The sequence below is a fragment of the Vibrio sp. 10N.239.311.G01 genome (genome assembly GCF_041465805.1).
Classification (GTDB): Bacteria; Pseudomonadota; Gammaproteobacteria; order Enterobacterales; family Vibrionaceae; genus Vibrio; species Vibrio crassostreae_C.
Window position 1 is genome coordinate 1 of record NZ_JBFSRM010000003.1, and the last position, 57671, is coordinate 57671.

General features: G+C 44.3%; 53 protein-coding genes (1 of these 53 running past the window's edge). 23 read left to right on the top strand and 30 right to left on the bottom strand.

Annotated features, from left to right (window positions below; translation table 11 throughout):
- Positions 1–133 precede the first annotated feature (133 nt).
- Both AB6D06_RS02795 and znuA read right to left on the bottom strand, forming a co-directional pair.
- Positions 134–3496 carry a helix-turn-helix domain-containing protein gene (locus AB6D06_RS02795; protein WP_372109948.1) on the bottom strand — a complete coding sequence of 1121 codons (3363 nt, stop codon included), beginning with the start codon at positions 3494–3496 and terminating at the stop codon, positions 134–136.
- Between the two features lie 269 nt (positions 3497–3765).
- The gene (gene znuA, locus AB6D06_RS02800) at positions 3766–4656 is read right to left on the bottom strand and encodes a zinc ABC transporter substrate-binding protein ZnuA (protein WP_017067380.1); all 891 of its coding nucleotides are present in this window, start codon (positions 4654–4656) and stop codon (positions 3766–3768) included.
- 83 nt (positions 4657–4739) lie between these two features.
- Between znuA and znuC the strand changes: the two genes are divergently transcribed.
- Positions 4740–5519: a zinc ABC transporter ATP-binding protein ZnuC gene (gene znuC / locus AB6D06_RS02805; protein WP_017061943.1), complete on the top strand. Its 780-nt coding sequence runs from the start codon at positions 4740–4742 to the stop codon at positions 5517–5519.
- Positions 5519–6304: a zinc ABC transporter permease subunit ZnuB gene (gene znuB / locus AB6D06_RS02810; protein WP_017061944.1), complete on the top strand. Its 786-nt coding sequence runs from the start codon at positions 5519–5521 to the stop codon at positions 6302–6304. Before znuC ends, znuB begins: the two co-directional genes overlap by 1 nt.
- A 113-nt stretch (positions 6305–6417) precedes the next feature.
- Here the strand turns inward: znuB and sucD are convergent, their stop codons facing one another.
- The 8 genes from sucD to sdhC all read right to left on the bottom strand — a co-directional run bounded on the left by sucD (position 6418) and on the right by sdhC (position 16033).
- Positions 6418–7290, bottom strand: a complete 873-nt coding sequence (sucD, locus tag AB6D06_RS02815) for a succinate--CoA ligase subunit alpha (RefSeq protein WP_004734209.1) — start codon at positions 7288–7290, stop codon at positions 6418–6420.
- On the bottom strand, positions 7290–8456 hold the full coding sequence (gene sucC / locus AB6D06_RS02820; protein ID WP_019820479.1) for an ADP-forming succinate--CoA ligase subunit beta: 1167 nt from the start codon (positions 8454–8456) through the stop codon (positions 7290–7292). The genes sucD and sucC overlap by 1 nt, the downstream gene beginning before the upstream one ends.
- 206 nt (positions 8457–8662) lie before the next feature.
- Positions 8663–9871, bottom strand: coding sequence for a 2-oxoglutarate dehydrogenase complex dihydrolipoyllysine-residue succinyltransferase (odhB, locus tag AB6D06_RS02825; protein WP_017056410.1), 1209 nt, complete (start codon positions 9869–9871; stop codon positions 8663–8665).
- A 21-nt stretch (positions 9872–9892) separates the two neighbouring features.
- Positions 9893–12709, bottom strand: a complete 2817-nt coding sequence (gene sucA / locus AB6D06_RS02830) for a 2-oxoglutarate dehydrogenase E1 component (RefSeq protein ID WP_017061946.1) — start codon at positions 12707–12709, stop codon at positions 9893–9895.
- Between the two features lie 97 nt (positions 12710–12806).
- Complete coding sequence (locus AB6D06_RS02835; protein WP_010436773.1) at positions 12807–13520, bottom strand: succinate dehydrogenase iron-sulfur subunit; 714 nt, start codon at positions 13518–13520, stop codon at positions 12807–12809.
- 12 nt (positions 13521–13532) lie between these two features.
- A complete protein-coding gene (sdhA, locus tag AB6D06_RS02840) occupies positions 13533–15299 on the bottom strand; it encodes a succinate dehydrogenase flavoprotein subunit (RefSeq protein WP_048606450.1) in 1767 nt (588 codons plus the stop codon).
- Positions 15300–15647: a succinate dehydrogenase, hydrophobic membrane anchor protein gene (gene sdhD / locus AB6D06_RS02845; RefSeq protein ID WP_010436768.1), complete on the bottom strand. Its 348-nt coding sequence runs from the start codon at positions 15645–15647 to the stop codon at positions 15300–15302.
- Positions 15641–16033 (bottom strand): succinate dehydrogenase cytochrome b556 subunit, encoded by a 393-nt coding sequence (gene sdhC, locus AB6D06_RS02850; protein ID WP_017061948.1) that lies wholly within the window; start codon positions 16031–16033, stop codon positions 15641–15643. The genes sdhD and sdhC overlap by 7 nt, the downstream gene beginning before the upstream one ends.
- A gap of 417 nt (positions 16034–16450) precedes the next feature.
- Between sdhC and AB6D06_RS02855 the strand changes: the two genes are divergently transcribed.
- A complete protein-coding gene (locus AB6D06_RS02855) occupies positions 16451–17740 on the top strand; it encodes a citrate synthase (protein ID WP_017061949.1) in 1290 nt (429 codons plus the stop codon).
- Positions 17741–17988: 248 nt separating this feature from the next.
- Here the strand turns inward: AB6D06_RS02855 and AB6D06_RS02860 are convergent, their stop codons facing one another.
- The gene (locus AB6D06_RS02860; RefSeq protein ID WP_102428736.1) at positions 17989–18747 is read right to left on the bottom strand and encodes a Nif3-like dinuclear metal center hexameric protein; all 759 of its coding nucleotides are present in this window, start codon (positions 18745–18747) and stop codon (positions 17989–17991) included.
- A 90-nt stretch (positions 18748–18837) separates the two neighbouring features.
- Between AB6D06_RS02860 and AB6D06_RS02865 the strand changes: the two genes are divergently transcribed.
- Positions 18838–19596 (top strand): DUF1853 family protein, encoded by a 759-nt coding sequence (locus tag AB6D06_RS02865; RefSeq protein WP_017061951.1) that lies wholly within the window; start codon positions 18838–18840, stop codon positions 19594–19596.
- Positions 19597–19718: 122 nt separating this feature from the next.
- Here AB6D06_RS02865 and pgm read toward each other — a convergent pair whose 3' ends face one another.
- Both pgm and seqA read right to left on the bottom strand, forming a co-directional pair.
- On the bottom strand, positions 19719–21365 hold the full coding sequence (gene pgm / locus AB6D06_RS02870) for a phosphoglucomutase (alpha-D-glucose-1,6-bisphosphate-dependent) (RefSeq protein WP_017061952.1): 1647 nt from the start codon (positions 21363–21365) through the stop codon (positions 19719–19721).
- Between the two features lie 92 nt (positions 21366–21457).
- Positions 21458–21997, bottom strand: a complete 540-nt coding sequence (seqA, locus tag AB6D06_RS02875; protein WP_017061953.1) for a replication initiation negative regulator SeqA — start codon at positions 21995–21997, stop codon at positions 21458–21460.
- A 93-nt stretch (positions 21998–22090) separates the two neighbouring features.
- Between seqA and AB6D06_RS02880 the strand changes: the two genes are divergently transcribed.
- From AB6D06_RS02880 to fldA, 3 genes are all read left to right on the top strand, one after another.
- Positions 22091–22852, top strand: a complete 762-nt coding sequence (locus AB6D06_RS02880) for an alpha/beta fold hydrolase (RefSeq protein ID WP_017061954.1) — start codon at positions 22091–22093, stop codon at positions 22850–22852.
- Between the two features lie 108 nt (positions 22853–22960).
- Entirely contained in the window at positions 22961–23179 is a 219-nt protein-coding gene (locus tag AB6D06_RS02885) for a DUF2788 domain-containing protein (RefSeq protein ID WP_004737900.1), read from the top strand.
- 58 nt (positions 23180–23237) lie between these two features.
- Positions 23238–23771, top strand: coding sequence for a flavodoxin FldA (gene fldA / locus AB6D06_RS02890; RefSeq protein ID WP_010436745.1), 534 nt, complete (start codon positions 23238–23240; stop codon positions 23769–23771).
- A gap of 96 nt (positions 23772–23867) precedes the next feature.
- Here the strand turns inward: fldA and AB6D06_RS02895 are convergent, their stop codons facing one another.
- The gene (locus AB6D06_RS02895; protein WP_017061955.1) at positions 23868–24374 is read right to left on the bottom strand and encodes a DUF4442 domain-containing protein; all 507 of its coding nucleotides are present in this window, start codon (positions 24372–24374) and stop codon (positions 23868–23870) included.
- A gap of 207 nt (positions 24375–24581) precedes the next feature.
- On the opposite strand from AB6D06_RS02895, the gene fcrX reads away from it, so the two are divergent.
- Positions 24582–25028, top strand: a complete 447-nt coding sequence (gene fcrX, locus AB6D06_RS02900) for a ferric iron uptake transcriptional regulator FcrX (RefSeq protein ID WP_017061956.1) — start codon at positions 24582–24584, stop codon at positions 25026–25028.
- A 57-nt stretch (positions 25029–25085) separates the two neighbouring features.
- Positions 25086–25703 carry a prepilin-type N-terminal cleavage/methylation domain-containing protein gene (locus AB6D06_RS02905; RefSeq protein ID WP_371724299.1) on the top strand — a complete coding sequence of 206 codons (618 nt, stop codon included), beginning with the start codon at positions 25086–25088 and terminating at the stop codon, positions 25701–25703.
- Between the two features lie 132 nt (positions 25704–25835).
- On the opposite strand, the gene glnS is transcribed toward AB6D06_RS02905, so the two are convergent.
- A complete protein-coding gene (gene glnS / locus AB6D06_RS02910) occupies positions 25836–27503 on the bottom strand; it encodes a glutamine--tRNA ligase (protein WP_017063407.1) in 1668 nt (555 codons plus the stop codon).
- 299 nt (positions 27504–27802) lie between these two features.
- Positions 27803–29353, bottom strand: coding sequence for an N-acetylglucosamine-specific PTS transporter subunit IIBC (nagE, locus tag AB6D06_RS02915; RefSeq protein ID WP_372109922.1), 1551 nt, complete (start codon positions 29351–29353; stop codon positions 27803–27805).
- Positions 29354–29828: 475 nt separating this feature from the next.
- On the opposite strand from nagE, the gene nagA reads away from it, so the two are divergent.
- The 4 genes from nagA to asnB all read left to right on the top strand — a co-directional run bounded on the left by nagA (position 29829) and on the right by asnB (position 35758).
- Positions 29829–30965: an N-acetylglucosamine-6-phosphate deacetylase gene (gene nagA / locus AB6D06_RS02920; RefSeq protein WP_372109923.1), complete on the top strand. Its 1137-nt coding sequence runs from the start codon at positions 29829–29831 to the stop codon at positions 30963–30965.
- A gap of 2 nt (positions 30966–30967) precedes the next feature.
- Positions 30968–32182 (top strand): ROK family protein, encoded by a 1215-nt coding sequence (locus AB6D06_RS02925; protein WP_017062194.1) that lies wholly within the window; start codon positions 30968–30970, stop codon positions 32180–32182.
- An 83-nt stretch (positions 32183–32265) separates the two neighbouring features.
- Positions 32266–33852 (top strand): cation:proton antiporter family protein, encoded by a 1587-nt coding sequence (locus tag AB6D06_RS02930; RefSeq protein WP_102320163.1) that lies wholly within the window; start codon positions 32266–32268, stop codon positions 33850–33852.
- Between the two features lie 235 nt (positions 33853–34087).
- Positions 34088–35758 (top strand): asparagine synthase B, encoded by a 1671-nt coding sequence (asnB, locus tag AB6D06_RS02935; RefSeq protein WP_017062196.1) that lies wholly within the window; start codon positions 34088–34090, stop codon positions 35756–35758.
- Between the two features lie 78 nt (positions 35759–35836).
- Here asnB and rfaH read toward each other — a convergent pair whose 3' ends face one another.
- Positions 35837–36343 (bottom strand): transcription/translation regulatory transformer protein RfaH, encoded by a 507-nt coding sequence (gene rfaH / locus AB6D06_RS02940; protein WP_017068990.1) that lies wholly within the window; start codon positions 36341–36343, stop codon positions 35837–35839.
- Positions 36344–36844: 501 nt separating this feature from the next.
- On the opposite strand from rfaH, the gene AB6D06_RS02945 reads away from it, so the two are divergent.
- Positions 36845–38242: a peptide MFS transporter gene (locus AB6D06_RS02945; protein ID WP_017062198.1), complete on the top strand. Its 1398-nt coding sequence runs from the start codon at positions 36845–36847 to the stop codon at positions 38240–38242.
- Positions 38243–38365: 123 nt separating this feature from the next.
- On the opposite strand, the gene hemH is transcribed toward AB6D06_RS02945, so the two are convergent.
- The 3 genes from hemH to htpG form a co-directional block, all read right to left on the bottom strand.
- Positions 38366–39328 carry a ferrochelatase gene (gene hemH, locus AB6D06_RS02950; protein WP_017063404.1) on the bottom strand — a complete coding sequence of 321 codons (963 nt, stop codon included), beginning with the start codon at positions 39326–39328 and terminating at the stop codon, positions 38366–38368.
- 277 nt (positions 39329–39605) lie between these two features.
- Positions 39606–40250, bottom strand: a complete 645-nt coding sequence (gene adk / locus AB6D06_RS02955) for an adenylate kinase (protein WP_017062200.1) — start codon at positions 40248–40250, stop codon at positions 39606–39608.
- Positions 40251–40638: 388 nt separating this feature from the next.
- The gene (gene htpG, locus AB6D06_RS02960) at positions 40639–42543 is read right to left on the bottom strand and encodes a molecular chaperone HtpG (RefSeq protein ID WP_017062201.1); all 1905 of its coding nucleotides are present in this window, start codon (positions 42541–42543) and stop codon (positions 40639–40641) included.
- Between the two features lie 271 nt (positions 42544–42814).
- Between htpG and AB6D06_RS02965 the strand changes: the two genes are divergently transcribed.
- From AB6D06_RS02965 to AB6D06_RS02975, 3 genes are all read left to right on the top strand, one after another.
- Positions 42815–43726, top strand: a complete 912-nt coding sequence (locus tag AB6D06_RS02965; RefSeq protein WP_017063403.1) for a transcriptional regulator — start codon at positions 42815–42817, stop codon at positions 43724–43726.
- Position 43727: 1 nt separating this feature from the next.
- Positions 43728–44243, top strand: coding sequence for a regulatory protein ToxS (locus AB6D06_RS02970; RefSeq protein WP_017063402.1), 516 nt, complete (start codon positions 43728–43730; stop codon positions 44241–44243).
- A 135-nt stretch (positions 44244–44378) separates the two neighbouring features.
- Complete coding sequence (locus tag AB6D06_RS02975; protein ID WP_017062204.1) at positions 44379–44699, top strand: SelT/SelW/SelH family protein; 321 nt, start codon at positions 44379–44381, stop codon at positions 44697–44699.
- Between the two features lie 24 nt (positions 44700–44723).
- On the opposite strand, the gene yfcE is transcribed toward AB6D06_RS02975, so the two are convergent.
- The 5 genes from yfcE to AB6D06_RS03000 are packed head-to-tail and all read right to left on the bottom strand — an operon-like array spanning position 44724 to position 47586.
- Positions 44724–45269, bottom strand: a complete 546-nt coding sequence (gene yfcE, locus AB6D06_RS02980; protein ID WP_017068995.1) for a phosphodiesterase — start codon at positions 45267–45269, stop codon at positions 44724–44726.
- A 47-nt stretch (positions 45270–45316) separates the two neighbouring features.
- Positions 45317–45724 (bottom strand): CBS domain-containing protein, encoded by a 408-nt coding sequence (locus AB6D06_RS02985; RefSeq protein ID WP_017062206.1) that lies wholly within the window; start codon positions 45722–45724, stop codon positions 45317–45319.
- Positions 45721–46071: a P-II family nitrogen regulator gene (locus AB6D06_RS02990; RefSeq protein WP_017062207.1), complete on the bottom strand. Its 351-nt coding sequence runs from the start codon at positions 46069–46071 to the stop codon at positions 45721–45723. The genes AB6D06_RS02985 and AB6D06_RS02990 overlap by 4 nt, the downstream gene beginning before the upstream one ends.
- Positions 46061–46855 (bottom strand): DUF1538 domain-containing protein, encoded by a 795-nt coding sequence (locus AB6D06_RS02995; protein ID WP_017066002.1) that lies wholly within the window; start codon positions 46853–46855, stop codon positions 46061–46063. Before AB6D06_RS02995 ends, AB6D06_RS02990 begins: the two co-directional genes overlap by 11 nt.
- Positions 46852–47586 carry a DUF1538 family protein gene (locus AB6D06_RS03000; RefSeq protein WP_372109924.1) on the bottom strand — a complete coding sequence of 245 codons (735 nt, stop codon included), beginning with the start codon at positions 47584–47586 and terminating at the stop codon, positions 46852–46854. Before AB6D06_RS03000 ends, AB6D06_RS02995 begins: the two co-directional genes overlap by 4 nt.
- 289 nt (positions 47587–47875) lie before the next feature.
- Between AB6D06_RS03000 and AB6D06_RS03005 the strand changes: the two genes are divergently transcribed.
- The 5 genes from AB6D06_RS03005 to AB6D06_RS03025 all read left to right on the top strand — a co-directional run bounded on the left by AB6D06_RS03005 (position 47876) and on the right by AB6D06_RS03025 (position 52498).
- On the top strand, positions 47876–48790 hold the full coding sequence (locus AB6D06_RS03005) for a TIGR01777 family oxidoreductase (protein WP_372056258.1): 915 nt from the start codon (positions 47876–47878) through the stop codon (positions 48788–48790).
- A gap of 43 nt (positions 48791–48833) precedes the next feature.
- A complete protein-coding gene (locus AB6D06_RS03010; protein WP_017061923.1) occupies positions 48834–49661 on the top strand; it encodes an SDR family oxidoreductase in 828 nt (275 codons plus the stop codon).
- A 396-nt stretch (positions 49662–50057) separates the two neighbouring features.
- On the top strand, positions 50058–50912 hold the full coding sequence (locus tag AB6D06_RS03015) for a co-chaperone YbbN (protein ID WP_017061924.1): 855 nt from the start codon (positions 50058–50060) through the stop codon (positions 50910–50912).
- Positions 50913–51109: 197 nt separating this feature from the next.
- Positions 51110–52039, top strand: a complete 930-nt coding sequence (locus tag AB6D06_RS03020) for an SPFH domain-containing protein (protein WP_017063395.1) — start codon at positions 51110–51112, stop codon at positions 52037–52039.
- A gap of 3 nt (positions 52040–52042) precedes the next feature.
- On the top strand, positions 52043–52498 hold the full coding sequence (locus tag AB6D06_RS03025; RefSeq protein ID WP_372109925.1) for an NfeD family protein: 456 nt from the start codon (positions 52043–52045) through the stop codon (positions 52496–52498).
- 36 nt (positions 52499–52534) lie between these two features.
- On the opposite strand, the gene cueR is transcribed toward AB6D06_RS03025, so the two are convergent.
- Positions 52535–52930 carry a Cu(I)-responsive transcriptional regulator gene (cueR, locus tag AB6D06_RS03030; protein WP_102428747.1) on the bottom strand — a complete coding sequence of 132 codons (396 nt, stop codon included), beginning with the start codon at positions 52928–52930 and terminating at the stop codon, positions 52535–52537.
- Between the two features lie 352 nt (positions 52931–53282).
- Between cueR and AB6D06_RS03035 the strand changes: the two genes are divergently transcribed.
- Positions 53283–53459, top strand: coding sequence for a hypothetical protein (locus AB6D06_RS03035; RefSeq protein WP_019821234.1), 177 nt, complete (start codon positions 53283–53285; stop codon positions 53457–53459).
- A 36-nt stretch (positions 53460–53495) separates the two neighbouring features.
- On the opposite strand, the gene AB6D06_RS03040 is transcribed toward AB6D06_RS03035, so the two are convergent.
- The 4 genes from AB6D06_RS03040 to ligA all read right to left on the bottom strand — a co-directional run.
- The gene (locus AB6D06_RS03040; RefSeq protein WP_372109926.1) at positions 53496–53861 is read right to left on the bottom strand and encodes a DUF2799 domain-containing protein; all 366 of its coding nucleotides are present in this window, start codon (positions 53859–53861) and stop codon (positions 53496–53498) included.
- 61 nt (positions 53862–53922) lie between these two features.
- Positions 53923–55311 carry a hypothetical protein gene (locus tag AB6D06_RS03045; protein ID WP_059019931.1) on the bottom strand — a complete coding sequence of 463 codons (1389 nt, stop codon included), beginning with the start codon at positions 55309–55311 and terminating at the stop codon, positions 53923–53925.
- A complete protein-coding gene (locus tag AB6D06_RS03050; RefSeq protein ID WP_004734257.1) occupies positions 55292–55447 on the bottom strand; it encodes a hypothetical protein in 156 nt (51 codons plus the stop codon). The genes AB6D06_RS03045 and AB6D06_RS03050 overlap by 20 nt, the downstream gene beginning before the upstream one ends.
- Positions 55448–55836: 389 nt before the next feature.
- Positions 55837–57671: the 3' portion of an NAD-dependent DNA ligase LigA gene (ligA, locus tag AB6D06_RS03055; RefSeq protein ID WP_372100960.1), read on the bottom strand. It continues 178 nt past the right edge of the window; only the last 1835 of its 2013 coding nucleotides appear in the window; its start codon lies off the right edge, out of view — the gene reads right to left on this strand; it ends in the stop codon at positions 55837–55839.

Genomic DNA, 57671 nt, shown 5'->3' on the forward strand with positions numbered 1-57671 from the left:
CTCGTATCTCGTATCTCGTATCTCGTATCTCGTATCTCGTATCTCGTATCTCGTAGAAGCATAAGAAAGCCCCAACACGAATGTCGAGGCTAAAGTATCTTTATTTATGTTCTAGCTGAGTATCCGCTGCGTGCTACTCTTCGTTGTTTTCAGCAAACTTAGATGGTGACATGCCAAAGTGGTGCTTAAACCTTTGACTGAAATAGGAAGGGTCATTGAACCCCGAATCAAACGCCACATCAGAGATCTTCTCTCCAGCGAGTAAGCGCTCACACGCATGCTCTAGACGTACTTCATTCAAGTGCTCTTTGAAGGTCTTGTTGTAAGCCGATTTAAAGCGTCTCTGTAAGCTTCTCTCAGACATAAACAAATACTTAGCGGCAGTTGCAGTACTGAACTCGGCATCAGCGTAGTTTTCACTCACAAGCTGCGACACTCTGTTCTTCCACTCTTGTTCCGCTGTCAGTTTTTGTTGCTCTGGTGTTGAGGCGGCAAGCTTAATGGTTTCAATCTGTTCAATTGTGCTGGCTTCAAGATTGTCGAGTACTTGATACTCAATTGGCCACGAAAGCTGAACCTTATTTTGAGACTCCGAAACCAAGGCATTAAGCTCACCACCGCTCTGATTCATCAATAGCGGCAGCTTTTCGATGTTAAGGTCGGTCGACTTTCCGGTATTGTCACCCATGCTTGATGCCAGTTTAGGGAAAGGCATCCCATGATCTCGAATGGTCACAACAAGATGCTCCTTAACCTCTTCAACCAGAACCACCATACTCTGCGACTTAAAGTTTCTCTTGATGATGCTCGCAACCAAGCTATTGAAGATAATATCGAGATTAAAATACAGCAACGAGACATATCGTTGTTTTGTTTCGACTTTAATATCCAATTCAATACCGGCTTTGGTTAAGTCATCCTGCCAAGCTTTGAGTACCGCCTCTAAGATTAAAATTATATCGTAACAAACTTGCCCTTTCCCTTGGGGGGTATTGCTCAATTGCGCTAAGCCATTTTTCAAGGTTAGAATCGGCGACTTCCCGAGCTCGTCATTCCAATTCGGGAGCATCGCAGCAATATGATTCACTTCAGAAGAGAGTTCATTGGCAGTGTGAGACACAAGCGCATTCTTCACGGATAGCTGCTTTTTAAGCTGTTGATTAGTCGCGAGTAATATCCGGCTTTGGTGTCTCAATTGGTCTGTCTTCAGTGCAACTTGCGCTTTTAAGTGCCGGTTGGCAAAAGTGACATAACGCGAACGCCAAAAGACTAAGATAGTCACAACGCCAATCAGTAATATAAGAGAGCTTGCTGCAGCCCAATTGGTCAGATACCAAGGTTCTGCAATCGAAAAGCTTCGATTGGTTGACACAAAGCGATAATGGGAGCCTTTAACCGGCTTCACTTCAAGTGTGTAATCCCCAGGAAGAAGATGATCGAGCGTTAACAAGCCCCCTTCAAACTCACTCCAAGGTTCATCGTCGCTCAGTCGGTATTCCATCGCAGGTGCGAACGTTGCTGGTAAGATACCTAGCTTAAACCCCATCGATGAACCATAAGGAATCTCATCCAGCTCTGCCGTTTTCCCGCCAAGTGATACCGTTTGTTGGTCGACACTTATCTTACTCAACAAGGCACGGCTATGAGGTGTAGTTGATACCAGTAACTCGTTAGATAACGCGCTGACTACACCATACTTTGAGCCGAAAACAAGCCTCGAAGGTTGGCTATCTTGACTGTAAAAAAGAGCACACGCTCCTGCCGCCAGTTCATTGGTGATCAAACCAAATGGCGAACCTATGTGTTTATGCAGTTGCCCATCCAATCCGTAATAACTGATGCCTTTCGAAGAGCCTAACCAAACACCATTGTCATCGCTTATCAGGCAGTTGGGGCTAATATTGTCTTCAACAAGAGTGATTTCTTGAATAATAGAGCTGTCATCCGGGATTCGATACACGCCATAACTGCTCGCAAACCACTGCGCTCCATCCTTCGCTTTTTCAATATCGACGACTTTGCCAAACCGTTCGCTGGAACGACTAAAGCTAATTCGTTTATCAATGAACGAGTAGAAGCCATGATCCGTTCCTATATAGATGCGACCTAGCAAGCCTACATTGAGAGCGGTGATCTTCGCAGGCAAGAACTTGTCGACTAACCAGTCAGTGCCATAACTCGTCAGTTTCATGGTTTCGATAGATAACGAATAGAGGTTTTGCCCAGAGGTCATCCAAAGAACGTTATCGGCTTGAAGCGCAAGGTTTTCAACACGCACTCCCTCAATTGGCCTTGGTAAATCAAGGGCTTCGGGTTGTAGTGTTTCCGTATTTAGACTGATGATACCTTGTTCGGTCGCCAACCAAATGGAAGAGCCAAAGATCTCAAAATCATTAACAGGGTTAGAGTAAACACGAATTGGGTTCTCTTCACTTTCAGAATCAACCAAGTAGAGCCCCATTGAAGACGCGACCCAAGATAACTGGTCACTGACAGGCAGTACTTTATTGATCACCACACTACTCGAATGCATGCCCATTCCAGTTAGGGGTGTTCTCGAGAAGGTTTTGCTGAACAGTGAGAAGTATCGGATACCGTTGTTTGTCGCAACCCACATACCACCAGCATGATCGTTTATCAACGAATATATTTTCTCACCCGGTAACGAGAAGTCTTGACTAGCGGCTTGTTCGAATCGAGTAATTTGTCCCGTAATAAAGTTGTAGCTAATAAGGCCGTGCTCTGTACCAATCCAATACTGGTCCGAAGTTTCGGCCAACGAGAGAACATGCGACCCTTTAACGATGGTCTCTTTGTCTGGGTTCGCGAGATCAACAATCACAGCACCATTTAAAGTACCGATCACTAACTCACGTCGAGCATTCGAAAAATAAACCGTCTTAATATGGTTTTTGTCTGATGCGGTGACATGGGTAAACTCTTGATTCTCTGAAAGGTAAACGCCAGAACTGGTCGCTAGCACCCACTTTGATAGTACCCACTCAGCGTCGTTAATCGCAATGTCACTGCTGTTATTGTATCGGTACAGTTTAAGTAGAGAGTAGGTGTTGAATTCTAAAGATTGAGTGTTGTAGGTATAGAAATTACTGCCGTCAGTAACCCAAATATAATCGCCTGATGCACCGATATTCGCTATTTCAGCGCCGGGACTTAGGCTAAACGCCAATTCGTTGCCAATTCCAGGGTTATGTCGATAGACCTCATTGTCGAAAAATGTCCAAAACTCATCGTTCAGAAAGGCGACTCTTTCCGAAGAAAATTGCAGTAAGCTTCCCTTGCGAGGGAATAGAGTTCGACCATCGTAAAAGAGTACTTTTCCATGCACATCATGAACCCAGAGCCCACCTCCGGCACCTAAATACAAGTTTTTAGCCGCAAGGAAATTCCCTTGCGCTTGAGCGGACAAAGGATAGAAAACGGAGGGCGAGGTATTTACCGCTAGAACGCTAAATGAAATGCTCATTAACATGAACATTTTGAAGATAATTCGATACAACTCTTAATCCTGAACAGCAACAACACATGAAATTTTGGGTACCACAACGTCTTATCGTTGCTAAACCAAAAACTGAGTTTTTTTGTGATTATTATTATCTTTCCATTTTAGCGGAAATTAGAAAAGGAGAAAGGAGGTTTGTTATTTGTTAGGAGGTTTTATCTTAGCGGTCACGAAAATGCCGCAAAAAGCGGCATGATTCATAAATTAACGAGAGCAAAGTAGAGTAAAGAATACTCGTTTATGACTTACTTCTCGTCTAAGCAACTTGTATAGCTATCTGTAAGTTGCTGAAGAAAATCGAAATAGCTTCCACTCTTCACTTCAACTGTTGAACCGATAGGGTCAAGCTGACCTTGTTTTGCGTTACTTCCGCGCGTCACTGATTCAATCACAGCAGGAGTGAATTGAGGCTCAGAAAACACACATTGAACGTTTTCACGTACTATCGTTTTCTTAATAGCGATCAGGCTTTTTGCACCCGGCTTACGCTCTGGGCTCACCGTAAAGTGACCTAAGTTATTTAGCTCAAACTCTTGCTCAAAGTAACCATACGCGTCATGAAAAACGTAGTAACCTTTGTCTTTCACGGGTGCAAGTTGCTCTCGAATAGACTGTTGCTTCTCTTTCAATGCAATCAGGAATGAATCGAGATTCTCTTGGTACGCCATTGCGTTGTCTGGATCAGATTCAATCAACTTAGCTGAGATGTATTTTGCAGCTACTTCAACTTGCTCGATACCTAACCAAAAATGCGGGTCATGGCTACCGTGGTGGTGCCCTTCATGTGCATCGTGGTCATGCTCTTCGTGTCCGAACTCTCGCAAGTTGATTCCGGGAATATCACTGATCTTGATAACATTTTCTTTTGAACCAATCACCTTAGTCAGAAAGGCTTCTAGGTCAGGGCCGAACCAGATGACCATATCGGCACTATGAACTTTTTTGACATCCGATGGCTTAAGCGCATAATCATGCGGCGAAGCATTGCTGTTCATCAACACATCCGGCTCACTAACGCCTTGCGTTAATTCTGTCACAATCATTTGAATTGGTTTAAAGCTTGTTAGAATAGTATTGGCACTTGCGACACTTGGCGCTAAAAGCAAAGTAGCAAGTATAAAAGATGAACGTGACATAATCCCTCGATAATAGAAAAGTAGCTTAGGCTTGAGGTAAATGTTACATTATAACATTAGCGAATTGCAAATGAGTTCTATTCATGGATAACTTAATCCAACTAGATTCTGTGAGCGTCGAATTTGACGGTCGAAAAGTTCTAGACAACATCTCTCTAAATTTAGAGCGCGGCAGAATCACCACCCTGATTGGGCCAAACGGTGCAGGAAAGTCGACATTAGTAAAAGTGGTACTGGGTTTACAGACCAAATTTTCAGGCACAATAACAAAAGCTAAAAAACTGAAAATTGGCTATGTACCACAAAAATTAAAGCTCAATGATTCCCTACCGCTCAACGTAGAGCGTTTTCTAAAACTCACTGGCAATTTCAGTCAGCAAGAGATCCTTGAAGCATTGAAGCTTGTTGGTGCTGAACATCTGCAGAAGAGTAACATGCACCAGCTATCTGGCGGAGAAAACCAACGTGTGCTCATTGCTCGTTCATTGCTAAGAAGACCAGATCTACTGGTTCTCGATGAACCGGCTCAAGGCGTCGACGTTCAAGGGCAAATAGACCTGTATGACTTGATTGACACCATTCGCCACCGCTTTGGTTGTGCCGTATTTATGGTTTCACACGATCTGCATTTAGTGATGGCAAAAACAGACGATGTTATCTGTTTACACCACCACATCTGTTGCTCAGGCGCACCTGCAGACATCAAACACCATCCTTCGTATATTGCGCTCTTTGGCACCGCGACCCAAGAGACGCTAGCGTTTTATCATCACCAACACGAACATCACCATCATGATCTCGCAGGCCAGCCTGTCGAAGGCGACGTGCATGAATGTTCAAACCATAAACACGGACACCACTAATGCTTGAGTTTCTTCTTCCCTCTATTTTGGCGGGTTTGGGTATTGCACTAATTGCAGGCCCACTAGGTTCATTCGTGGTGTGGCGTAAGATGGCTTACTTTGGTGACACGCTTGCTCACGCTTCTTTGATGGGCTTAGCACTTGGCTTTCTGTTCAACATTAACTTGTATTTCGCGCTGCTGATTTGTTGTTTGATGCTGGCCGTGTTGCTAGTGACTTTACAAAAACAAAAGCTGGTCGCGACCGATACCCTACTCGGTATTTTGGCGCACAGTGCGCTATCACTTGGTTTGGTTGCTGTCAGTTTCTTAGATAACGTTCGTGTTGACCTAATGAGCTACCTATTTGGTGACTTGCTGGCAGTATCTCCAACGGATTTAGTGTTCATCTATGCGGGTGCTGCTGTGATTGGATTAGTACTTGCTATCTTTTGGCGACCACTACTATCAACGACGGTTAACGAAGATCTCGCGGCGGTTGATGGCATCAACATTGATTTAATGCGTCTGATTCTGATGCTATTGGTCGGTATCGTGATTGCTGTCGGTATGAAGTTTGTTGGTGCGTTAATCATGACATCGCTACTGATTATTCCTGCAGCAACGGCAAGGAAGTTCTCGAGCACACCTGAGCAGATGGCCTTCCTTGCATCAATTATTGGCTCTATCGCTGTATTCGGTGGATTAAGCTTGTCTTGGTTCTATGATACGCCTGCTGGCCCGTCTGTGGTTATCAGTGCGGCAGCAATGTTTATGCTATCTCAAATGGTTAGAAGTCGAGCTTAGCACTTAGCAGTACGATCTCGTATCTCGAAAACATAAAAAAGGCTTGGTCAGTGACCAAGCCTTTTTTATATCGTTTCAATTAACTTCTATCTCAATCGATAAAAGCCAGCTGATTACCAACCCGTGATTTCACGTAGGCCTTTACCGATGTCAGCAAGAGACTTAACAGTCTTAACGCCTGCTGCTTCTAGTGCTGCGAATTTATCTTCAGCAGTACCTTTACCGCCAGAGATGATTGCGCCTGCGTGGCCCATACGCTTGCCCGGAGGAGCAGTAACACCAGCGATGTAAGATACAACTGGCTTAGTTACGTTTGCTTTGATGAACTCAGCCGCTTCTTCTTCCGCAGTACCACCGATTTCACCAATCATTACGATTGCTTCAGTTTCTGGGTCTTCTTGGAAAAGTTTTAGGATATCAATGAAGTTTGAACCTGGGATAGGGTCACCACCGATACCAACACATGTAGACTGACCAAAGCCTTCATCTGTTGTTTGCTTAACTGCTTCGTACGTCAGAGTACCGCTGCGAGATACTATGCCTACTTTACCCTTCTTGTGGATGTGACCAGGCATGATACCAATCTTACACTCGTCTGGAGTGATAAGACCTGGACAGTTAGGACCGATCATGCGAACGCCAGTTTCTTCTAGCTTCACTTTAACGTCGATCATATCTGTTGTAGGGATACCTTCAGTGATCGTTACGATCAGTTCGATACCTGCATCAATCGCTTCTAGGATTGCATCTTTACAGAAAGGAGCTGGTACGTAGATAACTGTTGCTGTTGCGCCAGTTACTTCTACCGCTTCACGTACTGTGTTGAATACTGGAAGGCCTAGGTGAGTTTGACCACCTTTACCAGGTGAAACACCACCAACCATTTGCGTACCGTATGCGATAGCTTGGTCTGAGTGGAATGTACCTTGACCGCCAGTGAAACCCTGACAGATTACTTTAGTGTCTTTGTTAATTAATACAGACATTATTTAGCCTCCGCAGCAGCAACAACTTTCTGAGCAGCATCTGTTAGAGATTCAGCTGCAATGATATCAACATCAGAATTAGCAAGTACTTCGCGACCTAGGTCTGCGTTTGTACCTTCTAGACGAACAACTACAGGAACTGTTACGCCGACTTCTTTAACTGCACCGATAATACCTTCAGCGATCATGTCACAACGAACGATGCCACCGAAAATGTTTACGAGTACTGCTTTAACATTGTCATCAGAAAGGATGATCTTGAATGCTTCAGCTACACGCTCTTTAGTCGCGCCGCCGCCTACATCAAGGAAGTTTGCTGGCTTGCCGCCGTGTAGGTTTACGATATCCATCGTACCCATCGCAAGGCCTGCACCGTTAACCATACAGCCAACGTTGCCATCTAGTGCTACGTAGTTCAGTTCCCACTGTGCTGCGTGTGCTTCGCGCTCATCTTCTTGAGATGGATCGTGCATTTCACGTAGTTTAGGCTGACGGTACATCGCGTTTGAGTCGATGTTGATCTTACCGTCTAGACAAAGCAGGTTGCCTTCGCCAGTAATGACAAGCGGGTTGATTTCTAGTAGAGCTAGGTCGTACTGAGAGAACATTTTGCCAAGACCCATGAAGATCTTAACGAACTGTTTGATTTGATCGCCAACTAGACCAAGTTTGAACGCAAGTTCACGGCCTTGGTAAGCTTGAGGGCCTACTAGAGGATCGATCGCTGATTGGTGAATCAACTCTGGAGTTTCTTCAGCGATTTTCTCAATGTCCACACCGCCTTCAGTTGACGCCATGAATACAATTTTACGCGTTGCGCGGTCAACAACAGCACCTAGGTAAAGTTCGTTAGCAATGTTTGATGCTTCTTCAACTAGGATCTTTGTTACAGGCTGACCATTAGCGTCTGTTTGGTAAGTCACTAGGTTTTTACCTAGCCACTTTTGTGCAAACTCTTTAACGCCTTCTTTGGTGTCATGTAGCTCTACGCCGCCCGCTTTACCGCGGCCACCAGCATGTACTTGACACTTAACGACTTTCTTGGCTGTACTGATACGACCTGCAGCTTCGAAAGCTTCTTGTGCAGTATCACATGCGAAACCTTCTGGTACAGGCAAACCGAATTCTGCAAACAGCTGTTTGGCTTGGTATTCATGCAAATTCATTTTGATATTCCGTTTATTTTCCCTTAAGGGATTATTATTTCCATAACGACACAGTTTCCTGTGTTACGTCTGTAGGGTCTTCTCAAAACAACTGCTGTCCATTTTCTAATGGCTTTACAGTTCAATTGAAGGCCAGACGTTGAGCAGCCTAGCCTTTGAAACTTTTTACGTCTAGCTAACGGGGTTAACTAGACGTTTTAGCGATACTAAACGTCTAATAGCAGACGTGCAGGATCTTCTAGAAGCTCTTTGATGGTCACTAGGAAGCCAACTGATTCACGGCCATCGATTAGACGGTGGTCGTAAGAAAGCGCTAGGTACATCATTGGTAGAATCTCTACCTTGCCATCAACAGCCATTGGACGGTCTTGGATTTTGTGCATACCCAAAATTGCCGCTTGAGGTGGGTTGATGATTGGCGTAGACATTAGAGAACCAAATACACCACCGTTTGTGATAGTGAAGTTACCACCCATCAGTTCATCAACCGTTAGCTTGCCGTCACGGCCTTTGATTGCTAGCTCTTTGATGCCTTTTTCGATATCAGCGAAACCTAGTGTGTCACAGTCTTTAAGTACTGGAGTCACTAGACCACGTGGCGTAGATACCGCCATGCTGATGTCGAAGTAGTTGTGGTAAACGATATCTGTACCATCAATAGAAGCGTTCACTTCTGGGAAACGTTTTAGCGCTTCTGTTACTGCTTTCACGTAGAAAGACATGAAGCCAAGACGCGTGTCGTGACGCTTCTCGAATTGGTCTTTGTACTGCTTACGAAGGTCCATGATTGGCTTCATGTTCACTTCGTTGAAAGTAGTCAGCATTGCTGTGCTGTTTTTCGCTTCTAGAAGACGGTTTGCAACTGTCTTACGTAGGCGAGTCATAGGCACGCGTTTTTGGCTGCGAGCCGCTGCTGGCGCTTCAACTGCTGGTGCAGATGCTGCTGCCGGAGCCGCTTTCGCTGCTGCTAGGTGTGCGTCGATGTCTTCACGAGTAATACGACCACCAACACCAGTGCCTTTAACGTCAGCTGGTTGTAGGTTGTGCTCAGCAAGCAGGCGACGAACAGCTGGGCTTAGCGCGTCGTTGTTCTCTTCTGTTAGCGCAGCTTTATGGCGCTTATCAGGAGATGCTTCTGTATCTTCAGTGGTGTCTTTCGTTGGTTCACCAGCGACAGCACCCGGCTTGATTTTAGCCAGAAGCTGCTTAGAAAGTACCGTAGCACCCTCTTCTTCGATGATAGCTTCCAGAACACCCGCTTCAGGAGCCGGTACTTCTAGAACTACTTTATCTGTTTCGATATCTACAATGACTTCATCACGTGCAACCGCTTCGCCCGGTTTTTTGTGCCAAGTAGCAACTGTTGCATCAGCCACAGATTCAGGTAAATCTGGAACCAGAATTTCAATTGTCATGTGCGTATTTTCCTTTTACTTCTAGTTCTTAAGTAGGGTCAAAGCGTCGTCAACTAACGCTTTTTGTTGTTTCAAGTGTACTGACATATAGCCAACAGCTGGTGATGCTGATGCAGGACGACCTGCGTATTGAATATCAGCACCTACTGGGATAGCAGCTCGGAAATTATGTTGGCTACTGTACCAAGCACCTTGGTTTTGTGGCTCTTCTTGACACCAAACGTAATCGACTACATTTGTGTATTGTGCGATGGCAGCTCTCACATCCTCATAAGGGAACGGGTAAAGTTGCTCAATACGTACAATAGCGACATCGTCTTGCTCGTTCTTACGTCTTTGGTCAAGCAGGTCAAAGTAAACCTTACCTGAACAGAACACGACGCGTTTTACGTTCTCAGGCGCCAGGTCATCAATTTCTGCGATAGCTGGTTGGAACGTGCCTTCTGCCAAATCTTCAAGAGAAGAAGTACACAGAGGGTGACGAAGCAATGACTTAGGTGACATTACAATCAGTGGACGACGCATTGGTCGAACAACCTGACGGCGAATCATGTGGTAAACCTGAGCTGGTGTTGAAGGAACAACAACCTGCATGTTTTGTTCAGCACATAACTGAAGGTAACGCTCAAGACGTGCAGAAGAGTGCTCCGGGCCTTGGCCTTCATAACCGTGAGGAAGCAGCATAGTTAGACCACATAGACGTGCCCACTTTTGCTCACCTGATGAAATGAATTGGTCGATAACAACTTGTGCACCGTTTGCGAAGTCACCAAATTGAGCTTCCCAAAGGGTTAGACCGCTTGGCTCTGCTGTCGCGTAACCATACTCAAATGCGAGTACCGCTTCTTCAGATAACACAGAGTCAAACACTTGGAATGGCCCTTGTTTATCATGAATGTTCGCAAGAGGAACATACGTGCTTGCATCTGATTGATTGTGCAGTACTGAGTGACGGTGGAAGAACGTACCACGACCTGAATCTTGGCCTGAGATACGAATACGCTTACCGTCGTCAACAAGTGTTGCGTATGCCAGAGTTTCAGCCATACCCCAATCGACTTGTTTCTCACCATTCACCATGGCAGTACGATCGTTGTACAGTTTATTTACTCGGCTTTGCAGCTTGTGGCTGTCCGGGTATTGACAAAGTTTGGTACCAAGCTCTTTCAGGCGCTCGATATCAATCTTGTTATCCCACTCGATGTTCCAGTCGTGACCTAGGTAAGGAGACCAGTCTACTGAGTGAAGTGCCATTGGACGCCACTCTTTAACCACAACTTCACCGTGATCAAGTGCATCACGATATTCGTTAACTAGCTGAGTTGCTGTATCAATACCAAACTCACCGCGCTCCATTAGCACGTCAGCGTAAAGCTTACGTGGTGTTGGGTGCTTCTTGATTTTTTGGTACATCAAAGGCTGTGTTGCATTCGGCTCATCGGCTTCATTGTGACCGTGGCGACGGTAACAAACCAAATCAATAACAACATCACGCTTAAACGTATTACGGTAATCCAATGCAAGACGCGCAACAAACGCAACCGCTTCTGGATCATCAGAGTTAACGTGGAAAATCGGAGCCTGAACCATCTTCGCGATATCGGTACAGTACATCGTAGAGCGTGTATCGCGAGGGTTAGACGTTGTAAAACCAACTTGGTTGTTTACAACGATACGAACCGTACCACCTACACAGAAACCACGAGCTTGAGACATGTTAAACGTCTCTTGTACTACACCCTGACCAGCGATAGCTGAGTCACCGTGGATAGTAATTGGAAGTACACGGCTACCATCATTATCACCAAGGCGATCTTGACGTGCACGTACTGAACCGATAACTACCGGGTTTACGATTTCTAAGTGAGATGGGTTAAATGCTAGTGCTAAGTGAACGTTGCCGCCTGGCGTTGCGAAGTCCGCAGAGAAGCCTTGGTGGTATTTCACATCACCAGTACCCCACGTGTCATCGTGCTTGCCCGCAAACTCGTCAAACAGGTCTTGTGGCTTTTTACCAAGCACGTTGACCAACATGTTTAGACGACCACGGTGAGCCATACCAACAACAACTTCACGCATGCCTTGTCCGCCAGCATGACGAATAATTTCTTTCGTCATTGGGATAAGAGCATCACCACCTTCCAACGAGAAGCGTTTTGCGCCTGGGAATTTCGCACCAAGATAGCGCTCAAGACCTTCAGCAGCAGTTAGCTCTTCTAGGAAAGCTTGCTTTTCTTCTTTGTTGAAAGAGGGTTGACCAGATACAGACTCTAAACGTTGTTGGATCCAACGCTTTTGCTCTGTATTTGTCATGTGCATGTATTCAGCACCAATAGAGCCACAATACGTTTGCTTTAGAGATTTGTAGAGATCTTTAAGCACCATCGTCTCTTGGCCAATGGCGTAAGAGCCGACGTTGAACGTCTCATTGAGGTCATCTTCGGTAAGAGTGTGGAAAGAAGGGTCCAGTTCATCAACTGTCGCTCTTTTCCATAAACCTAGGGGGTCTAGATTTGCTGCTTGATGCCCTCGGAATCGATAGGCATTAATAAGTTGCAGAACCTTTACTTGTTTCGCATCGACATCTGGATCACTAACTTGGACACTGTAATGCTTTGTTTCTTGAGCGAGTCGACGGAAGTATTCACGAACACGAGAGTGTGGTTGTTCCACTGTCTCTGAAGCTTGCACAGGCAGTTCTTCAAAAACACTTCTCCATTCGTCACTTACCGAATCTGGGTCACTTAGATACAGTTCATAGAGTTCTTCTACGTACGTTGCATTGGCGCCAGCCAAGTGTGAAGACTCGAGCCATGCCTTCATCACGCCGTTGTGCATATTTTCCCTTAACCAGTAGTTTTCACGTTTGCTGCGGTCTATGCCGAGCTATTAAAAGGCCGCCCCAAAACTTCTAGGGCGGCAATTTTTATATAACTTAAACCGAACGATTCACTAGCATGGTCTTGATGTGACCAATCGCTTTCGTCGGATTTAATCCCTTAGGACAAACACTTACACAATTCATGATGCCATGGCAACGAAAAACGCTAAATGCATCATCAAGATCGGACAAACGTTCGTCTGTCGCTGTATCTCGGCTATCAATTAGCCAACGGTACGCTGCAAGCAGGCCTGCTGGTCCGATGAATTTGTCAGGGTTCCACCAGAATGATGGGCATGACGTTGTACAACATGCACACATGATACATTCGTACAATCCATCTAAATGAGCACGCTCATCAGGGCTTTGTAAGTTTTCACGAGCCGGTGGCACATTGCCATCAGACACTAAGAATGGCTTCACTTTTTCGTAGTTATCGTAGAACTGAGTCATGTCTACAATCAGGTCACGAACAACGGGTAAGCCAGGCAGTGGGCGAATCACAATCTTGTCTTGGCCCGAAAGCGCAGACAATGGCGTGATACACGCTAGGCCATTTTTACCGTTCATGTTCAAACCATCCGAGCCACATACACCTTCACGGCATGAGCGACGGAATGAGATTGTTGGATCTTGCTCTTTCAACAGAATAAGCGCATCCAAAAGCATCATGTCTGAACCTTCATCCACTTCTAGAGTGTATTCCTTCATATAAGGTTTCTGGTCGACATCTGGATTGTAACGATATAAAGAGAAATTCAGTTTCATGGTCATATCTCCTTAGTACGTACGTGCTTTTGGTGGGAACGCTTCACGATGGATAGGTTCCATGTTTACACCACGCTTAGTCATGCTCTCTGACTCTGGGTTGTAAAGTGAGTGGCATAGCCATTGCTCATCATCACGGTCAGGGAAATCGAATCGAGCGTGTGCGCCACGGCTCTCTGTACGGAAATTTGCAGCAACAGCCGTTGCGAATGCCGTTTCCATCAAGTTTTCAAGCTCTAGACACTCGATACGTTGAGTGTTGAACTCTGTAGACTTATCAGATAGGTGTGCATTTTTCAGACGCTCGCGAATCGCTTTTAGCTCTTCTAGGCCTTCAGCCATTGCTTTGCCTTCACGGAATACTGAGAAGTTGTTCTGCATACATTGCTGAAGATCTTTACGGATTTGCGCTGGATCTTCGCCGTCTGTGCTGTTTTCCCAACGGTTGTAACGCTCTAGTGAACGCTCAATGTCAGCTTCAGTTGCAGGTTTCGCTTCGTCTTGCTTCTTCAGTGTCTCACCTAGGTGTAGACCTGTCGCACGACCAAATACCACCAAATCAAGCAGTGAGTTACCACCTAGACGGTTGGCACCATGTACTGATACTGATGCGATTTCACCACAAGCAAATAGACCTTGGATTTCAACATCGCTGCCGTCTTCGGTTTGCTTAATAGCTTGACCAGAAACTTGTGTTGGAACACCACCCATCATGTAGTGACATGTCGGGATTACTGGGATTGGCTCTTTCACTGGATCAACGTGAGCAAAGGTACGAGAAAGTTCACATACACCAGGAAGACGAGATTCAAGTGTCTCTTTACCTAGATGATCAAGCTTAAGCTTGATGTGTGGACCCCAAGGGCCATCGCAACCGCGACCTTCACGAATTTCAACCATCATTGAACGAGCAACAACATCACGACCCGCTAAGTCTTTAGCGTTTGGTGCGTAACGTTCCATGAAGCGTTCGCCGTCTTTATTGAGAAGGTAACCACCTTCACCACGACAACCTTCCGTTACCAATACACCTGCACCAGCGATACCCGTCGGGTGGAACTGCCACATTTCGATGTCTTGCATAGGAACGCCAGCACGAATCGCCATACCAACACCGTCACCAGTGTTAATGTGTGCATTGGTTGTTGATGCGTAGATACGACCAGCACCACCAGTCGCAAGGATTGTTGCCTTCGCTTTGAAGTAGCAAACCTCGCCCGTTTCCATACAAAGCGCGGTAGTACCTAAAATTGCACCATCTTCGTTTTTAACAAGATCCAGTGCATACCACTCAGAGAAAACCGTCGTTTTGTGTTTAATGTTTTGTTGGTAAAGCGTATGAAGCAGTGCGTGACCAGTACGGTCGGCTGCAGCTGCGGTACGAGCCGCTTGCTCACCACCAAAGTTTTTAGATTGACCACCGAAAGGACGCTGGTAAATAGTACCGTTCTCAAAACGAGAGAAAGGCAGGCCCATTTTTTCGAGTTCGATTACCGACTCAGGACCGTTTTTACACATGTATTCGATAGCGTCTTGGTCACCGATGTAATCAGAACCTTTTACTGTGTCATACATATGTTGTTCCCAATGGTCTTCATGCGCGTTACCAAGAGCAACAGTGATGCCGCCTTGCGCTGAAACCGTATGAGAACGAGTAGGGAAAACTTTAGAAAGCAATGCACAAGAAAGGCCTTGCTCAGAAATTTGCAGTGCGGCACGCATACCTGCACCACCAGCGCCGATCACTACGGCATCAAACTCACGAACAGGAATAGTCACTTACGCACCCCACAAAATAAACAGACCAGAGAAGAAATATCCAAGAAGAACTGCAACAACACCGACTTGAAGACCAACACGCAGTTTTGCGCATTTGATGTAGTCAGTTAGTACTTGCCATAGGCCGATCCACGCGTGAACCAAAACAGAAGTAAGCGCTAACATGGTGAAGACTTTAGTGAAGGTTCCACCAAAGAATTGCGTCCAAGATGCGTAAGAGATATCACCAGAGAAAGCACAGAAGCTAACTAGGTAGATAGTGTAAAGCGTCATAATGATGGCAGTTGCACGAATCAATAGATAATCGTGGACACCATTACGACCAAAAGTAGAAACGTTGTTTACCATACTAAGATCCCCGCTAGTAGAGACAATACCGCTGTTGCTGCGAATGCAACCTTAGCGCTCTTAGCGCCAGATTCCAGCTCTTCAAAGTGACCAAGGTCCATAAGAAGGTGACGAATACCACCAGCAATGTGGTAAGCCAAAGCGGTTAAAATGCCCCACAGAATAAACTTCACGAAGAAACCATCGACAATGTCGCTAGCTTCGGCAAAGCCTACTGGGGATGAGAGGGAAATGGATAGTAACCAAAGCAGAATTCCAATCGCGACAAAAGTTATCACCCCAGACACACGGTGTAGGATGGAAGCTATTGCTGTGATTGGAAAGTGGATGGTCTGTAAATCTAAATTAACAGGTCTTGTCTTTCTTTCTTTCACGGGCTTGCTCACTCAGCTCCATTGAGCATTATGGTCATTAAATAACCTTATGATATTGTTATGGACAAAATTTGATTGTAAACCTTCAAAATTTAACATTAACTTAACAAATAACTGAAGTTGAGCCTTAGATAATTGTAAAATAATTGTTAACTGCTCGATTAAGAAAGACACCTCACATTTCTTCTTAGCCTTGCATTTATAAGGTTTTAACCAAACTTTTCAGCGTCACTATACGACTGGCAACATTCTAATACAATTGATGTAACAAATAATGCTACACAGACCAGATTTTTAACGAATTTAATGTAAAAAACACTAACAAGTGCACACAAAGCTTCAGAAAAATTGACTTTCCCACGTAAGACCAGTAAAAAAATGGCACATAAACATCCTGGACGGATTAAATAATAAACAAAGGAGATTGTTATGGCGGATAAGAAAGCTACCCTTCACATTGAAGGTCAAGCGCCAATCGAGCTGCCGATTACAGAAGGTGTACTTGGTACTCCAGTGATCGATGTTCGTACACTAGGTTCTAATGGTTTTTTCACTTTTGACCCTGGTTTTCTTGCCACTGCATCCTGTGAGTCTCAAATCACTTTTATTGACGGTGGAAAAGGCATTCTTTTACATCGTGGTTATCCAATCGACCAACTTGCCAATAACGCTGATTACTTAGAAGTATGTTACATACTTCTTTACGGTGAAGCCCCATCTCGAGCTGAGTACGAAAAGTTCAAGACTACCGTGACACGTCACACTATGGTGCACGAGCAAATCGCTAGTTTCTTCCACGGCTTCCGTCGTGACGCTCACCCTATGGCTGTAATGTGTGGTGTTGTAGGCGCTCTAGCGGCGTTCTACCACGACTCACTTGATGTCAACAACGATACACACCGTGAAATTGCGGCATACCGCCTGATTTCAAAAATGCCAACACTGGCTGCAATGTGTTACAAATATTCAATCGGTCAGCCGTTTATCTACCCACGTAACGACCTAGGCTACGCAGAAAACTTCTTACACATGATGTTTGCAAACCCATGTGAAGAGTATGAAGTGAACCCTATCGTTGCTCGTGCAATGGATAAGATTTTCACTCTACATGCTGACCACGAACAGAACGCTTCTACGTCTACAGTGCGTCTTGCTGGTTCATCTGGTGCTAACCCGTTTGCGTGTATCGCAGCAGGTATCGCATCACTTTGGGGCCCAGCTCACGGCGGTGCAAACGAAGCTTGTCTGCGCATGCTTGAAGAGATCGGTAGCGTAGATAACATTGAAGAATACGTTGCGAAAGCAAAAGACAAAGATGACCCATTCCGTTTGATGGGCTTCGGTCACCGTGTTTACAAGAACTACGACCCACGTGCAACAGTAATGCGCGAAGCGTGTCACGAAGTGCTTAAAGAGCTAAACATCCAAGATCCACTACTAGACGTAGCGATGGAACTTGAGCGTATCGCTCTTTCTGATGAGTACTTTGTTTCTAAGAAGCTATACCCGAACGTAGATTTCTACTCAGGTATCATTCTGAAAGCAATCGGTATTCCAGTATCTATGTTTACAGTAATCTTCGCGATGTCTCGTACCATCGGTTGGATTGCTCACTGGAACGAAATGCACAGCGATCCGACGAACCGTATCGGTCGTCCTCGTCAGCTATATACTGGTGAAGAACAACGTGACTTTAAAGCACTTCACGAACGTGAATAGTTGCTATAAATCATAATGTTAAAAGGGGTTGATGTGAGAACATCAACCCCTTTTCTTTTGTACGCTCTCAACCCCGTCATCCTCAAGAATGCGAAGTGAACGAATAAAATAATATCGTCATCCCCAAGAACGAGGGACGAATGAGTTGGGGATCTCCTTAAGCGAGCAGATAAACTATACAGGTTACCTGCTCAATTCTAGAGAACGACGCATACACTCGACTCGTACCCCTTATCTCGCATCTGCTCTTAAACTGGGTTATCGATATCAATAAACTCAACATCCAAGCCATGTTCTTCCGCTAACCATTCACCTAACGCTTTTACACCGTATCGCTCAGTCGCGTGGTGGCCAGCAGCAAAATAATGAATGTCTTGCTCGCGTGCTGAGTAAGTAGTGCGCTCAGAAATTTCACCAGAAATAAAAGCATCAATGCCTTGAGAAGCCGCTAGCTCAATGTAGTCTTGACCACCACCAGTACACCAACCGACGGTCGTTATCATTTTGTCTTGGTTTTCTGGAGCGATATGCAGTGGTTTACGATTTAGAGCTTGATCGATTTTTTCTGCGAATTCAGTACCTGTCATTGGTGTTTTTAATCTACCAAACATAGCAACCGATTGTGGGTGCCCTTCCAAGCCACCTTCTACTTCAATATCAAGCAGTTCAGCGAGTTTGGCGTTGTTACCAAGTTCAGGGTGGATATCGAGAGGTAAGTGATAACCCAAAAGGTTAATGTCATTCTTTATCAGAGTGCGAATGCGTTTGCCCTTCATGCCACGAATTGCCTCTGACTCACCTTTCCAAAAGAAACCGTGATGAACCAACAAAGCGTCTGCGTTCAGTTCTACCGCTTTATCAATCAAGGCTTGAGAAGCTGTTACACCAGTAACGATTCGCTTCACTTCTGTCGCGCCTTCAACTTGAAGACCATTAGGACAGTAATCTTTAATCTGCTGTGGCTGCAGTTTTTCGTTAAGTAGCTTTTCTAATTGTAAGTTAATCATTTTTCTTTCCAGCTTACCTTTATAATAACGTCGTTATATCAATTTACGGGTAGAATGTCGAAAGCCCCACGATGAGTTTATGAGGAAGAGATGACAGCACTGCAACGTTTTTACCAATGGGTCATCGACTCACCGCCATTACTAGAAATCAAGCCACCGGTTTCGGATCTCAGTGCATTCTCTAGCAACCATGCCATCGACTCATCACATACTTATGAGGGTAATCCTAGATTAGGTTTCCTCTACCAATATCTATGCGAGCAAGTGATCGCAGCCTCACCGAATTACTCAATAAAGCACGACGAGATTCAGATCAATGTGGAAGGCAGAACTCTCGGTGCAATCGACTTTATTCTTAAAGAAGAGAGCAGCCAAAAGCTGGAACATTGGGAAGTGGCGATTAAGTTTTATCTGCTCCACGAACAAACATGGTTTGGACCCAACTCTCACGACCAATTGGATAAGAAACTCGACAGGATGCTCAGCCACCAACTCGAAATGTCCTCTTCTGCCGCCTTTGTTGAGCAATATCCAGAAATCGATGTCGACTCAAAACACTTACTGATGCAAGGTCGTCTATATACCAACCCTTTCTTAGAGCAAAACATACCGACAAAATGCTTGGGCTATGACATTAACCCAAGCCAAGTAAACGGCTTTTGGTGCTATCAAGATCAGGCTCATTTAATCAGTGAACCACTGTATCCACTCACCAAAGAGCAATGGGCAGCAGGGACGGATGATTTCAGCAGTCAGCCGATCACCGAGTTCGGTGATCGCTTCGTCCATGGGCAAACAAAGTCGGGGCAATTCTGGTTTGTGATGCCACAAAGTTGGCCACACGGTTAGTCGTCTGAGCTAACTCAGTTACCTTTTCCCGCTTATACGTAACTAACACAAACAAAAAGGGTTGATGCTTTCACATCAACCCTTCTTCTATTTACTTAGCAACTCTAGTAATCGAGATTCGATTATAGGCCAGCGGCTGCAAATACCTGGTTAACAATCTCTTGAGCTTCTGCTTCGATTGCTTTCAGGTGCTCTTCACCCTTAAAGCTTTCACAGTAGATCTTGTAGATGTCTTCAGTGCCTGATGGACGCGCAGCAAACCAGCCGTTCTCAGTTGTCACTTTCAAGCCACCAATCGCAGCACCGTTACCTGGAGCGTGTGTTAAGCGTGCAGTAATTGCATCACCAGCCAACGTCTCAGCAGAAACCATCTCTGGAGATAGTTTCTTCAGCACGTCTTTCTGTGCACCATTTGCTACCGCTTGAATACGGTTGTACTTAGATTCACCGTGTTTAGCGGCAAGTTCTTCGTAGTATTCTTGTGGGTTCTTACCTGTCACTGCTGTGATCTCAGCCGCAAGCAAGCAAAGAATCAGGCCGTCTTTATCTGTTGACCAAGGCGTACCGTCTTTACGTAGGAAAGAAGCACCTGCGCTCTCTTCGCCACCAAAACCAAACTGGCCGTTGTATAAGCCATCAACGAACCATTTGAAACCAACTGGCACTTCACAAAGTTCGCGACCTAAGTCAGAAACTACGCGATCGATTAATGCACTTGATACTAGTGTCTTACCAACAGCAACGTCTTTACCCCAACCTTCACGGTTACGGTATAGGTAATCAATACAAACCGCTAAGAAGTGGTTTGGATTCATCAAACCTTTAGGTGTCACGATACCGTGGCGATCGTAATCTGGGTCGTTACCAAATGCTAGAGCGTACTCGTCTTTAAGCGCCAGTAAGCCTGCCATTGCGTATGGAGAAGAACAATCCATACGAACTACGCCATCTTTATCTAGAGACATGAATTGGAATGAAGGGTCAACCGCTTCACTTACCAGAGTAAGATCTAGATTGTACGCTTTACCAATTTGACGCCAGTAATCAATACCGCTGCCACCCAGTGGATCAACACCAATCTTGATGTTTGCTTTCTGGATCGCTTCCATATCCACGACGTTAACCAAATCAGCGACGTATGGCGCGACTAGGTCAACTTCTTTTACTAGCTCAGACTGTTTAGCCTGTGCGATAGGCGTACGCTTAACACCTTGCATTTGCTCAGCAATGATCACGTTCGCACGGTCTTCAATCGCTTGAGTCAGTTCAGCTTCAGCTGGGCCACCGTGTGTCGGGTTGTATTTAATACCGCCGTCTTGAGGTGGGTTATGTGAAGGCGTGATAACAATGCCGTCGGCTTTTTTGTCATTCACTAGGTTGTGCGTAAGAATCGCGTGCGAGATACCAGGTGTTGGAGTAAAGCCGTTGTTTTCTTGAATAATAACTTCAACACCGTTCGCTACAAGCACTTCGATAACCGTAGAGAACGCAGGCTCAGATAGAGCGTGAGTATCTTTACCTAAGAAAAGAGGGCCAGTTGTACCTTGCTCGGCACGAACTTCAGCAACCGCTTGTGCAATTGCTAGAATGTGGTTTTCGTTAAATGTTGATTTGTCTGCTGTACCGCGGTGACCTGAAGTACCGAAAAGTACTTTATGATCTGGGTTCGTAGCATCCGGTTGCTGTAAGAAATAGTTAGCAACTAAAGCCGGGATATTATGAAGATCTTCCTGCTGAGCTTTCTGCCCAGCACGAGGGTGCATAGCCATTTTTCGACATCCTTATATATAAAATTTTAAAACAAAAAAACCTCATAATATCTTCTTATCCATGGATATTATGAGGTTTAAATCAGATTTCGTTAAATTGAACCTGTTACTTTTTCTATCAATTCTGCTTGGAAATTCATGCGGCTCATAAGCTGCTCAACCATCTGTCTTTTTCGGCTTGTATTGTTATTAGTAATAACCCAAAAAGGACTTTGTGGAATAGCTTTAGGCTTAGTCGTGTTGCCGTTTGCTAGCAACGTCGCTTCGTTATCTGCAAAGTAAACGCGCTTACGGCCTTTTACTTGAGTTGCTTCTGAAAAGCTTAAAGGGTCGATTTTATGCAGTGTTGATAACACAAGCATGAAACGATCAATGGCTTTCTTTAGTGATGCAAACTCATCTGATATTAGTAGTGAGCGCATTTCTTTAACGCCATCGAACTTCTCTGGAGTAAAGCCTACCTCTTTGCTAACAACGATACCTTTTGGCTCAACGATCTCTTCGATCGGAGCCATGCCTTGGCTATCAACCTGTAACAAGCGGCGCAGAATATCTGAAGCGCTTTCGCCAATACGTTCTGTCTGACCCGCAATAAAACGGTATAGGTCCTCATCAACCTCAATTGTTTTCATTCGCTTTTCACAATCTCAATGTTTAAACTCTGGGGGATTATAGCGAGATCCGCGCGGATACTCTACGTCAAACCCACCATGAATAAGATAAAAATGTCAGTACAGCTCAACTATAAAATTGAAGGTGAGGGTCACACCATTGTTTTGATCCATGGGTTATTCGGTAATCTGGACAACCTTGGCTTGCTCGCTAGGGATCTAAAAGCCGATCATCAGGTACTTAGTATCGATCTCCGCAACCACGGTCAATCCTTCCATAGTGACACTCATAACTATCAAGCGATGGCACAAGACGTGGCTCAACTGCTGCATGATCTTAAGTCAGAAGACGTCACTGTGATTGGTCACTCGATGGGTGGCAAAGTAGCGATGGCACTGACACAACATCTTGCGCTGCATAAATTGATTGTCTTGGATATGGCTCCGGTCGCGTACACTCAGAGTCGCCACGACAACGTATTCGCAGGCCTGCAAGCCGTGATAGAAGAAGAGCCGACTTCACGCTCAGATGCACTCAAGGTTCTCGCAAAACATATCGAGATCGATGGCGTTCGCCAGTTTTTAACCAAATCTTTGTTCAAAACAGAGCAAGGCATCATGGAATGGCGCTTCAATGTTGCTTCGTTATTGAGCAACTACCCACATATTATTGGTTGGGAACCGATCGAGAAAACCTCGGTCAAAACCTTGCTCATTAAAGGTGGGGATTCAGATTACCTCACCGCAGAACATCAAGCAGCCGTTCAGCAGCAATTTTCTAACGCAAAAGCGCATGTCATTGCCAACACAGGTCACTGGCTGCATGCTGAAAAACCAGCAGAAGTACTTAGAGCAATTAGAAAATTCATCGCTTAACTGCGCTTTTTCGTGCAGATAAATGAGAGCTGTGTAATTACTGCAGATTAACTTTATCTCACAACAGTGATATAGTGCGCCCAAGCAAAATTGGTATATAAGGTTCCCATGCTTTACGACTACATGAACATCATCGAATCTGTTGGTTTAGATCTCCTGTTTGCCGCGATTTTCTTTTTAATCGGTATGGCAATTAAGGACGTTCTCAAGCAGGGAAATGTTCCTCCATTTGGTCGTCGCATCGTATGGTTAGTACTTTTCCTTGGCTGTGCGGGTTTTATCGCCAAAGGGATAATCCAACTAAGCTGGGAAGGAACTGGGATCTAACGATTCTCTTCCGAACTTTATTACACCGACAACAGACAAAATGAAAGGTAATGATTCTATGGCAAGTGTAGGTCTCTTCTTTGGTAGCGATACAGGTAACACTGAAGCTGTTGCTAAGATGATTCAAAAGCAATTGAGCAAACAGCTCGTTCACGTTCAAGACATTGCAAAAAGCAGCAAAGAAGATATCGATAACTTCGATCTACTGCTGCTTGGTATCCCTACGTGGTACTACGGCGAAGCACAATGTGATTGGGATGACTTTTTCCCAGAGCTAGAAGCTATTGATTTCTCAACTAAGCTTGTTGCTATCTTTGGTTGTGGCGACCAAGAAGATTACGCAGAATACTTCTGTGATGCTATGGGTACTATCCGTGACATCGTTGAAGCGAAAGGCGGTACTATCCTAGGTCACACATCAACTGAAGGCTACGAATTCGAAGCATCGAAAGGTTTAGTTGAAGGCGATGACAGCCAATTCGTTGGTCTATGTATCGATGAAGACCGTCAACCTGAGCTAACTGATGAGCGCGTATCTAACTGGGTTAAACAAATCCACGAAGAGATGTGCCTAGCAGAGCTAGAAGACTAATTCTCTAGTGGTTGTTAATTGTTACAGTTAATAACCATTATGTAGATATGAAAAAACCTCCTTATAGGAGGTTTTTTGCTATTTAAAATCTATTAATTAGCACTCAGCCTCTAATGCTTCATCATCATCTCTAAATTGCGGCTTCTTTCTTACATAGAGGGTGCGTTGAATTTCTGAAACCACATTACCCTGCTTATCTTTCACGTGAATAATAAATTCGGGGAAACACTTTTCACCGAGTTGCGTCTGACGATAGATATCGTCAAGCTGCCCTTGCCTTATCTCAAAATCTGCATACAAGTCCGATTGCCCCGGCTTGATGAAGTTAATGCTCGCTTCTTTATCCCAAACATAATATCGTTCACCTAAAATTCCCATTAACATCAATGAGTAAACGGGATCGGTAAGAGAAAAGATACTGCCGCCATATTGAGTACGATTGGCGTTCTTATTCCACCAGCGTAGCTTAAGTACTGTCTTAACAACCCTAAAGTCAGTGCTAATGTGGGCTATTCGAATACCCGCTCCCCAAAAGGGAGGCCAAATATTAAGAGCAAATTTTACAATGTTGGGTTTATATATTTTTGCGAGTTGCTTATTCATAACAACATTCCATGTTCATATCAGAAACACCGTCACCTTGACTGGTCGTACCTCCACTATAAGTGAGATACTTCCAATTTACAAAACAGATTGTGATGTCAGTAAGTAACCCTTTGAAGTTCGTGGTTTATTGTTATGCCTGACTAAACTATAATGGTATTAATATTGAATTCTGTTAATTGCTGCAGATCATCAACAGGAAAGTATATGTCAGACAATAATCAAGCGCTAAAAGATGCAGGTCTTAAAGTGACCCTTCCACGGCTCAAAATTTTAGAAGTATTACAACAGCCAGACTGCCAACATATTAGTGCTGAAGATTTATATAAGAAGCTGATCGACCTAGGTGAAGAAATCGGTCTTGCAACCGTTTATCGAGTACTTAACCAATTCGATGACGCTGGCATTGTAACTCGTCACCACTTCGAAGGCGGCAAGTCTGTATTTGAACTTTCTACACAGCACCACCACGACCACCTTGTATGTTTAGATTGTGGCGAAGTGATCGAATTCTCTGATGACATCATCGAAGAAAGACAGAAAGAGATTGCTCAGCGTTACAACGTGCAACTAACAAACCACAGTTTGTACTTGTACGGCAAAAGCATTAACGGAGATTGCAAAGGCAATCCAGACGCGCATAAAGCGAAGTAGTAATACAGAACGCTGGCTTAGGCCGGCGTTTTTTATATAGGGCATCATAAAGTATCCATGAAAAGAATCCCGCTAGTTAAGGCTTTTACTTTAATTGAGATGTTGGTTGTTGTAGTGATTATTGCAGTGCTTGCTATTGTTGCCCTTCCCCGTTTTCTTAACATTCAAACCGATGGCCGTATCGCTCTGTTTGACGCTGCTCAATCTCAATTTCAAACTGCGATCACGTTTGCTCACAGTAAATGGCTGGTCAGCGGCGGCGGCAACGCTGAAATGAATGACATGCCAGGTTTTGGGGAAGACGGAGACGGCAATGCTCAATTGGACATAAATGACGTCGGCTACCCACTCGGCGTCGATAAAGGCAACCCTATGGGGCAGCCTTACAACATAGGTCAAGGTGACCAAGGGTGTGTGTCAATATGGAATGCCATTATGACAACCGACCTGACCGCTACTACAGACCCGAACCAGTCCAACAATTTTGATTTTATTACCCGCCGTCAAAACCATAGTTTTGTTGCCAAAGACGATACTCCTCAAAACAAACTCGCGCTTTGCTACTTCATCTACACTGGAGTCGATTTCGACAGCGATCCTGGTAATGCAGGTTATGTTTTCTGGTACAACTCACGCACGGGTGAAGTAACCCAACAAGACCCTAATAATCCCTAAAACTCTGGCTCTAGTGCTTAAAACGCTAGTTGGTCACTAGAAACACCTTGGTAATCAAATTTAAGACACAAAAAAACCGGCTCTAAGCCGGTTTTTTATTGGGTCGTTTTTAACAAACTAAATACTCAAGCATTAAGCTTCAGTTTTACCCCATGTGTCACGTAGACCAACCGTGCGGTTGAAGACTAGTGCATCTGCTTTAGAGTCTTTCGAATCCACACAGAAGTAACCTGTACGTTCAAACTGGTACGCTTGCTCTGCCACACCTTCTGCTAAGCTAGGTTCAACAAAACCATTTAGCGTAACAAGAGATTCAGGGTTTAGCGTTGCAGCGAAGTCATCAGCAGCGGCTGGGTTTGGCACTGTGAATAGACGATCGTACAAACGAATCTCAGCAGGCAGTGCTTTATCAGCAGATACCCAGTGGATAACGCCTTTCACTTTGCGGCCATCTGCAGGGTTCTTACCCAATGTTTCATTGTCGTAAGAACAGAAGATAGTCGTAATGTTGCCTTCTGCATCTTTTTCGATACGTTCAGCTTTGATCACGTAAGCACCACGCAGGCGAACTTCTTTACCTAGAACCAAACGCTTGTACTTTTTGTTTGCTTCTTCACGGAAGTCGTCACGTTCGATCCAAACTTCGCGTGTAAATGGAACTTCACGAGTACCCATTTCTGGCTTGTTCGGGTGGTTTGCAACCGTTAGCGTTTCTACTGTATCTGCTTCGTAGTTTTCGATAACGATCTTAACTGGATCCAGAACAGCCATTGCACGAGGTGCATTTTCGTTCAGATCATCACGGATGCAAGATTCAAGTGAACCGAACTCAATCATGTTCTCTTGCTTAGTTACACCAATACGCTTACAGAATTCACGAATCGAGCTTGAAGTAAAACCACGACGACGTAGGCCAGAAATAGTAGGCATGCGTGGGTCATCCCAACCTTGAACTAGGTTTTCAACCACAAGTTGGTTCAGCTTACGCTTAGACATCACTGTATATTCAAGATTCAGGCGGCTAAACTCGTACTGACGAGGTTGGCAGTCAATCGTGATGTTATCTAGAACCCAATCGTACAAACGACGGTTATCTTGGAATTCAAGCGTACAGATAGAGTGCGTAATACCTTCCAGCGCATCAGAGATACAGTGAGTAAAGTCGTACATTGGGTAAATGCACCACTTGTCAGCCGTTTGATGGTGGTGAGCAAAACGAACACGGTAGATAACAGGATCGCGCATAACCATGAACGAAGAGCTCATGTCGATCTTAGCACGTAGACACGCTTTACCTTCTTCAAAGCCACCGTCACGCATTTTTTCAAACAACGCTAGGTTCTCTTCAGGGCTGCGGTCACGGTATGGGCTCGCTTTACCAGGCTCTTTTAGCGTGCCACGGTACTCACGGATTTGATCAGGACTTAGCTCGTCAACATACGCTAAGCCTTTATTAATTAATTCCACAGCATAAGCATAAAGCGTATCGAAGTAGTTTGATGAGTAACAAATATCACCAGACCATTCGAAGCCTAACCAGCTTACATCATTCTTAATTGACTCAACGTATTCAACGTCTTCTTTTTCAGGGTTTGTATCATCGAAACGAAGATTACATTGTCCCTGGTAGTCCTGAGCAATACCAAAGTTCAAGCAAATAGATTTAGCGTGACCAATGTGCAGGTAGCCATTTGGCTCCGGCGGGAAACGAGTATGCACGCTACTGTGTGTACCATCCGCTAAATCTTTATCAATAATTTGGCGAATGAAATTCGATGGACGAGCCTCAGCTTCACTCATCTATAGCACCTCTATGTATTTAGTATTGTCAGAGAAAGTTATCTTTCGTCCCCAAGAAAACGGTCGCTTATAGCGCCAGTCAAAGATAGAAAGATCATTGTTGCTAATCATCCACAATTCTTAGCCTTTGCACAATAAGAACCGTCCGTTAATTGCGATTATTTCTGCTATTCGATGAAGAATAGAACGAACCGTGTTCGCTGGTCTTAAACTGCAGGCACAAAAAAGCCTCCCGTGTGGGAGGCTTTCAATTTGACACTTACTTAAGAGTAACTTTACGTCTTAATTAAGTACTTCCCTTACTGTGGAAGTTTTACATCAGATAGGTCTTCGCCTGCACCAATAGCTTTCATTTCGCCAGCTACGATTTCAGCTAGTGGGCCTAGGATAACCTGTAGGTTGTTTTCACCTAGTTTAACCACACCTTTAGCACCAAGTTTCTTAAGAACAACTTCATCTGCAACAGAGCGGTCTTTAAGAGTTAGACGTAGACGAGTGATACAAGCGTCGATTGAAGTTAGGTTGTCGTGACCACCTAGAGCTTTCAGGTATTGACGTGCAAGGTCGCCCTTTGGTGCTTCGCCAGCAGGAGCTGCAACAGCTTCGTCATCATCTTCACGACCTGGCGATTTCAAGTTGAAAGCGCGGATTGCGAAAGAGAAAGTGAAGAAGTATAGAGCACCGAAGCCAAGACCGATTAGTAGTAGTACGAATGGTTTAGTTGCTAGACCCCAGTTCAATACGAAGTCGATAAGACCAGCAGAGAAACCGAAACCGTGCAGAGTACCAAACATGTTAGCAACTACTAGAGACAAACCTGTAAATACAGCGTGCATTGCGTATAGAGCAGGAGCTAGGAATACGAACATGAATTCTAGCGGCTCTGTGATACCTGTTAGGAATGAACAGAATGCAACTGAGAATAGTGCGCCACCAACTTGGCTACGTTTTTCAGCAGGAGCAGCTAGGTACATTGCAAGTGCAGCACCTGGTAGACCGAACATCATTACTGGGAAGAAACCGTTCATGAATACGCCAGCGCCTTTATCGCCGCCGAAGAAACGGTGTAGGTCGCCAGATTTAACTGTTTCAGTTACTTCTTTAACAGTTGCAACAATTTCTGGGTTAACTGAGTTAGCAAATTCAAATGTGTACTCTTGACCAACAACTAAAGTTTTAGCTAGTGCAGGGTCAACACAAAGTTGAGAGAAGCCTTCTGCAGCAACTACGATCTCTTGACAAGAGCCCATACCGAACCAGAAGTACGAGTTCAGTACATGGTGTAGACCTACTGGGATAAGTGCACGGTTAAGAGTACCGTAAACAAATTGACCGATAGCGCCAGACGTTGAAACTGCGTGAGCAAGTGCATCTAGACCAGATTGAACAGCAGGCCATACAACACAAAAGATTGCGCCAGCAACTAGAGCAAATAGCCCAGCCATAATAGGAACTAGACGTTTGCCAGAGAAGAATGCTAGCCACTCTGGAAGACGAGTCGCGTGGAATGCATTGTAAGAGTGACCTGCGATGATACCTGCAAAGATACCGCCGAAGAATGACATATTTACACTAGCATCGATGTTTGTTGCGGTTGCTGTCAGAACAAAGTAAGCAACTGCACCAGCAAGACCTGCTGCGCCGTTACCGTCTTTAGAAAGACCAATAGCTATACCCAAACCAAACAATAATGGTAGTTGACTGAAGATTGCGTTACCAGCAGATGCCATGAATGCGATATCGAGTAAGTCTGGTTGACCCAGACGTAGCAGCAATGCCGCAATCGGAAGCGTTGCGATTGGTAGCATTAACGCCTTACCAAGCTTCTGCGCATATCCTAGAATATTCACCAGTTGTTTCCCCCTATAGGATTTTTTAGAATTCGTTTGAGAAACTTATTTTAGTCGCTCAATTTAGTCCTATTCAGTGTATTCAATTAATTTTGCCCCGCAAATTAAAACCTTACCATTTGTGATCCTAATCACCAGTTTTTACCAAATCCAGAGGTTTTTGCTAGCGAGATCATAAAACTTATTTTATCATTCAAAAAAATGAACATTTATGGATAAAATCCAAATCTAATCATTAGGCAAAAAGATGGTAACTCCGGGCTTATAGAGCACCGTGAATAATCATTATTGATGGACCTAAATGTATAATAAAAATCAATTGTTCATATGTTTTTCAACAACTTAAATCGCTTATCATTTTGAAGCCGTTTGCCCATAAAAGATAAATCGTTACGTAAATGATGCTCGCAAACTAAGTCCGCATTTAGGTAACGAACGAATTTAAAAGATCTCACGAAATAAGGATTAGCTGACTATGTACGCGCTAAGTAACTGTAAAATTTACACTGGTAGTGATGTTCTAACCGATCATGCTGTTGTAATCGAAAACGAACTGATCAAAAAAGTCTGTCCTATCTCTGAATTGCCAGAAGGAATCGAGCTTCGCGACCTAGACGGAGCAAACCTAAGCCCAGGTTTCATTGACCTACAACTGAATGGTTGTGGCGGTGTAATGCTTAACGATGAGATCACTGCAGAAACCATGCAGATCATGCACAAAGCAAACCTGAAATCTGGCTGTACTAGCTTCCTACCAACGCTTATCACCTCTTCAGACGAAGATATGCGTGCGGTTATTACGGCAGCTCGTGAATACCATAACCAGTACCAAAACCAATCTTTAGGTCTGCACCTTGAAGGCCCTTACCTAAACGTTGCGAAAAAAGGCATCCATAGCGTCGATCACATTCGTAAATCTGACAACGAAATGATTGAGCTTATCTGTGAGAACCGTGACCTTGTTGCAAAAGTTACATTGGCTCCAGAGCTTAACGACCCTGAACACATCGAACGCCTGCACAAAGCTGGCGTTGTCGTTTCTATCGGCCACACCAACGCAACTTACGCAGAAGCGCGTCAAGGTTTCGAATCTGGTATCACGTTCGCCACTCACCTGTTCAATGCAATGACGCCGATGGTTGGTCGTGAGCCTGGCGTTATTGGCGCGATTTACGATACTCCTGAGGTTTACGCTGGCATTATTGCCGACGGCTTCCACGTTGATTACGCAAACATCAGAATTGCGCATAAAATCAAGGGAGAAAAGTTGGTATTAGTGACGGATGCCACAGCTCCTGCAGGTGCTGACATGGAATACTTTATTTTTGTCGGTAAGAAAGTATATTACCGTGATGGTAAGTGTGTTGATGAAAACGGCACACTGGGCGGCTCAGCTCTGACTATGATTGAAGCAGTTCAGAATACAGTTGAGCACGCTGGTATCGCTTTAGACGAAGCTCTTCGCATGGCTACGCTATACCCAGCTACGGCTATCGGTGTAGAAAGCAAGCTAGGTCGAATCAAAAAAGGCATGGTTGCAAACCTAGCTGTATTTGACCGAGACTTTAACGTTAAAGCGACTGTTGTTAACGGACAATACGAGCACAATTAAGTATGAATGGCGGACAAATAGGTAACGTAGACTTAGTTAAACAACTAAACAGTGCGGCGGTATACCGACTTATAGACCAACAGGGACCTATCAGTCGTATACAAGTGGCTGATGTAAGCCAACTCGCACCGGCAAGTGTTACAAAAATTACCCGCCAACTTTTAGAGCGCGGCCTAATTAAAGAGGTTGCGCAGCAAGCGTCTACTGGCGGTAGACGCGCTATCTCCCTAACCACAGAAGTAGAGCCTTTTCATTCTGTTGCTGTGCGTTTGGGTCGAGACTACATTCAAATAAGCCTGCATGACCTTGGTGGTCGTGAATTGGCTTTCCAACAGCAAGACCTGAATTATTCAGACCAATCAGACCTTACCCAAGGCTTGGTCAATAACCTCAAAGCTTTCATTGCTGAGCATCAACCAAAGATCGATCAACTGATTGCTATTGGTGTCACGCTTCCAGGCTTGGTTAACCCAACGACCGGTGTTGTTGAGTACATGCCGAATACCGACATCGATAACCTCGCATTAAGCGACATTATTCGCGATACATTCCATGTTGCTTGTTTTGTTGGTAACGATGTTCGTGGAATGGCGCTTGCTGAGCACTACTTCGGTGCAAGTAAAGATAGCCAAGATTCTATTTTGGTCAGTGTTCACCGTGGTACAGGTGCAGGTATTATCGTTAATGGTCAGGTTTTCCTAGGTCATAACCGTAATGTGGGTGAAATTGGTCATATCCAAATTGATCCGCTAGGCGAGCAATGCCAATGTGGTAACTTCGGCTGTCTTGAAACAGTAGCGGCAAACCCAGCTATCGTTGAACGCGTGCAGAAGCTGATTAAACAAGGCTATGAGTCTTCTTTAACAGAGCTTGAGCATATTACGATTCAAGACGTTTGTGACCACGCGATTAATGGTGATGAGCTAGCCAAGCAAAGCTTAGTTCGAGTAGGAAACCAGTTAGGTAAGGCTATCGCGATGACGATTAACTTATTTAACCCTCAAAAAGTTATCATTGCTGGTGATATTACCAAGGCACAAGAGATTGTTTTTCCTGCAATTAAGCGCAATGTAGAGAATCAGTCGTTAACGACTTTCCATAGCGGCCTGCCTATTGTAGCATCACAGATCGATAAACATCCTACGATGGGAGCTTTTGCTATGATTAAGCGCGCCATGCTTAACGGCGTGTTACTGCAGAAGCTTCTCGAAGACTAGAGAAAACAATTCTGATTTTCCGCGGGCCGTGTTTGTATAAACACGGCCCGTTTTTTTAAGCTAGGGAACTACAACAACAAGTTATGGAACTTATATTAATATCCACTGCGTTTATCGCAGGATTTATTGCTTTAAAATGTCACCTTCCCCCATTAGTTGGTTTTTTGGTTGCAGGCTTTGGGCTTTTTGCCTTTGGCTTTGAAACCAATGACACCATCATTACTTTAGCTGACCTTGGTGTCACGCTGCTTCTATTTACTATCGGCTTAAAGCTCGATATCAAAACCCTATTCTCTAAAGAGATCTGGGCTGGCGCGACAATCCACAACCTTTTGTCCACTCTGTTTTTCGCCGTCGCCCTGTTTGGCTTTAAGTTCTTAGGTATTTCATCGCTAGCTGCCATGTCGGTAGAACAGATCGTTCTGCTCGGTTTTGCTCTTTCATTCTCTAGTACTGTATTTGCGGTTAAGACTCTGCAAGAGAAAGGCGAAATGAATGCGACCTACGGAACGTTAGCGATTGGTATCTTGGTCATGCAGGATATCTTCGCCGTAGTATTCTTAACGGCTTCTACGGGCAAAATACCTGAGTGGTATGCAATTGCTCTGTTTGCCCTACCCTTATTACGCCCACTGTTCTACAAAGTGCTCGATTGGGTTGGTCACGGTGAGATGCTGGTTCTTTCCGGCATCTTCTTCGCATTAGTCGTCGGTGCTGGTTTATTCCATTTGGTTGGTGTGAAACCAGATTTGGGGGCTCTTGTTCTAGGTATGTTACTTGCTGGTCACCCAAAAGCCTCAGAATTATCAAAGTCGCTGTTTAACCTTAAAGAACTTTTCCTTGTCTGTTTCTTCTTGAATATTGGTCTGTCAGAGCAACCAACCATTCAAGGCTTTATGCTCGCAATCTTGTTCTTGCTGATGCTGCCAGTGAAAGGTGTTCTCTACTTCTTGGTACTCAACCGCTTCAAGTTCCGTGTTCGAACGTCTCTACTTGCCTCGCTATCACTGTTTAACTATAGCGAGTTTGGCCTCATCGTTGGTGGTCTCGCCTTCAAGATGGGTTGGATGTCGGGTGATATCTTAGTTGCCGTTGCCATTGCAGTTTCACTGTCTTTTCTAATCGCTGCTCCTTTAAACCGAGCTGGTCATAAGCTTTATCAGCAGTCAGGTAAATGGCTAAAAGAGCATGCGTCAGAAAAGCTTCACCGACGTGATAAGCGAATTGACCCTGGTCGTGCCCAAGTGCTTATTCTAGGTATGGGCCGAATTGGTACCGGTGCTTATGACGAATTACGTACTCGCTATGGCAAGGTCAGCCTAGGTGTAGAAGTGCGTGAAGAAGCCGCGCACAACCACAGAAGCCAAGGCAGAAACGTGATTTCTGGCGACGCGACTGACCCAGATTTCTGGGAGCGAATTCTAGATACAGCAAACGTAAAGCTGGTGATTTTGGCAATGCCTCACCACCAAGGTAATCAAACCGCTTTAGAACAATTAAAGTCACGTAACTTTAAAGGCCAAATTGCGGCTATTGCTGAATATCCCGATCAACTCGAAACACTGAAAGAGAATGGCGTTGATGCGGCATTTAACATTTACAGCGAGGCTGGTAGTGGTTTTGCTCGCCACGTTTGCGAACAGTTAAATCCAAATATCAATAAAATCTAGTATTAGACAGTGTTCAACTAAACCTCTCAAAACTGCCTATTTTTCGCACTTTTGAGAGGTTTTTGTTTAAAAAACCAACCGCAATTAAACATCACACACCAAAAGCACATAAAAATTAGATAATTTCTAACAGAACACCCTTTATATTATTTTTTTGCTCACATCCGGTTGCTTTTTTTAGCCAGAATGGCAAATTGAATGCAGTTGATTTGGAAATTATTTAAAAGGAAGTTCTATGTGTTCAGTATTTGGCATTCTCGACATTAAAAGTGATGCCGCAGCACTTCGCCCTATTGCTTTAGAAATGTCTAAGAAGCTTCGTCACCGTGGTCCAGACTGGTCTGGTATCTATGCTGGTGAAAAAGCAATCCTTGCTCATGAACGTCTTGCTATTGTTGGCTTGAACAGTGGTGCTCAACCACTATACAGTCAAGACAAAAAGCACATTCTTGCAGTAAACGGTGAAATTTATAACCACAAAGAACTTCGTGCACGCTATGAAGATAAGTACCAGTTCCAGACTGATTCTGACTGTGAAGTTATCCTAGCGCTATACCAAGAGATGGGTGCAGACCTTCTAGAAGAGCTTAACGGTATTTTCGCATTCGTTTTATACGACGAAGAGAAAGACGAGTACCTAGTGGGCCGCGACCATATTGGTATCATCCCGCTTTACCAAGGTTACGATGAGCACGGCAACTACTACGTGGCTTCAGAGATGAAAGCATTGGTTGAAGTATGTAAGACGATCAGTGAATTCCCTCCAGGTAGCTTCTACTCTTCGAAAGATGCTGAACCTCAACGCTACTACATCCGCGATTGGAACGAGTACGCTGCGGTACAAGGCAACAGCACAAGCAAAGAAGAACTGACTGAAGCGCTAGAAGCAGCCGTTAAACGTCAACTAATGACTGACGTTCCTTACGGTGTACTTCTATCTGGTGGCCTGGATTCATCAATTACTTCAGCAGTTGCAAAACGCTTTGCGGCAATGCGTATCGAAGATGATGAGCAATCTGAAGCTTGGTGGCCACAACTGCACTCGTTCGCTGTTGGTCTTGAAGGCGCACCAGACCTTATCGCTGCTCGTGAAGTTGCGGACAAGATCGGAACTGTGCACCATGAGATGACTTACACTATTCAGGAAGGCCTAGACGCAATCCGTGACGTTATCTACCATATCGAAACTTACGATGTAACGACGATTCGTGCATCAACGCCAATGTACTTGCTGGCTCGTAAGATCAAAGCGATGGGCATCAAGATGGTACTTTCAGGTGAAGGTGCTGATGAAATCTTTGGTGGTTACCTGTACTTCCATAAAGCGCCAAACGCGAAAGAGTTCCACGAAGAGACAGTACGTAAACTGCTTGCTCTAAGCATGTTCGACTGTGCTCGTGCAAACAAATCGCTAGCGGCATGGGGTGTTGAAGGCCGTGTACCATTCTTGGATAAAGAGTTCATCGATGTCGCAATGCGTCTGAACCCTGAAGATAAGATGTGCGGTAACGGTAAGATGGAGAAACACATCCTGCGTGAGTGTTTTGAAGACTACCTACCAGATTCAATCGCATGGCGTCAAAAAGAGCAGTTCTCTGATGGTGTTGGCTACGATTGGATTGATACATTGAAAGCAACGGCTGAAGCAAAAGTAACGGATCAACAAATGGAAGCTGCTAAGTTCCGTTTCCCTTACAACACGCCAACAACCAAAGAAGGTTATGCTTACCGTGAAATCTTTGAGGAGCTATTCCCTCTAGAATCTGCGGCAGAGTGTGTACCTGGTGGTCCTTCAGTTGCTTGTTCATCAGCGAAAGCGATTGAGTGGGATGAGTCATTCAAAAACTGTGTCGACCCATCAGGCCGTGCAGTACAAGCCGTTCACAACGATGCTTACAACGCTTAGAGCGTTTTGAACAAATCCTAAAGACTAAAAAAGGCGCATTATGCGCCTTTTGTTTTAAGCCTATTTTTATTACTGCAGTTATGCGCGAGCTTGTAGTGCTTCGTTCTCAATACTGATTGGAACGACTTGGCTGATCATTTTCACCAGCATAATCGATCGAGCCTCACCGTCTTTCTGATCGAAAATAGCTTCAACCCCAGCAAATTGGCCACTCTGAATCTTAACTACCTGTCCAGATTCAAACTCAACACAACAATCTTCCACTTCGTTACTGCAGCACTTCTCAAACTCTTTAAGTTCAAACACCAAGTCTCCTTGGACCTCGTGCGGCAGTGAACCGAACTTAATAAAGTCCACAACGCCACGTGTTGAACGAACGGTCGTGAAGCTAGGACCTTGCTCATAGTCGAAGCGAACAAAGATGTAAGACGGAAACAGCGGTTCTTTGACCTGCTTTTCTTTCCCTCTCACCACCTTTTCGACTTCTATTTGAGGGTAAAAGCACTCTACCCCCTGATTCTCTAAGTGCTGCTGAGCGCGTTTTTGATCACCACGCTTACAGTAAAGCAAATACCAACGTTTCATTTGACTAGCCATTTTATATTTTTAGATATTTTACCACATGCCTAAAACGGTTAAATCACCATTAATAAAATGAATCGTTGCTAACGAAAAATAATGCGTAGCAGACCAATTTATCAACAAAAAGTTATAGGTGTCGGAGTGGTTAAGCATTGTACAGAGATCATTTAGAGATCAAAAGACTCATTGTTGTAAGCATATGTATGCCCCACCTAATGCGCATGCCACTCCCTTCAAACTCAAAATGATACACCAGAGCAATATATCTAAAGATTTTAATTCAACACAACTTTAATGAAGGTTATTAACCAACCAACTCAAATCTGGAAAATTAGTTTGCAGCACATCTAAAATGGGCAACATTAAAAATAAAGATATTTAATATCAACACCTTAGTTAAACCAAGTTGTCGTGACCATAAAATAAGTCTATTGCAGACTTTTATCCCACTGTGTATACATGAATGACCATAAAATCTTTTAATACCTAAAATTAGTAAAACTTATGCCAAGCAACCACAACATCTTTGGCCACCCTAGAGGCCTATTTCTACTTTTTAGCACAGAGCTATGGGAACGTTTCTCTTACTATGCGATGCGCGCCATCCTTGTCTTATTTTTGACTGACACTACCCTCAACGGTGGACTGGGTTGGTCAACGAAAGACGCACTCGATCTCTACGGTATTTACACCGGTTTAGTCTACATCACACCATTAATTGGTGGCTGGATTGCCGATAACTACCTAGGTCAGCGTAAATCAATTCTGATTGGCGGTGTATTAATGGCACTTGGCCAATTTACACTGGCTCTACCTAACGGCTTCATCGGTTTAGACCAAGTGAACGCTCTGTACCTTGGTTTAGCACTGCTAATCAGTGGTAACGGTATGTTTAAGCCGAACATCTCAACCATGGTTGGCGATCTGTACCAAGAAGGCGATAACCGCCGTGACGGTGCTTTCACCATTTTCTACATGGGCATCAACTTAGGTGCGCTGCTTGGTGGATTAATTTCAGGTGCTGCTGTCGATTCATTCGGTTGGAAAGCAGGTTTCCTAGCCGCTGGTATTGGTATGGTTATTAGCTTGATCATGCAAGTGACAATGGCTCAGTCTTGGTTAGGCAACATCGGTTCTGTACCTGCTGCTGCAAGAGCGAAAGCACTGAACAAATCTAAAGAAAAAGCGCCACTGACCAAAGAAGAGTTCGACAGACTAAAAGTGATTCTTATCATGGGTCTGTTCGTGATTGTATTCTGGGCGGGCTTTGAACAAGCTGGCGGCCTAATGAACATCTACACTCAACAATATACTGACCGTATGATTGGTGGCTTTGAAGTTCCTGCTGCGTGGTTCCAATCTTTGAACCCATTCTTCATCATTACACTTGCTCCAATCATTGCTGCGTTCTGGGTGAAACTGGGTAAGCGTGAACCCAACTCTCCTGTGAAGTTTGCAATGGCATTGTTCTTCTTAGCACTGGGCTTTGTGTGCATGATGGGCGCGGTAATGGAGCAAGGCGGTGACCTAACAGTGAAAACATCAATGCTATGGCTAGTCGGCGCTTTCTTCTTCCATACCCTTGGTGAGCTTTGTCTATCTCCTATTGGCCTGTCGTTGGTCACTAAGTTAGCTCCGCTTCGCCTAGCATCATTGATGATGGGTGCATGGTTTGGCTTCAATGCGGTGGCAAACTACGTGGCAGGCCTGGTTGGTTCTCACGTTGGTGAGCTTGGTGCTATGTCAATCTTCAGTGGTATTGCTATCACAGCAACGGTGAGTGGCATATTACTGCTGCTTTGTGCTGGTAAGCTTGTGTCATGGATGCACGGCGTAGAAACCAACATGACGCTTGAAGCAGAGCCTAAAGCTAAGCAAGCAACAGAGACATCTGCGGCTTAACTCTCAAGCTGTTTCAAAACGAAATATCCTGATCAAAAAGGGCTGCTCAATGAGCAGCCCTTTTGTTATTTGTATTATGCGCCTTAATGCTAACGATAAGTCATAATCAAGGCTCAGCATCTGTTAGCGATACAGCGCCACTAACTCTGCCATCATATCGATGTGCGAATCTCTGTCGTTCAGACACATAATGTAGCTAAAGTCCGAACCACCAGCGTCAATGAAAGTCTCTTTACACTGGTCTGAAATCTCTTCCAACGTTTCCAAACAGTCAACCGAAAAGGCAGGTGCCATAATGTCGATCTTCTTGATGCCTTTACTCGGCAGTGATTCAAGTGTCTCGTCAGTGTATGGCTTCAACCACTCTTCTCGACCAAATCGCGATTGGTATGTCATTGTGATATCGTCCGCTGACAAACCTAACTCTGCCGCAAGCAGCTTTGTTGTCGCTTCACAATGCTGAGGGTAGATATCGCCTTCATCAGCCAGTCGCTTCGGAATACCGTGGAAAGAACACACTAAATGATCGGCTCTGCCATTTTTATCCCAATGACTGCGGACGCTTTCAGCCAATGCTTTGGCATAGCTTGGGTGCGCGTAGTAGTCGCGAATAAAGCGATAGCTCGGGATAACTGGCATCTGCTTAAAGGCTTTGGTTAAACCATCAGAAACCGCCGCTGTGGTTGTACCAGAGTACTGCGGATATAAAGGCAGTACGATGATGTCCTCAACGCCCTGCTCCATCAGTTGCTCAACACCAGTCTTTAGGCTTGGGTTGCCATAGGTCATACCCAGTGCAACAGGCATCTCTAGCTTCTTCTGGAGCTTTTCAGCTTGTCTTTGAGAGTACACAAGCAGTGGTGAGCCTTCATCCATCCAGACAGACTGATACAGCTTAGCAACTTTAGGCGAGCGAATCGGTAAAATCACCCCATGTAATATAGGACACCAAAGCCAACGCGTTAGGTTTACAACTCGCTTGTCGTGTAAGAATTCACTCAAAAATCGACGAACGCCAGCGGGGGTCGCCGAATCTGGAGTTCCTAAGTTCACCAGTAAAACACCCTGCTTTTTATTATTTTCCATAGATACCTGAGACCAATATGTGATTTTCTGGAAAGTAATATACTAATCTGCATAAGTTTAAGATCATTGCGCCTCAATGAAAGTCTGAATAATCACTCTTCATATGAGATACACAACATCCACTCTCAATTGCTAGCCACTGCCATCGGGTCTGAACCGTTCTGAATCATGTGCAATCAAATTATCTAGATTGGTATCGTACTAAAAATTGAAACAAAAAAAGCGACCCTTAAGGTCGCTTCCAATATATCAAATTCTAAAACTGGCTGTTAGCCAATTATGCTAGTGCTTTCTCAAGTTCTGCACTAACTTCAGCAACTTGCTTAGTACCATCAAACTTAAGGTACTGAGTGTTGCCTGCTTCAGCTTCTTTACCGTAGTAAGAGATTAGCGGAGCTGTTTGATCGTGGTATACACCTAGACGTGCACGAACTGTTTCTTCTTTGTCGTCATCACGTACCACTAGGTCTTCACCCGTTACGTCATCTTTACCTTCTTCTTTAGGCGGATTGTACACAGTGTGGTATGTACGACCAGAAGGAAGGTGAGCACGACGACCAGCCATACGCTCAACAATCACATCGTCAGCTACGTCAAATTCAACAACGTAATCAACAGCGATGCCCATTTCTTTTAGGCCATCAGCTTGTGGGATTGTGCGTGGGAAACCGTCTAGTAGGAAACCTTTCTCACAGTCATCTTGAGCGATACGCTCTTTGATAAGACCAAGGATAATTTCATCAGAAACTAGCTGACCAGCGTCGATTACTGATTTTGCTTGCTTACCAAGCTCAGTACCCGCTTTGATAGCAGCACGTAGCATGTCACCAGTTGAAATTTGAGGGATACCAAATTTGTTCATGATGAAGTTAGCTTGAGTACCTTTACCCGCGCCAGGAGCACCTAGAAGAATGATGCGCATGTTTAATCCTCTTATAAAATTATGATTTATACCGAAGCTCACTATCCCTCCATTCTTGCTCATTTTTAGGATGAACAGAAAGCGTTAAGTAACCATTGAGGCTAAGCAAAACTGTGAACAGAAGCAAAACGGTAAGTTTCGGTATAACGTTTAAAAATCATACAACTGGAGATAGTCGCTTCTTAGCCCCAGCTGATTAGGTCGAGCATTCTATCACATTAATATTCAATTTGGCTGAATTTACGACTAAAGAATGCATCGACAACATTTGTTGTGACGATAACGGTGACGTTGACCACGTTAGGTCAATTTTCAACGACGTTCATAAAAAAAGCCCGCATTTGCGAGCTTTTTATTGTAATTGTTGGCTTAACCTAAAGTCGAAAGACTAACGCTTTGTTAGTAGCTCGTTGATTGCACCCAAGAATTGTGACGGATCTTCCATTGAGCCCTTTTCAGCCAGCATCGCTTGACCAAGTAGCAACTCAACCCAACGACCAAACGCTTGCTCGTCTGCTTCGTCAGCCATCTGTTTAACCAGTGCGTGCTCAGGGTTAATCTCGAAGATGTACTTCACTTCCGGTGCCGCTTGACCCGCAGCTTCAAGAAGCTTCGCCATTTGCGTGCCCATTTCGAAGTCGTCAGTCACAACAACCGCAGGTGTTGTTGCTAGCTTGAAGGTCGTACGAACTTCTTTAACACGACCACCTAGGTAAGATTGAGTGCGCTCTACAACAGATTTGAACTCTTCTTCTGTCTCTTTTTGCTTCTCTTTCTCTTCTTCACCTTCAAACTTGCTTAGGTCTAAGCCTGCTTTAGTGATCGATTGGAACTGTTTACCGTCGAAGTCAGTCAGGTAGTTCATTACGTACTCATCAATACGATCGTACATTAGAACCACTTCAATACCTTTAGCTTTGAACTGCTCCAAGTGTGGGCTGTTCTTAGCGGCAGCGTAGCTATCTGCTGTCAGGTAGTAAATCTTATCTTGGCCTTCTTTCATGCGCTCAACGTAAGATTCTAGGCTGATGGTTTGTTCAGCAGAATCCACTTCCGTTGACGAGAAACGAAGTAGACCAGCGATCTTCTCTTTGTTCGCCATATCTTCAGCCGGGCCTTCTTTCAATACTAGGCCGAACTCTTTCCAAAACTCTAGGTACTTATCATTGTCATTCTTCGCCATGCGCTCAAGCATAGTCAGTACACGCTTGGTACATGCGCCACGAAGAGACTGAGTTACCTTGTTGTCTTGCAGGATTTCACGAGACACGTTCAATGGCAGATCGTTTGAGTCAATCAAGCCACGAACGAAACGCATGTAAGATGGCATGAACTGCTCTGCGTCATCCATGATGAATACACGCTGCACGTAAAGTTTCAAGCCACTCTTGTGGTCACGGTTCATCATGTCCCAAGGTGCTTTCGCTGGGATGTAAAGCAGGCTTGTGTAATCGTTCTTACCTTCAACCTTGTTGTGGCTCCAGGTTAGTGGATCAGCAAAGTCGTGAGATACGTGTTTGTAAAACTCTTGGTACTCTTCTTTCTCGATATCAGACTTGTTACGAGTCCAAAGTGCTTGCGCCTTGTTGATCTGTTCCCAATGTTTCTCTTCGGTGTCTTTACCTTCGTCATCTTTCACTGCTGTGAAGATAGAAACAGGAATGCCGATGTGGTCAGAATATTTACCAATCACTTCACGCAGACGCCACTCATTTAAGAACTCTTTACCGTCTTCACGCATGTGCAGAACGATGTCAGTACCACGAGACTCTTTAGTGATGTCTTCGATTGTGTAATCGCCTTCACCTGCAGAGTGCCACTGAACAGCTTCATTGTTCGGCAGGCCAGCTGCACGTGTGCGAACCGTTACCGCGTCTGCGACGATGAACGCAGAATAGAAACCCACACCAAATTGACCAATCAGTTGAGAGTCTTTGCTTTGGTCTTCAGACAGCTTTGAGAAAAAGTCTGCAGTGCCTGACTTAGCAATCGTACCTAAATGCTCAATAACGTTGTCGCGGCTCATACCGATACCGTTATCAGAAATGGTTAACGTGTTTGCTTCCGCGTTGAAAGAAAGTTTTACACCTAGATCTGCATCACCTTGGTAAAGGTCACCGTTCGATAGAGCTTGAAAACGAAGCTTATCAGCCGCGTCAGATGCGTTAGAGATCAGCTCACGTAGAAAGATTTCTTTATTTGAATACAGTGAGTGAATCATTAGATGAAGTAGTTGTTTTACTTCAGATTGAAAGCCACGAGTCTCTTTATTTTGCGTTGCCGTTTCGCTCATTTTTACTCCAAAACATCTATACTTTATGTTGAATAATCATAGGGGCGTAACACTTGATGCCACTCTTCTGTTCATTAACATGAGGATGACAAATGTAAATTCAAGGTCAAAAATCATAAAAACACTGTTTTTTTTATCTGTTTTTATTATCCTTGAGCCTGATAAATATAAAAGAACATAAAATAAGCCATGATTTGGTGAAGAATTAACGGAACTTCACCTGAGATTTGTCTATTTCGCCCCCCAAAACAATCCAAAATAGAAGAATTCAATGAGTAATATCGGCACAAAGTTTATTCTCGCACAACGGTTCGTATTCGACCCAAACAGCAATTCACTTGTCGATCAAATGAGCGACGGTGAAGTCGTACGTCTTGGTAGCAATGAAAGCCGTATTCTCTTGATGCTGTCAGAAAGGCCTAATGAAGTTATCACTCGTAATGAATTGCATGAGTATGTTTGGCGAGACCAAGGCTTTGAGGTGGATGACTCAAGCTTAACGCAAGCCGTATCGACTCTGAGAAAGATGCTCAAAGACTCGACTAAATCTCCTGAATTCGTAAAGACAGTACCGAAGCGCGGTTACCAATTTATTGCGACCGTTGAGCGCTCTGCGCCACTGTCATCAAATGATCAGCCAGTAGCCGCTGAAATTGCAGAAAATGACGTTGAACCTATCCTAACGTTTGCAACGCCTGCAGCGACTGAACAAGCAATCACTGACACATTTGAACCTGAGCCAATTACAAAAGTTCAACAAACTAAAGTGGCAGTAGAACCAGCAACCGCTCCTGTTGTAGCTCCGGCTAAAAGCACCAATAAATGGTTAACATTTTGGTTACTGCTTGCCGCTTTCATCATGCCGATTCTCGTTTTAACGTTTACTACCCCGGTGGAGTCCGAGTTCACGGTTTTGACTGAAGTGGATGGTGTAAAGGTTCAATCACCGGTTAACCACCCAGACCTCAGCAGTTGGCTGCCAGCAATAGAAAAGTGTGTATTAAGTTACAACACGAGTCACACTGGTGTGTTAAAGCCGGCTGAAGTGATCGCTACAGGAGGACAAACCAATAACCTTGCCCTCAATTACATTCACCCGCAAGATTACTCGAGCGAAAATGTAACCCTAAGAATTTACGCAAACCAGTCGGATGTAAACGACATTTGTAACGGTGGTAAGTAACATGAAATTAAAAGTATCGATTATCTTACTGGTTCTATCGGCATTTTTGAGTGGTTGGCTATATTGGAGCAGCAATGCAAAAGTAGAGCGCTTGCTCACTCAGCATGAATGGCAGTCGAGAATGGTGACGCTGATTAGCGATAACAAGCAAGCTGACTCAATCGGCCCACTTCGTAGAGTTGAACTATCATCGAATGCGAAATACCTACCAAATGGTACATATTTAAGAATGTCAGTGGTTAGACTTTACGGTAATCAAACTGAGCCTGCGAATGTCATCAACATCTCTGAAACGGGTCAGTGGGATATTAACGATAACTACTTACTGGTTTCGCCAACGGAGTTTAAAGATGTGACCTCGGCTCAGCGCCAAGACTTTTCAGAAGAACAGCTAGAGCTGATCACTCAAGTCATTAAGATGGACGCAGAGCAAAGCCGCCGCATAGATATTGTTAACCCGAAGGCACTGCTACTGACTAGCTTAAATCATGGTTCTACCGTATTGTTTTCAAACTAAGATTGGATCGCTATTTACTGTTTATGAATAGCTGAATACCATGAAACGGTAAACCAATAGATAAAAGGGGCATGAAGCCCCTTTTTTGTTAGCCGTTGGTATCAAATTACGGATGTAGCATTTTAAGGATTAACCATGAAAACGGAACAACCTAATCTGGCGCCAGCGAAAGAGACAGCAACAAAAGCCACAATCGCGATACACTATTGCCGTCAATGCAATTGGATGCTTCGCTCTAGTTGGTTATGCCAAGAGCTACTGCATACCTTCAGCGAAGAAATTGAACAAGTGAGCTTACACCCAGACACAGGAGGCAGGTTCGAAATCTTTTGTAATGGTGTGCAGATTTGGGAAAGAAAAGCAGATGACGGTTTTCCAGAGGCGAAAGTTCTGAAGCAAAGAGTACGAAACATCATTGCTCCAGACAGAGATCTCGGCCACGTGGACTCAAAATAAGCCTTTCACAGCCGATCCAATGATTTAAAGCTGACCACTCACGAGAACATCACCTTCAAGGCTAATGACTTTGAAGGTATTGTTTTCATAGATGCCATAGCTTGCCGCGTGTCCCTCTCGTGGGAATGTCACCGAGCTAGGGTTAAAGATAAAGATGTCATCTTGGTATTCGGCGACAGGAATATGGGTATGACCGTGTGCAATGATATCGCCCGCCTTCAACGCAGGGCGTTTATTGGTGTTGTACAAATGGCCATGCGTTAGGAAGATACGCTGGCCTGATTCTAATAGCACCCACGAGTAATCCATCATCATTGGAAAAGACAACAACATCTGATCCACTTCGCTATCGCAGTTACCACGAACGGCAATGATCTCTTGAGAAAACGCATTCAACTTATCTGCAACCGCCGGCGGGTTGTATCCTTCTGGAATCGGATTTCTTGGTCCATGATTCAGAATGTCACCCAATAGAACTAAATATTGCGCACCAGATGCTTGGTAGAGTTCTAATACCTTTTCTGTTGCTGGCAGCGAACCGTGTAGGTCTGAAGCAAAAAATAATTTCACACGTACTTCTCCATAAAATTTATGAGCCTATTGTACGTATCTAAATGCTACACGTCATCTCTCGCCATACCATTGATCACGATATTATTGTAACTAACCATACCGACTATCTTGTTATCACGAACTACTGGCGCACGACTGATACCAAAGCGTTCAAACAAGCGAGCGCAATACTTTACGTTCATCTCAGCAGACACGCTTAGCGCTGGCTTGGTCATGATCTCATAAACATTGGTTCGCTTTGGAGATCGGTTCTTAGCCAGTACTTTCTTGGCAATGTCATTCATCAATACGATACCGTATTCGTCATCTTCGTGGCGTTTATCGACAATGATTGCCTTCACTTTGTGCTTTTTAGCCATCTCTATCGCTTCTAACACCGTGGTTAGCCCATCGATAATCACATACGTATTGGCCATGACATCGCCTACTCGGATCTTTTCACTGGTACTCATAGCTCATCCTCCACAACCTTTGTTAACGTCTCGACTTGATGCGCAACCCCGACTGCGTCTTCGATATCGATCTGCACCGCTATACCTTGTCCTGACTCCTGGTCAAACTCGCCGACTTCGCCAATAGTTTCAAGAATATGCCTAGCTAAGTGTTCCTCAACCACAAACAGCAACACATCTTTTTGCACCTCTAACGTTAAGCCGAAGAAGGTGGTTTTTTGGTTTAAGCCTTGCCCTCTGGCGTTATTAATCACCGTTGCTCCAGTCGCGCCCGCATCACGCGCGGCATCGAGCACAGTGTCGGTCTTGCTCTCTTCTACAAACGCTAGGATAAGTTTAAAGCGCATCTTTGCTCTCCTTAGAGGTATGTAAACGGTTTAACCATTGTGTTATTTGGGCATAGCCCATCACTGAAATGATGGGAAATAAGCTGGCAAAGGCGATCAATCCAAAGCCATCAATGACAGGATTTCTTCCTGGTACGGTTGAAGCAAGTCCAAGCCCGAGCGCCGTCACTAAAGGGACTGTCACCGTTGATGTAGTGACGCCACCCGAATCGTAGGCTAATGGGATAATGAGTTTTGGGGCGTAAAAGGTTTGAATGACCACGACGACATAACCAAAAATGATGTAGTAATGGATCGGGTCACCCGCAACGATACGGTAGCTGCCCAGAGAGATACCGATAGCAACGCCCAATGCCACGGCGATCCTCAGCCCATTGACGCTGATACTGCCACCGGAAACTTGGTTCGCCTTAATCGCTACAGCTATCAAAGAAGGCTCGGCTATCGTGGTGCTGAAACCAATACAAAACGCAAACAGGTAAACCCAGTAATAATCAAACCAAACCAAAGCAAGACCAGAACTGATCTTAAACTCAGTCAAAAAGCTTGGCTCGGTGAGTTGCATTGCCATCGTCTCCCCTAGAGGGAATAACGCGAGCTCCAATCCCATCAAAAAGAGTGATAAGCCAAGAATGACGTAGAAGAAACCGATCAGCACTTTGGCTAGGTTATTGACTGGCTTTCGTAATACCGCCAACTGAAAACCGAAGATGATGATCGCAATCGGGATCACATCCATCACAGTGCCGAGAAAGGTGTCGATAAATTGTTGAACACTGATCATGTCACCACCATCCCGTACACCATGACAAACATCATCGGCAGCAACGAAGCAAACGCGATCAACCCAAAACCATCTATCATCGGATTACGCCCTTTAATTGCCGAGGCTAAACCCACCCCTAACGCAGTTACTAATGGGACGGTGATAGTCGATGTCGTTACTCCACCAGAGTCATACGCAATTCCAATGATGTTTTCCGGAGCAAATGCAGTGAGCACGACCACTCCAATATATCCACCGATGATCATGTACTGGATTGGCCAACCTTTTAAGATTCTCAGCACACCGAGTAAAATAGCGATACCGACTGACAGTGCCACAGTAAAGCGCAGGCCATTGGCATACTGCTCCATTTCATCTAACGTATTGGGGGTTACACCTCCCTCAGCTGCCACTTCTGCGGCTTCGGCAGCGACTGCGGTTAACGCTGGCTCGGCTATGGTGGTACCAAAACCCAAACAAAAAGCGAAGATCAATAACCAGAACACACTCCCCTTTCTGGCAAATGCTTGAGCCATCGATTCGCCAATTGGAAACAACCCCATTTCAAGGCCAAAGATAAAGAAAGTGAGTCCAAAAACGACGAGCACTAAGCCAGTCAGAATAGATAAAAGATGAGGAAGTGGCTCTTGTAAGACAGCAAGCTGGAAGAAAGCGATTACCGCCACGATTGGCAATAGATCCCTCAGGCTACCTAACATGGATCGAAACAAAGCAAGCACCGCCGTCATCGCAATTCCTTGTCGCTGATTATGAATTAATAATAATCATGGCAAATCCTTATCATTGCTTATGTGACAAATATTACGCAGTTGGTAACATATCCGAGTAAAGTGCATAAGTGTGATGACGGTACACATCCTGACTTGATGAATTTAATTTCACTCCTTTGTAAATTGAAAAAGGCGTAATTTGGGCATCACACGATTGAAACCTTATGATCGTTATAGTGATTTTTTCGTATTGATTGGCGACTAAAAACAAGCCATGTCTATAATTATGTTTAATAGGGAGATTGGTATGAAGATATTGTTAACGGGTGGTACTGGATTTATTGGCTCTGAATTGGTCAAGAGTTGGAACACTGACGACGTGACATTGCTGACGCGGAGTCCTGAAAATGCGAAGCAAAACCTAAATCACCTCAACCAGAACAACCTTCATTACATTCAATCCCTTGATGAGCTCAGTGATCTCAATGACTTTGATGTGGTGGTCAACCTCGCGGGTGAGCCGATTGCCGATAAGCGTTGGAGTACAGAACAAAAAGAGAGGATCTGTAACAGCCGCTGGCACATCACTGAAAAGCTGGTCGAATTAATTCATGCCAGTAGCAACCCGCCACACGCTTTTATTAGTGGTTCAGCCGTGGGTTACTATGGCGATCAACAGCAGCACCCGTTTGACGAGTCACTGCAAGTAGAAGATGAAAGCTTTCCTCATAAAGTCTGTGCCCACTGGGAAGAGATAGCCAAGAGAGCACAATCAGAAAGCACACGCGTGATACTACTGCGAACAGGGGTTGTACTTGGCGAGAATGGCGGCGCACTCAAGAAGATGCTATTGCCTTATAAACTCGGCGTCGGTGGTCCAATAGGTTCAGGTGAGCAGTACATGCCATGGATTCACATTCTCGATATGGTGAGAGCCATCAATCACTTGTTGTCACTCCCCCACGCTCAAGGGGAATTCAATATGTGTGCCCCTCACCCTGTGACCAACAAACTGTTCAGCAGCACGTTAGCGAAACAATTAGGCCGACCGCATTTCTTATTCACGCCGAAATGGGCAATGTCGATTCTCATGGGGGAATCATCTTGTTTGCTATTTGACAGCATTCGCTCCAAGCCGAAGAAACTCACTGAGATGGGATTCATCTTTAGTTACTCAAGAATCGAGCCAGCACTAAAAAACTTGTTACAACATCAAGACTAATTCTTTACCCTAGAGCGATAGAGACTCTAATAAAGGATTAAGTGTGAACAAGTCGATTCTGATTACCGGTTGCTCAACAGGTATTGGCTATACATGTGCTCATGCACTTCAAAAGCGTGGTTTTCATGTCATTGCATCTTGTCGTGATCCACAAGATGTTCAACGCCTTCAAGATGAAGGCCTAACCTGTATTCAATTAGATCTTTCCAACCAAGAAAGTATTGAGCATGGCGCCAAGCTTGCTATTGATCTCGCACCTAATGGATTGTATGGATTATTCAATAACGGTGCTTACGGTCAAGCAGGTGCGCTAGAAGACTTACCGACCCAAGGACTCAGAGAACAATTCGAAACCAACTTCTTTGGTTGGCATCATCTCGTCTGTCAGATCCTTCCGCACATGCGCGAGCGTGGCGAAGGTCGAATCGTACAAAACAGTTCCGTATTAGGTTTTGCAGCCATGAAGTATCGTGGTGCTTATAATGCTTCTAAATTCGCGATTGAGGGTTGGACAGATACCTTACGATTAGAACTGCATGGCAGCGGTATACAGATCTCATTACTGCAACCAGGGCCAATTGAGACTCAATTTAGAACCAATGCCTTGAAAGCGTTCAATAAATGGATCAACATTTCTGGCAGCGCCCACCAAGACGCTTACCAACAACAAAAAGATCGACTCGAAAAAGAATCATCGAATAACGCTTTTGTCCTGCCTCCAGAAAGTTGTATTGAGCCGGTATTCCATGCTCTCACCGCCGACAAACCCAAGCTAAGATACCGAGTTACGACCCCGACTAAAGTGTTCGCGGTATTGAAAAGGATTCTACCGAGTCGCTTGCTAGACCCTATTTTGAGAAAAGCTGCATAAATTACTAACTTTGAATGCAGAGTCGCAAACTTTAATGTAACGATGTAATTTTTCCGTAACAATAAGATGTCATGATTATCCTATCCCATCAGTTATTCCCAATTGATGGTTCTACTCTGGAAATCTCATGACTTTAAACCGCCTTAATTGGGTAGGTGTGGGTCTGGCAATTACGCTGTTTATACTGTTTTGAGTATCTCACGCAACGCCTCACTGACTACCTCGATGATAACGCTATGCCTTCCATGTTGAGATAACAACTCTATCAACATCGAAGCATAGCGTTTTTCTATTTTTGGTTCTTTTTATCCGAGATAACCGAGTTAGATCTTGAAGTTACCGACTAACCCCCCCATATCTGCAACGTATCCACAAAACAAACCTCAAGGAACGTAAATGCAATCTCCGCATATTGTTGAACTTAATGAGCAGAACTTTCGTCAAGTATTAGAAGGTTCGATGCAGACCCCTGTACTCATCCATTTTTGGGCACCAATGAGCCAAGAGAGCGCCCAAGTCATTCCTGAACTGCAAACTTTAACTCAGCAATACAACGGTGCCTTCACCTTAGCCCTGCTCAATTGCGAACAAGAGCAAGCTATTGCTAGCCAGTTTGGTGTTCAAGCACTGCCCACTATTGCACTGTTTGTTAATGGTCAGCCAGTCGATGGGCTCGGTGGCCCTCAAAGCATAGAAGCTATTGTCGATATGCTCAGCAAACACCTTCCTAGCCAAGATGAACTTGCTTTGCGTCAGGCTCTTGAGCAAATGCAAGCTGGCGAGCACACACAGGCACTAGCAGCAATGCAGCAACTTCCAGCAGAGCTGACGAATAAAGGTGAAGTAAAACTGGCGATCGCAGAGTGTTTGTTAGAAACACAACAATTTGACCTTGCTGAAACTCAGCTAGCAACTATCCCTCTTGAGTACCAAGACAACTACTACAAAGGCTTAGTTGCAAAGCTTGAACTTCATAAACAAGCAGCAGACAGCCCTGAAATACAAGCATTAGAAGCCGCTCTTCAGCAAAATCCGAGCGACGCTAAAACAGCATCTGAATTAGCATTGCAATATCACCAAGTGAACCGCAGTGAAGAAGCTATGGATCTATTATGGTCTTTCCTAGCCAAAGATCTTAATGCTCTCGATGGTGACATGAAGAAAGAGTTCATGGACATCTTGAGTGCGCTTGGACAAGGTAACCCAGTTGCCAGTAAGTACCGTCGACAACTGTACTCTCTGCTTTACTAGTTAAACCTAAAAAGCCGTAGATTAAACATCGAAAATTGACAATTCAATCAATTAGTTTATCGCATAATAGAATGTAAAATGGGCCATAAAATCAATGCTTTATGGCCCATTTCTCGTTTATAAATTTGCTCAGAATTTAAATATGAGCCAGTATCAATACTGAACTATCAAAAACTCAAACTTGCAAAGGATTTTGTATGCCTATTGATACCTTGATTACTATCGGCGTCTTTACTGCCGTCGCACTGTTATTTATCTTCGCTGGCGTAAAAACCGTTCCACAAGGCAACAACTGGACCGTTGAACGCTTCGGGCGATACACACACACCCTTAAACCGGGTCTTAACTTAATCATTCCATTTATTGATAAAGTTGGACAGCGCATCAGCATGATGGAGCGTGTTCTCGACATCCCAGCACAAGAAGTCATCTCCAAAGATAATGCAAATGTGGTTATCGATGCGGTTTGTTTTGTTCAAGTTATCGACGCGCCTAAGGCAGCTTATGAAGTGAATGACCTTGAACATGCGATCCGTAACTTAACCCTCACCAATATCCGTACTGTGCTTGGCTCGATGGAACTGGATGAGATGCTGAGTCAGCGTGACATGATCAATACCAAGCTACTGAACATCGTTGATGAAGCGACAAACCCTTGGGGCGTAAAAGTCACCCGTATCGAAATTAAAGACGTACAGCCACCAGCAGATTTAACCGCAGCGATGAATGCTCAGATGAAGGCAGAACGAAACAAACGTGCTGATATTCTAGAGGCAGAAGGCGTAAGGCAAGCAGAGATCCTAAAAGCGGAAGGCCACAAGCAATCAGAGATCCTGAAAGCAGAAGGTGAGAAGCAAGCGGCAATATTGCAAGCAGAAGCCCGTGAGCGTGCCGCAGAAGCAGAAGCGAAAGCAACAGAAATGGTATCAACGGCGATTGCTCAAGGTGACATGCAAGCCGTAAACTACTTCATAGCACAAGGCTACACCGACGCACTGAAATCAATTGGTCAAGCAGAAAACGGCAAGATCATCATGCTACCACTTGAAGCAACAGGCCTAATGGGTTCTGTCGCGGGTATTGCAGAGATGTTTGCGCATAAGAATGACAAAGGTAGTAAGGACTAACTTATGGTCGAATTACTAGAACAAGTAAACCACTGGCACTGGCTAGCATTTGGTCTAGCACTGCTTGCACTTGAACTGGTTGGAACCGCTGGTTACTTTTTATGGATAGGCATATCTGCCATGTTGGTCGGTGCACTTTTGGGTGCTCTACCAATTGGTTGGCAGATGCAATGGCTGTCCTTTGCAAGCTTCTCATTGATCACGACTTGGTTGTGGTGGAGAAGACAACTCTCGAATGACAAGCAATCGGATGCAGGGCGAGAGTTAAACCAAAGAGAAAAGCAACTGGTAGGTCAAACAACTCGAATCGATACTGACATTAAAAAAGGCAAGTGTCGTATCCGTCTAGGTGATACTACGTGGTCAGCTGTTAGTGCCCACAACTTAAAAGCAGGCACAGAGGTGATCGTCACTGCTGTAGATGGCATAGTATTAACGATTACTCCAACTAAAGAGTAATTCAAGCATTCCTTATCTGAGCCATAAGTAGCCCACTTATGGCTTTTTCTCTACAAGCGAATCAATGATCGGGCAATGGCTATTTGAGTCACCTGGACATTGTTCAATCCACTCTTTCAATGTCTTCTGAATTGCCAAAAGATCTTCAATTTTTTTGTTTACTTCTTCCAGTTTACTAAGCGCTTTCGCTTTAACGTCGGCACTTTCACGACAAGGATTGTCAGCTAATTCAACAAGCGCACGGCACTCATCGAGTGAAAAACCCGCGCTTCTCGCTTTCGCAACTATACCAAGTTCTTTGATCTGCTTCTTGTCGTAGCTTCTATAGCCATTTTCCGAGCGTAAAGGGGCTGTAATAACCCCCTTGTCTTCATAAAGACGAATAGACTTCGTTGATAAGTTAGTAAGTTTAGCGGCTTCACTTATGTTCATGATATTACTCTAATAAGCTGATGTATCTTCGGCATTAATTACCTTTGAGGCGCTAGCAAATAGTACACCTAGAACACCTGAATGCATAATAAATATAATTTAAGAAAATAAAGTCTGCCACTTATAACTGTTTTACCTTCAATAAGGTAAATAACTTGCATTTATAGACACTTATCACAACCAGAAATCAATAAGTTACTGATTGATATATTTAAATTAGCTATTGTTATTTTTCATTGAAAATTTTTATATAACTTTGACCTTTCATCAACCATATACATAATTGAGTATTAAGCATGACATTTGAATGCTGTTTATTTTATTTTTTTGGTAAGTATGAAGGATGGAAAATATGAAACTTGTAACTTTAGCACTAGCTTCAGTGTTTATTTTTTCAGCTCCAGTCTCTATTGCACAAAACAACGCAGGAAAAGTATTTGGTGCAGGTGTCCAGTGCACATTCAGTGACGGAGCGATTAAGCAACTGCCCCGTGAATTGTGCAAAGCGTATGGTGGTAAACATCAATAATGACAATAGGTAGGTTTAAGTTAATCGTTTCTAAGCCTACCTAAACTTATAGAAATCAGCACCAATAAATGCGTCCCAGCCTCTTTGCCACTCTGCTTTGATCATCACCTCCTGAGGCATATCGGCACATTGATCTGTATACCTTGTTCCTTTGATGCCTTTTTCAAATGCTTTGTAGGGATCACAGAACTCTAATTTTCCTTTTTCATAACCGGCAAGATAAGCAGGCTCATCAAACTCCACCTTTTCTTTAATATCAGCCAATGAGTCATTATCGATCACGTAGCCACGGGATCCAAAGCGCTCACCTTGATCATACCAAAATTCAGACGCTGTTTTCGGTGAAGAAGTGCATGCAGCTAAGCTAAAAGCCATTAATATAATGGGAATAATACTTTTCATAAATATCTCCTAAAAGCAAAAAAGCTGAGCAAATGCCCAGCTTTTCTATTTCGTATCTAACTTACTTAACTCCGAAAGGAATTGTTAATGCTAGTTTGAAATCGGTCTCATCATTGAATCCGTTAGAGTAAACAGCCCAATCATTTGCGTTAGTGTCATTGTAGTAGTTAGTGTAGTAGAAGCTGATATTGGCATCTTTCAGTGCACCAGCTTGAATCGCGTAGTTCGCGAAGAAACTGTATGCATACTCTACTAGTTCATCGTAACCATCAGCTTTAGCACCCGCGCCATAAGCACCACTTACACCTGCACTAAAACCAGTACCACCAATATCAGAGAAGTCACGAGATGATGATAGGAAGAACGCATATTCGCCATCGTGGTTAAAGTCAGAACGGTTGTTCCACCAAATATCATAAGCGCCATTAGAGCCACCATAAGCCTCTGTTAAGCGGTATGACATATTACCAACATTGCCACGAGTATCTTCAGAATCAGCAACTGTGTATGTTGCTTCTGCACGGAAGCTGTATTGACCCATAGACATAGATGTCAATAACGCAGTTTGGAATGCTGTGCTATCAAATTGATTGTCATCATCTACTACGTATAATTGAGGAGACCAGTATAGGCCACCATCGGTTGTACCTTTAACTTTAACATGGAAGTTCTTACGGTCACCATCTGTCAGAGCACCGTAACCAACGTCAAAAGAAATACCGTTATCTAACGCATAGCGAGCACCTAATGAGTATACTTCACCAGCATCATTGCCAGCACCATCTTGGAATTCGTAAGTTTCTTTGAACCAAGGAGCTTTGTAATTATCGGCCACAACAAGACCAAGAGAAAGATCACCAAAACTAGCTCCAACTTCACCACCGCGGTATGTACCAGGAGCGAATGACCAGTTGACACCTAATGAGCTTGGTACAGAAGGTTGGAAATAACCGAGCTGAGCATTGACATTCTCGCCAAACTTAAACTTCATGGCTGCTTTTGCAAAGGAAACACCATTATCAGTGTTATCACCACGACCATCTTCCCAACAGTCTGTAGAATAGACTGAGTCACATTGGAAGAAGTTCATCTCGTGACCACCACCCCATTTTCCAGCTTCTTGCCACATATCAAATGTGCTGTATACAACAGCGTCAACACCAACGACGTCCGCTACATAACCAGAATGGAAACCCAAATTCGCAAAAATTGAGCCGTGGTCTAAGTTAGCAGTTTTTGCTGTGTCATTACCGTTTGCATCTTTACCAGCTCGGTCACGAGCACGCATGAAAAAGTTTAGGTTACCGCTAATTGTCGACTCAGCAAAGAACTCTGACGCCTGACTTGCATACTCCGGACCGATTGGGTCTTCAGCCATAGCTGGAGCAGCAGACAGCGCACCTACCATTGCTGCTGTAATCGCAGATACTTTAAAAAATTTGTTTTCCATGGAATAAAACTCCTAAAAATGGATATAGCTGTTTGAATATTCCCCGCCTAAAGTTGGCCGCCGTAGAGAGAAATACCTTTTCTTGTTTGAGAACCCTAAACTCTGAATTCTCTATTTCCTTTCTGGTTATACACATCATGTGCATCCATGGCATTAAGACTAACTTCGCCCTCAAAAAGATCAATGAGAACTTAATTTTCATCTAAAAAAATATGAGTTGGTGCAAATTTAATAGGTACTTAGTGATCCAGATCGATAAATAGAAAAATCCTCACCAAAACAAAATCAATACCAATAAATTCAACAACTTGAGGTAATTATCACTTTGTAAAAATAGATATGACTCGCATTTTTGATACAACTACAATGGTATTTCATTAATGTTGAGCAGCGTCACTGTCCTGATTTTAGAGTTCGTATAGGAACAAAATTCTCAACAATTAAAAAGCCCTCATTTTTATATCAGAAACAAAAAAGGCACTCCCTTGAAAGGAGTGCCTTTGAGCTTTTTTTATCTGTATTTACTTACGAAATAAGGGCTATTAGATCTTCTTCTGTTCTTATTTCGATACCTAAATCTTGTGCTTTAGTTAATTTAGAACCCGCAGCTTCACCGGCAAACAAGATGTCCGTTTTCTTCGATACGCTACCCGTCACTTTCGCACCTAATGCTTGTAACGCAGCTTTAGCTTCACTTCGACCTAATTGCGACAATGAGCCTGTTAACACAACGACTTTACCTTCTAATGGTAGCTCTTGGTCATCGGCAGCTTCTTCGATGATTGGCCAATTCACACCTAGCTCTATCAGCTGATCGACGACCGCTCTGTTTTTCTCTTGTGAGAAGAAGCTGGTGATATGGCTAGCAACGATGTCACCAATATCTGACACTTCAACTAATTGTTCATGAGTAGCTGCTTGAACCAGTTCCAACGTCTTAAAGTGTTGCGCTAAGTTCATCGCTGTCGCCTCACCGACTTCACGAATACCGAGTGAATAGAGGAAACGCGCTAACGTCGTGTCTTTAGCTTTATTCAACGCACTCACGACGTTCTGTGCCGATTTAGGCCCCATTCGGTCAAGAACAGTAATCACGCCAGCACTTAGCTTAAATAAATCAGCAGGTGTTTCGACCATTTCACGGTCCACAAGCTGCTCAATAACTTTCACGCCCAGTCCATCAACGTCTAGCGCCTTTCTAGAAACAAAGTGTTTAAGTGCTTCTTTACGCTGCGCCTGACAGACTAAACCGCCAGTACAACGCGCTACAGCTTCACCTTCTACACGCTCAACCGCAGAACTACATACTGGGCAAGCATCAGGGAAAACAATGTCTCTAGCCGTTTCAGGGCGACGATCTAGTACAACAGCCACTATTTGTGGAATAACGTCACCTGCACGGCGAATAATAACGCTGTCGCCTACCTTCACGCCTAAACGCGCAATCTCATCGGCATTGTGTAAAGTGGCATTGCTGACCGTCACGCCACCAACGAAGATAGGTTCAAGTTTAGCAACCGGCGTAATAGCGCCAGTACGGCCCACCTGAAATTCAACGTCATTGAGCAGTGTAATCTCTTCTTGAGCTGGGAACTTATAAGCAATTGCCCAACGTGGCGCTCGTGCAACAAAACCAAGCACTTCTTGAGCCGCGATATCGTCGACTTTGATAACAACGCCATCAATCTCGTAAGCCAGAGCATCACGACGAGTCATAATATCTTGGTAATAGGCTTTCACGTCTTCGAGAGAGCTCAGTTGCTTAGTCTCGGGGCACATAGGTAAGCCCCAACCTTTAAGCTGTAAAAAGCGTTGGTAGTGACTATTTGATAGCTCAGCGCCTTGTACAACACCGACACTGTATGCGTAGAAAGCTAGCGGACGTTTCGCAGTAATACGGGAATCAAGCTGACGCAGGCTACCTGCGGCGGCATTACGTGGGTTAACAAATACTTTCTCGCCTTTCTTCAACGCCATCTCATTCAACTTATCGAAACCCGCTTTTGGCATAAACACTTCGCCACGAACTTCAATACGCTGCGGCCAGCCTTCACCTTGTAACTTAAGTGGGATAGAGCTGATCGTACGCACGTTTTCAGTGATGTTTTCACCCGTCGCACCGTCACCACGTGTCGCAGCCTGAACTAAAATACCATTCACATAGAGTAGGCTAACTGCAAGGCCATCAAGCTTAGGTTCACAACAGAAAGTCTTGAGGTTAGCGGTTGGCGCTCTATCAGACATTCGCTTATTGAACGCATCCAAATCTTCATCAGAGAAAGCATTGTCCAGAGAAAGCATTGGGATCTCATGAGTCACTTGAGTGAAACCATCGAGAGGCTGACCACCAACACGTTGGC

Bases quoted from the DNA above. Each gene is read 5' to 3' on its own strand.
- AB6D06_RS03025 (WP_372109925.1), top strand. From the start codon at position 52,043: ATGGTCGAATTACTAGAACAAGTAAACCACTGGCACTGGCTAGCATTT.
- AB6D06_RS03000 (WP_372109924.1), bottom strand. From the start codon at position 47,586: ATGACGGCGGTGCTTGCTTTGTTTCGATCCATGTTAGGTAGCCTGAGG.
- AB6D06_RS02860 (WP_102428736.1), bottom strand. From the start codon at position 18,747: ATGATTAACTTACAATTAGAAAAGCTACTTAACGAAAAACTGCAGCCA.
- AB6D06_RS02795 (WP_372109948.1), bottom strand. From the start codon at position 3,496: ATGTTCATGTTAATGAGCATTTCATTTAGCGTTCTAGCGGTAAATACC.
- AB6D06_RS02835 (WP_010436773.1), bottom strand. From the start codon at position 13,520: ATGAAACTGAATTTCTCTTTATATCGTTACAATCCAGATGTCGACCAG.
- rfaH (WP_017068990.1), bottom strand. From the start codon at position 36,343: ATGAAACGTTGGTATTTGCTTTACTGTAAGCGTGGTGATCAAAAACGC.
- AB6D06_RS03045 (WP_059019931.1), bottom strand. From the start codon at position 55,311: ATGGAAAACAAATTTTTTAAAGTATCTGCGATTACAGCAGCAATGGTA.
- pgm (WP_017061952.1), bottom strand. From the start codon at position 21,365: ATGGCTATGCACCCTCGTGCTGGGCAGAAAGCTCAGCAGGAAGATCTT.
- AB6D06_RS02995 (WP_017066002.1), bottom strand. From the start codon at position 46,855: ATGATCAGTGTTCAACAATTTATCGACACCTTTCTCGGCACTGTGATG.
- AB6D06_RS02965 (WP_017063403.1), top strand. From the start codon at position 42,815: ATGAGTAATATCGGCACAAAGTTTATTCTCGCACAACGGTTCGTATTC.
- AB6D06_RS02990 (WP_017062207.1), bottom strand. From the start codon at position 46,071: ATGCGCTTTAAACTTATCCTAGCGTTTGTAGAAGAGAGCAAGACCGAC.
- AB6D06_RS03035 (WP_019821234.1), top strand. From the start codon at position 53,283: ATGAAACTTGTAACTTTAGCACTAGCTTCAGTGTTTATTTTTTCAGCT.
- AB6D06_RS02885 (WP_004737900.1), top strand. From the start codon at position 22,961: ATGCTTTACGACTACATGAACATCATCGAATCTGTTGGTTTAGATCTC.
- AB6D06_RS03005 (WP_372056258.1), top strand. From the start codon at position 47,876: ATGAAGATATTGTTAACGGGTGGTACTGGATTTATTGGCTCTGAATTG.
- fcrX (WP_017061956.1), top strand. From the start codon at position 24,582: ATGTCAGACAATAATCAAGCGCTAAAAGATGCAGGTCTTAAAGTGACC.
- nagA (WP_372109923.1), top strand. From the start codon at position 29,829: ATGTACGCGCTAAGTAACTGTAAAATTTACACTGGTAGTGATGTTCTA.
- znuA (WP_017067380.1), bottom strand. From the start codon at position 4,656: ATGTCACGTTCATCTTTTATACTTGCTACTTTGCTTTTAGCGCCAAGT.
- znuB (WP_017061944.1), top strand. From the start codon at position 5,519: ATGCTTGAGTTTCTTCTTCCCTCTATTTTGGCGGGTTTGGGTATTGCA.
- sucC (WP_019820479.1), bottom strand. From the start codon at position 8,456: ATGAATTTGCATGAATACCAAGCCAAACAGCTGTTTGCAGAATTCGGT.
- seqA (WP_017061953.1), bottom strand. From the start codon at position 21,997: ATGAAAACAATTGAGGTTGATGAGGACCTATACCGTTTTATTGCGGGT.
- fldA (WP_010436745.1), top strand. From the start codon at position 23,238: ATGGCAAGTGTAGGTCTCTTCTTTGGTAGCGATACAGGTAACACTGAA.
- AB6D06_RS02855 (WP_017061949.1), top strand. From the start codon at position 16,451: ATGGCGGATAAGAAAGCTACCCTTCACATTGAAGGTCAAGCGCCAATC.
- asnB (WP_017062196.1), top strand. From the start codon at position 34,088: ATGTGTTCAGTATTTGGCATTCTCGACATTAAAAGTGATGCCGCAGCA.
- cueR (WP_102428747.1), bottom strand. From the start codon at position 52,930: ATGAACATAAGTGAAGCCGCTAAACTTACTAACTTATCAACGAAGTCT.
- AB6D06_RS03015 (WP_017061924.1), top strand. From the start codon at position 50,058: ATGCAATCTCCGCATATTGTTGAACTTAATGAGCAGAACTTTCGTCAA.
- znuC (WP_017061943.1), top strand. From the start codon at position 4,740: ATGGATAACTTAATCCAACTAGATTCTGTGAGCGTCGAATTTGACGGT.
- AB6D06_RS02975 (WP_017062204.1), top strand. From the start codon at position 44,379: ATGAAAACGGAACAACCTAATCTGGCGCCAGCGAAAGAGACAGCAACA.
- AB6D06_RS02925 (WP_017062194.1), top strand. From the start codon at position 30,968: ATGAATGGCGGACAAATAGGTAACGTAGACTTAGTTAAACAACTAAAC.
- sucD (WP_004734209.1), bottom strand. From the start codon at position 7,290: ATGTCTGTATTAATTAACAAAGACACTAAAGTAATCTGTCAGGGTTTC.
- AB6D06_RS02865 (WP_017061951.1), top strand. From the start codon at position 18,838: ATGACAGCACTGCAACGTTTTTACCAATGGGTCATCGACTCACCGCCA.
- odhB (WP_017056410.1), bottom strand. From the start codon at position 9,871: ATGACAATTGAAATTCTGGTTCCAGATTTACCTGAATCTGTGGCTGAT.
- glnS (WP_017063407.1), bottom strand. From the start codon at position 27,503: ATGAGTGAAGCTGAGGCTCGTCCATCGAATTTCATTCGCCAAATTATT.
- AB6D06_RS03050 (WP_004734257.1), bottom strand. From the start codon at position 55,447: ATGTGTATAACCAGAAAGGAAATAGAGAATTCAGAGTTTAGGGTTCTC.
- sdhD (WP_010436768.1), bottom strand. From the start codon at position 15,647: ATGGTAAACAACGTTTCTACTTTTGGTCGTAATGGTGTCCACGATTAT.
- AB6D06_RS03020 (WP_017063395.1), top strand. From the start codon at position 51,110: ATGCCTATTGATACCTTGATTACTATCGGCGTCTTTACTGCCGTCGCA.
- adk (WP_017062200.1), bottom strand. From the start codon at position 40,250: ATGCGCATCATTCTTCTAGGTGCTCCTGGCGCGGGTAAAGGTACTCAA.
- AB6D06_RS02895 (WP_017061955.1), bottom strand. From the start codon at position 24,374: ATGAATAAGCAACTCGCAAAAATATATAAACCCAACATTGTAAAATTT.
- hemH (WP_017063404.1), bottom strand. From the start codon at position 39,328: ATGGAAAATAATAAAAAGCAGGGTGTTTTACTGGTGAACTTAGGAACT.
- AB6D06_RS02905 (WP_371724299.1), top strand. From the start codon at position 25,086: ATGAAAAGAATCCCGCTAGTTAAGGCTTTTACTTTAATTGAGATGTTG.
- sucA (WP_017061946.1), bottom strand. From the start codon at position 12,709: ATGCACAACGGCGTGATGAAGGCATGGCTCGAGTCTTCACACTTGGCT.
- AB6D06_RS02930 (WP_102320163.1), top strand. From the start codon at position 32,266: ATGGAACTTATATTAATATCCACTGCGTTTATCGCAGGATTTATTGCT.
- AB6D06_RS02970 (WP_017063402.1), top strand. From the start codon at position 43,728: ATGAAATTAAAAGTATCGATTATCTTACTGGTTCTATCGGCATTTTTG.
- AB6D06_RS02880 (WP_017061954.1), top strand. From the start codon at position 22,091: ATGTCAGTACAGCTCAACTATAAAATTGAAGGTGAGGGTCACACCATT.
- AB6D06_RS02985 (WP_017062206.1), bottom strand. From the start codon at position 45,724: ATGAGTACCAGTGAAAAGATCCGAGTAGGCGATGTCATGGCCAATACG.
- AB6D06_RS02945 (WP_017062198.1), top strand. From the start codon at position 36,845: ATGCCAAGCAACCACAACATCTTTGGCCACCCTAGAGGCCTATTTCTA.
- htpG (WP_017062201.1), bottom strand. From the start codon at position 42,543: ATGAGCGAAACGGCAACGCAAAATAAAGAGACTCGTGGCTTTCAATCT.
- AB6D06_RS03040 (WP_372109926.1), bottom strand. From the start codon at position 53,861: ATGAAAAGTATTATTCCCATTATATTAATGGCTTTTAGCTTAGCTGCA.